The organism is Nonomuraea sp. MG754425, from assembly GCF_021699195.1.
In the GTDB taxonomy this organism is placed as follows: domain Bacteria; phylum Actinomycetota; class Actinomycetes; order Streptosporangiales; family Streptosporangiaceae; genus Nonomuraea.
Genome location: NZ_SSXE01000053.1, coordinates 1 through 49,759 on the forward strand (window position 1 = coordinate 1; position 49,759 = coordinate 49,759).

53 protein-coding genes are annotated in these 49,759 nt (G+C 72.2%); 20 read left to right on the plus strand and 33 right to left on the minus strand.

All coding sequences use genetic code 11. The annotated features are described in order from the left end of the window. Window positions 1-88 precede the first annotated feature (88 nt). The 4 genes from FAF44_RS19890 to FAF44_RS19905 all read right to left on the minus strand — a co-directional run bounded on the left by FAF44_RS19890 (window position 89) and on the right by FAF44_RS19905 (window position 2,375). Complete coding sequence (locus FAF44_RS19890; RefSeq protein ID WP_237104704.1) at window positions 89-472, minus strand: hypothetical protein; 384 nt, start codon at window positions 470-472, stop codon at window positions 89-91. Between the two features lie 34 nt (window positions 473-506). After that, window positions 507-884: a DUF4440 domain-containing protein gene (locus tag FAF44_RS19895; RefSeq protein WP_237104705.1), complete on the minus strand. Its 378-nt coding sequence runs from the start codon at window positions 882-884 to the stop codon at window positions 507-509. Window positions 885-910: 26 nt separating this feature from the next. Beyond that, window positions 911-1,639, minus strand: a complete 729-nt coding sequence (locus tag FAF44_RS19900) for a phosphotransferase (protein WP_237104706.1) — start codon at window positions 1,637-1,639, stop codon at window positions 911-913. Between the two features lie 61 nt (window positions 1,640-1,700). Beyond that, window positions 1,701-2,375 (minus strand): TetR family transcriptional regulator, encoded by a 675-nt coding sequence (locus FAF44_RS19905; protein WP_237104707.1) that lies wholly within the window; start codon window positions 2,373-2,375, stop codon window positions 1,701-1,703. 105 nt (window positions 2,376-2,480) lie between these two features. Between FAF44_RS19905 and FAF44_RS19910 the strand changes: the two genes are divergently transcribed. Genes FAF44_RS19910 through FAF44_RS19920 form a run of 3 tightly spaced genes read left to right on the plus strand, consistent with a single transcriptional unit; the run spans window position 2,481 to window position 5,633 of the window. Then, the gene (locus FAF44_RS19910; RefSeq protein WP_308193346.1) at window positions 2,481-3,416 is read left to right on the plus strand and encodes a zinc-binding dehydrogenase; all 936 of its coding nucleotides are present in this window, start codon (window positions 2,481-2,483) and stop codon (window positions 3,414-3,416) included. Next, window positions 3,413-4,795, plus strand: coding sequence for a DHA2 family efflux MFS transporter permease subunit (locus FAF44_RS19915; protein ID WP_237104709.1), 1,383 nt, complete (start codon window positions 3,413-3,415; stop codon window positions 4,793-4,795). Before FAF44_RS19910 ends, FAF44_RS19915 begins: the two co-directional genes overlap by 4 nt. A gap of 40 nt (window positions 4,796-4,835) precedes the next feature. After that, window positions 4,836-5,633 carry a class I SAM-dependent methyltransferase gene (locus tag FAF44_RS19920; protein WP_237104710.1) on the plus strand — a complete coding sequence of 266 codons (798 nt, stop codon included), beginning with the start codon at window positions 4,836-4,838 and terminating at the stop codon, window positions 5,631-5,633. A gap of 5 nt (window positions 5,634-5,638) precedes the next feature. Here FAF44_RS19920 and FAF44_RS19925 read toward each other — a convergent pair whose 3' ends face one another. From FAF44_RS19925 to FAF44_RS19935, 4 genes are read right to left on the minus strand one after another with little or no spacing between them, the layout of a single operon-like run. Further along, window positions 5,639-6,742: an ABC transporter substrate-binding protein gene (locus FAF44_RS19925; protein ID WP_237104711.1), complete on the minus strand. Its 1,104-nt coding sequence runs from the start codon at window positions 6,740-6,742 to the stop codon at window positions 5,639-5,641. A 59-nt stretch (window positions 6,743-6,801) separates the two neighbouring features. Continuing rightward, window positions 6,802-8,058 carry an FAD-dependent oxidoreductase gene (locus FAF44_RS19930; RefSeq protein WP_237104712.1) on the minus strand — a complete coding sequence of 419 codons (1,257 nt, stop codon included), beginning with the start codon at window positions 8,056-8,058 and terminating at the stop codon, window positions 6,802-6,804. Then, window positions 8,058-8,186, minus strand: a complete 129-nt coding sequence (locus FAF44_RS54755) for a hypothetical protein (protein WP_272894750.1) — start codon at window positions 8,184-8,186, stop codon at window positions 8,058-8,060. The genes FAF44_RS19930 and FAF44_RS54755 overlap by 1 nt, the downstream gene beginning before the upstream one ends. A gap of 1 nt (window position 8,187) precedes the next feature. Further along, entirely contained in the window at window positions 8,188-9,579 is a 1,392-nt protein-coding gene (locus tag FAF44_RS19935; RefSeq protein WP_237104713.1) for a sodium:solute symporter, read from the minus strand. Between the two features lie 116 nt (window positions 9,580-9,695). Between FAF44_RS19935 and FAF44_RS19940 the strand changes: the two genes are divergently transcribed. Both FAF44_RS19940 and FAF44_RS19945 read left to right on the plus strand, forming a co-directional pair. After that, window positions 9,696-10,763, plus strand: a complete 1,068-nt coding sequence (locus FAF44_RS19940) for a sugar diacid recognition domain-containing protein (protein WP_237104714.1) — start codon at window positions 9,696-9,698, stop codon at window positions 10,761-10,763. A gap of 205 nt (window positions 10,764-10,968) precedes the next feature. After that, entirely contained in the window at window positions 10,969-11,841 is an 873-nt protein-coding gene (locus tag FAF44_RS19945; RefSeq protein WP_237104715.1) for an alpha/beta fold hydrolase, read from the plus strand. Window positions 11,842-11,931: 90 nt separating this feature from the next. On the opposite strand, the gene FAF44_RS19950 is transcribed toward FAF44_RS19945, so the two are convergent. Beyond that, window positions 11,932-12,528 (minus strand): TetR/AcrR family transcriptional regulator, encoded by a 597-nt coding sequence (locus tag FAF44_RS19950; RefSeq protein ID WP_237104716.1) that lies wholly within the window; start codon window positions 12,526-12,528, stop codon window positions 11,932-11,934. A 117-nt stretch (window positions 12,529-12,645) separates the two neighbouring features. On the opposite strand from FAF44_RS19950, the gene FAF44_RS19955 reads away from it, so the two are divergent. Both FAF44_RS19955 and FAF44_RS19960 read left to right on the plus strand, forming a co-directional pair. After that, window positions 12,646-13,629 carry a bile acid:sodium symporter family protein gene (locus FAF44_RS19955; protein ID WP_237104717.1) on the plus strand — a complete coding sequence of 328 codons (984 nt, stop codon included), beginning with the start codon at window positions 12,646-12,648 and terminating at the stop codon, window positions 13,627-13,629. Next, the gene (locus FAF44_RS19960) at window positions 13,626-15,872 is read left to right on the plus strand and encodes an arylsulfatase (RefSeq protein ID WP_237104718.1); all 2,247 of its coding nucleotides are present in this window, start codon (window positions 13,626-13,628) and stop codon (window positions 15,870-15,872) included. The genes FAF44_RS19955 and FAF44_RS19960 overlap by 4 nt, the downstream gene beginning before the upstream one ends. A 1-nt stretch (window position 15,873) precedes the next feature. Here the strand turns inward: FAF44_RS19960 and FAF44_RS19965 are convergent, their stop codons facing one another. Next, window positions 15,874-16,566: a TetR/AcrR family transcriptional regulator gene (locus FAF44_RS19965; RefSeq protein ID WP_237104719.1), complete on the minus strand. Its 693-nt coding sequence runs from the start codon at window positions 16,564-16,566 to the stop codon at window positions 15,874-15,876. A 53-nt stretch (window positions 16,567-16,619) separates the two neighbouring features. Between FAF44_RS19965 and FAF44_RS19970 the strand changes: the two genes are divergently transcribed. The 3 genes from FAF44_RS19970 (at window position 16,620) to FAF44_RS19980 (ending at window position 19,287) form a co-directional block, all read left to right on the plus strand. Beyond that, a complete protein-coding gene (locus FAF44_RS19970; protein WP_237104720.1) occupies window positions 16,620-17,780 on the plus strand; it encodes an NAD(P)/FAD-dependent oxidoreductase in 1,161 nt (386 codons plus the stop codon). A 69-nt stretch (window positions 17,781-17,849) separates the two neighbouring features. After that, complete coding sequence (locus tag FAF44_RS19975) at window positions 17,850-18,431, plus strand: TetR/AcrR family transcriptional regulator (RefSeq protein ID WP_237104721.1); 582 nt, start codon at window positions 17,850-17,852, stop codon at window positions 18,429-18,431. A gap of 97 nt (window positions 18,432-18,528) precedes the next feature. After that, window positions 18,529-19,287, plus strand: coding sequence for an SDR family NAD(P)-dependent oxidoreductase (locus FAF44_RS19980; RefSeq protein ID WP_237104722.1), 759 nt, complete (start codon window positions 18,529-18,531; stop codon window positions 19,285-19,287). Between the two features lie 66 nt (window positions 19,288-19,353). On the opposite strand, the gene FAF44_RS19985 is transcribed toward FAF44_RS19980, so the two are convergent. The 4 genes from FAF44_RS19985 to FAF44_RS20000 all read right to left on the minus strand — a co-directional run bounded on the left by FAF44_RS19985 (window position 19,354) and on the right by FAF44_RS20000 (window position 21,671). Next, window positions 19,354-19,533: a hypothetical protein gene (locus tag FAF44_RS19985; RefSeq protein ID WP_237104723.1), complete on the minus strand. Its 180-nt coding sequence runs from the start codon at window positions 19,531-19,533 to the stop codon at window positions 19,354-19,356. A gap of 113 nt (window positions 19,534-19,646) precedes the next feature. Then, entirely contained in the window at window positions 19,647-20,168 is a 522-nt protein-coding gene (locus FAF44_RS19990) for an orotate phosphoribosyltransferase (RefSeq protein WP_237104724.1), read from the minus strand. Further along, window positions 20,165-20,770, minus strand: coding sequence for a TetR/AcrR family transcriptional regulator (locus FAF44_RS19995; protein WP_237104725.1), 606 nt, complete (start codon window positions 20,768-20,770; stop codon window positions 20,165-20,167). Before FAF44_RS19995 ends, FAF44_RS19990 begins: the two co-directional genes overlap by 4 nt. 43 nt (window positions 20,771-20,813) lie before the next feature. Further along, the gene (locus FAF44_RS20000; RefSeq protein ID WP_237104726.1) at window positions 20,814-21,671 is read right to left on the minus strand and encodes an SDR family oxidoreductase; all 858 of its coding nucleotides are present in this window, start codon (window positions 21,669-21,671) and stop codon (window positions 20,814-20,816) included. 123 nt (window positions 21,672-21,794) lie between these two features. On the opposite strand from FAF44_RS20000, the gene FAF44_RS20005 reads away from it, so the two are divergent. The 5 genes from FAF44_RS20005 to FAF44_RS20025 all read left to right on the plus strand — a co-directional run bounded on the left by FAF44_RS20005 (window position 21,795) and on the right by FAF44_RS20025 (window position 26,392). Further along, a complete protein-coding gene (locus FAF44_RS20005) occupies window positions 21,795-22,397 on the plus strand; it encodes a TetR/AcrR family transcriptional regulator (protein WP_237104727.1) in 603 nt (200 codons plus the stop codon). 124 nt (window positions 22,398-22,521) lie between these two features. After that, window positions 22,522-23,343, plus strand: a complete 822-nt coding sequence (locus FAF44_RS20010) for an SDR family NAD(P)-dependent oxidoreductase (protein WP_237104728.1) — start codon at window positions 22,522-22,524, stop codon at window positions 23,341-23,343. A gap of 58 nt (window positions 23,344-23,401) precedes the next feature. Continuing rightward, window positions 23,402-25,084 carry a ribosomal protection-like ABC-F family protein gene (abc-f, locus tag FAF44_RS20015; protein ID WP_237104729.1) on the plus strand — a complete coding sequence of 561 codons (1,683 nt, stop codon included), beginning with the start codon at window positions 23,402-23,404 and terminating at the stop codon, window positions 25,082-25,084. 47 nt (window positions 25,085-25,131) lie between these two features. Beyond that, the gene (locus tag FAF44_RS20020; RefSeq protein WP_237104730.1) at window positions 25,132-25,719 is read left to right on the plus strand and encodes a hypothetical protein; all 588 of its coding nucleotides are present in this window, start codon (window positions 25,132-25,134) and stop codon (window positions 25,717-25,719) included. A 124-nt stretch (window positions 25,720-25,843) separates the two neighbouring features. Then, complete coding sequence (locus FAF44_RS20025) at window positions 25,844-26,392, plus strand: hypothetical protein (RefSeq protein ID WP_237104731.1); 549 nt, start codon at window positions 25,844-25,846, stop codon at window positions 26,390-26,392. Window positions 26,393-26,445: 53 nt separating this feature from the next. Here FAF44_RS20025 and FAF44_RS20030 read toward each other — a convergent pair whose 3' ends face one another. Further along, window positions 26,446-27,438, minus strand: a complete 993-nt coding sequence (locus FAF44_RS20030; protein ID WP_237104732.1) for a TrmB family transcriptional regulator — start codon at window positions 27,436-27,438, stop codon at window positions 26,446-26,448. A 113-nt stretch (window positions 27,439-27,551) separates the two neighbouring features. On the opposite strand from FAF44_RS20030, the gene FAF44_RS20035 reads away from it, so the two are divergent. Beyond that, window positions 27,552-28,679 carry a hypothetical protein gene (locus FAF44_RS20035; protein ID WP_237104733.1) on the plus strand — a complete coding sequence of 376 codons (1,128 nt, stop codon included), beginning with the start codon at window positions 27,552-27,554 and terminating at the stop codon, window positions 28,677-28,679. 73 nt (window positions 28,680-28,752) lie between these two features. On the opposite strand, the gene FAF44_RS20040 is transcribed toward FAF44_RS20035, so the two are convergent. From FAF44_RS20040 to FAF44_RS20070, 7 genes are all read right to left on the minus strand, one after another. Then, on the minus strand, window positions 28,753-31,296 hold the full coding sequence (locus tag FAF44_RS20040) for an ABC transporter permease (RefSeq protein ID WP_237104734.1): 2,544 nt from the start codon (window positions 31,294-31,296) through the stop codon (window positions 28,753-28,755). Continuing rightward, window positions 31,293-31,985 (minus strand): ABC transporter ATP-binding protein, encoded by a 693-nt coding sequence (locus tag FAF44_RS20045; protein ID WP_237104735.1) that lies wholly within the window; start codon window positions 31,983-31,985, stop codon window positions 31,293-31,295. Before FAF44_RS20045 ends, FAF44_RS20040 begins: the two co-directional genes overlap by 4 nt. Beyond that, the gene (locus FAF44_RS20050) at window positions 31,982-32,491 is read right to left on the minus strand and encodes a PadR family transcriptional regulator (RefSeq protein WP_237104736.1); all 510 of its coding nucleotides are present in this window, start codon (window positions 32,489-32,491) and stop codon (window positions 31,982-31,984) included. Before FAF44_RS20050 ends, FAF44_RS20045 begins: the two co-directional genes overlap by 4 nt. Before the next feature lie 68 nt (window positions 32,492-32,559). Continuing rightward, window positions 32,560-32,811, minus strand: coding sequence for a hypothetical protein (locus FAF44_RS20055; RefSeq protein WP_237104737.1), 252 nt, complete (start codon window positions 32,809-32,811; stop codon window positions 32,560-32,562). A 42-nt stretch (window positions 32,812-32,853) separates the two neighbouring features. Next, window positions 32,854-34,134 carry a TetR/AcrR family transcriptional regulator gene (locus FAF44_RS20060; RefSeq protein ID WP_237104738.1) on the minus strand — a complete coding sequence of 427 codons (1,281 nt, stop codon included), beginning with the start codon at window positions 34,132-34,134 and terminating at the stop codon, window positions 32,854-32,856. Window positions 34,135-34,194: 60 nt separating this feature from the next. Beyond that, the gene (locus tag FAF44_RS20065; protein ID WP_237104739.1) at window positions 34,195-34,635 is read right to left on the minus strand and encodes a hypothetical protein; all 441 of its coding nucleotides are present in this window, start codon (window positions 34,633-34,635) and stop codon (window positions 34,195-34,197) included. Further along, on the minus strand, window positions 34,632-34,928 hold the full coding sequence (locus FAF44_RS20070) for a DUF4286 family protein (RefSeq protein ID WP_237104740.1): 297 nt from the start codon (window positions 34,926-34,928) through the stop codon (window positions 34,632-34,634). Before FAF44_RS20070 ends, FAF44_RS20065 begins: the two co-directional genes overlap by 4 nt. Window positions 34,929-35,057: 129 nt before the next feature. Between FAF44_RS20070 and FAF44_RS20075 the strand changes: the two genes are divergently transcribed. Beyond that, complete coding sequence (locus FAF44_RS20075; protein ID WP_237104741.1) at window positions 35,058-36,305, plus strand: Nramp family divalent metal transporter; 1,248 nt, start codon at window positions 35,058-35,060, stop codon at window positions 36,303-36,305. Window positions 36,306-36,346: 41 nt separating this feature from the next. Here the strand turns inward: FAF44_RS20075 and FAF44_RS20080 are convergent, their stop codons facing one another. The 10 genes from FAF44_RS20080 to FAF44_RS20125 form a co-directional block, all read right to left on the minus strand. Then, entirely contained in the window at window positions 36,347-37,849 is a 1,503-nt protein-coding gene (locus tag FAF44_RS20080) for a CoA-acylating methylmalonate-semialdehyde dehydrogenase (RefSeq protein ID WP_237104742.1), read from the minus strand. An 88-nt stretch (window positions 37,850-37,937) separates the two neighbouring features. Beyond that, entirely contained in the window at window positions 37,938-39,464 is a 1,527-nt protein-coding gene (locus FAF44_RS20085) for an MFS transporter (RefSeq protein ID WP_237104743.1), read from the minus strand. 70 nt (window positions 39,465-39,534) lie between these two features. Next, window positions 39,535-39,750, minus strand: coding sequence for a ferredoxin (locus FAF44_RS20090; RefSeq protein WP_237104744.1), 216 nt, complete (start codon window positions 39,748-39,750; stop codon window positions 39,535-39,537). A 3-nt stretch (window positions 39,751-39,753) separates the two neighbouring features. Next, entirely contained in the window at window positions 39,754-41,082 is a 1,329-nt protein-coding gene (locus FAF44_RS20095; protein WP_237104745.1) for an NADH-ubiquinone oxidoreductase-F iron-sulfur binding region domain-containing protein, read from the minus strand. Next, window positions 41,079-41,936: an alpha/beta fold hydrolase gene (locus FAF44_RS20100; protein WP_237104746.1), complete on the minus strand. Its 858-nt coding sequence runs from the start codon at window positions 41,934-41,936 to the stop codon at window positions 41,079-41,081. Before FAF44_RS20100 ends, FAF44_RS20095 begins: the two co-directional genes overlap by 4 nt. A 23-nt stretch (window positions 41,937-41,959) precedes the next feature. Continuing rightward, window positions 41,960-42,358: a Rieske (2Fe-2S) protein gene (locus FAF44_RS20105; protein ID WP_237104747.1), complete on the minus strand. Its 399-nt coding sequence runs from the start codon at window positions 42,356-42,358 to the stop codon at window positions 41,960-41,962. A gap of 22 nt (window positions 42,359-42,380) precedes the next feature. After that, window positions 42,381-43,529, minus strand: a complete 1,149-nt coding sequence (locus FAF44_RS20110; protein ID WP_237104748.1) for an amidohydrolase family protein — start codon at window positions 43,527-43,529, stop codon at window positions 42,381-42,383. A gap of 37 nt (window positions 43,530-43,566) precedes the next feature. Beyond that, the gene (locus FAF44_RS20115) at window positions 43,567-44,652 is read right to left on the minus strand and encodes an amidohydrolase family protein (RefSeq protein ID WP_237104749.1); all 1,086 of its coding nucleotides are present in this window, start codon (window positions 44,650-44,652) and stop codon (window positions 43,567-43,569) included. Between the two features lie 253 nt (window positions 44,653-44,905). Beyond that, on the minus strand, window positions 44,906-45,454 hold the full coding sequence (locus FAF44_RS20120) for a hypothetical protein (RefSeq protein WP_237104750.1): 549 nt from the start codon (window positions 45,452-45,454) through the stop codon (window positions 44,906-44,908). An 80-nt stretch (window positions 45,455-45,534) separates the two neighbouring features. Next, window positions 45,535-46,131, minus strand: coding sequence for a TetR family transcriptional regulator (locus FAF44_RS20125; RefSeq protein ID WP_237104751.1), 597 nt, complete (start codon window positions 46,129-46,131; stop codon window positions 45,535-45,537). A 97-nt stretch (window positions 46,132-46,228) separates the two neighbouring features. Between FAF44_RS20125 and FAF44_RS20130 the strand changes: the two genes are divergently transcribed. Continuing rightward, window positions 46,229-47,056: an SDR family NAD(P)-dependent oxidoreductase gene (locus FAF44_RS20130; protein WP_237104752.1), complete on the plus strand. Its 828-nt coding sequence runs from the start codon at window positions 46,229-46,231 to the stop codon at window positions 47,054-47,056. 225 nt (window positions 47,057-47,281) lie between these two features. Here the strand turns inward: FAF44_RS20130 and FAF44_RS20135 are convergent, their stop codons facing one another. After that, complete coding sequence (locus FAF44_RS20135) at window positions 47,282-48,004, minus strand: NIPSNAP family protein (RefSeq protein ID WP_237104753.1); 723 nt, start codon at window positions 48,002-48,004, stop codon at window positions 47,282-47,284. Between the two features lie 95 nt (window positions 48,005-48,099). On the opposite strand from FAF44_RS20135, the gene FAF44_RS20140 reads away from it, so the two are divergent. Both FAF44_RS20140 and FAF44_RS20145 read left to right on the plus strand, forming a co-directional pair. Further along, the gene (locus FAF44_RS20140) at window positions 48,100-49,098 is read left to right on the plus strand and encodes a YafY family protein (RefSeq protein ID WP_237104754.1); all 999 of its coding nucleotides are present in this window, start codon (window positions 48,100-48,102) and stop codon (window positions 49,096-49,098) included. A 48-nt stretch (window positions 49,099-49,146) separates the two neighbouring features. Beyond that, a complete protein-coding gene (locus FAF44_RS20145) occupies window positions 49,147-49,650 on the plus strand; it encodes a hypothetical protein (RefSeq protein ID WP_237104755.1) in 504 nt (167 codons plus the stop codon). Window positions 49,651-49,759: the final 109 nt, after the last annotated feature.

A 49,759-nucleotide genomic window follows, 5' to 3' on the forward strand; every position in this document is an offset into this window, starting at 1 on the left:
GACCTGCACGTGGTGATCTACACCCCCGCTACCCCCACCGTCCCGGCGTCCTGACCGCTCGGGGCCTCGTGCTGAGGGCATGCCCGGCTCAGCTCCGTGAAGCCGACACTTCCTGCCGGGTGGCCCGGTCGATCAGACGCCGATCGGCCAGGGGTTCGGCGAGGTGAATCCGGACCGTCCGGTCATGGCCCATGGCGGTGCGCGCGGCTCCTTCCTCCCAGGGAAACAGCGGCGCACAGTTGTCGCGGACCTTTATCCCCACGGTCACGTCGGCGGCCTGTTCGAGGACTGCCGACCCGGTCACCTCCTGGCAGGAGTTCACCTGCGCGGTGACCGTGAGCGTCGTCCCGTCGGGGGAAACCGTCGCCGATGCGACGCCATGCCATTGTGGTTGCCCACCACAGGCGCCCAGCGTGATGACGACGCCGATCATCACGACGAGATGTCCAGCGCTCCGGAGGCCGGTGGCCATTTTGCTGATCTTAGCTGCGCCGGAACGGCCGGGCTCACGCTTCCGGGTGGTCGGACAGGGTGCCCTGGTGAAAGCAGACGCGCCAGCCGGTCTCCGTCAGGCGCCACAGGGAGCTGCGCCAGGCCCGGCGTCCCTGGTTGTCGGCGAAGTACGTCAGGTGGACGATCCCCGGGGCCAGGACGACCCCGGACATCTCGCTGACCTTGACCGGCGACTCGGGTGACACCGATCCCGCGCTGGTCACCGTGAGGATCGACTCGGCGTCCCAGCGGCGTCCGGAGGCGCCGATCTCGGTGAACTCCGGGTCCAGGAGTTCCCGGACGAGGGCCGGGGAAGCGCGTACCTCAGGATCGAGGAGCCGCAACTCGCCGTCGATGGCCGCCCGCACCGCCTGGTCGGTCTCGTCGGTCATGTCCGGATCCTCCAAATCGTGCGGGCTCACATCCGGGACTTCAGTACGGCGATCTCGGGCCACGGGTCGAAGCCGTGCTCGATCAGCCAGCGGATCACCGTCAGGCTGCGCAGCGCCCACCACGCGCGGATCACGTCGAGGTCGACGTCGGTGCCGTAGCCGGCGAGGACGTCGTCAAGGTGCTCCTCGTGCCCGAGCGTCAAGGTGGCGAGGTCGAACAGGGCGTCGCCCCGGGCCGCCTCGGACCAGTCAATCACGCCGGTGACCTCGTCACCCTCGACGAACACGTGGGTGATCTGGAAGTCGCCGTGCGTGAACGCCGGGGTCCACGGACGGAGGGCGGCCTCGGCGATCCGGCGGTTGCGGGTGACCACGTCGGTGGGAACGGCGCCGTTCGCGACGAGCCACGCGCACTCGTCGTCGAGGTGCGAGGCCACGTCGTCGAGGCTGCGGCCGGGCCAGGGCGGCAGCGGGGCGTCGTGCAGTCTCCGTGCGGCGGCGCCCGCCGCGGCCCACGCCGCCGGCGACGCGGCCGAGGGCTCGCCGAGGCGGCCGAGCGCCGTGCCCGGGACGGCGGCGAGCGCGAGCACGGGAGGTTTGCGCCACAGGACCTCCGGTGTCGGGATCGGCGCCATGGCCATCGCCTCGACCTCGACGTCGGTGCGCGCCCGATCGGTGTCGACCTTCAGGAACACGTCGCCGACCCGCAGGGTCGCGCGCTCCTGATGGGCGACGACGACTTCGACCTCTTTCACGCCGGCCATTATCGCGGGACGCCCCACGGAAGTCGCCGGGTTTATTCGCTGGGGCGCCCAGTCAGGCGGGGTCCGGGTGAGGTTCCCAGCGTTCGGTGAACAGCCGCTCGGTCGGGGCGGGGCCGGGCAGGGGGCCGGCGTGGATCGTGCGCAGGCCGTCGAGGGTGATGGTGATGATGCGCCTGCGGGCGTGTCCGGCCGCGGCGAGCAGGTCCTCGCGGCCCTGCCTGCGGAGCTGGTCGAGGACGGGCGAGCTGCCGAGCTGCTCGATCAGGAGCGAGATGTCCACGGGGGTGACGTCCGGCCGGATCGCCCCGGCCTCCTGGGCCCTGGTGACCAGGGCGGCGAGCAGTTCGTCGGAGCGGTCGGACTTGGCGCGCATCTCCTCGGTCACCTCGATGAGGCCCGCGATGGGCGCGAGTGAGCCCTGCCCGAACTCGACGCAGGCGGTGACGAATCCCGCCAGACCCTCCCACGGGTCCTGAGCGGCCAGCCCTCGTTCGGCGGCGTCGTTCCAACTGTCGAGGGACAGCACGCACAGCCGCTGGAAGAGCTCCTGCTTGGTGCGATACCGGCGGTAGAGGCTGCCGATGCCGACCCCGGCGCGGGCGGCGATCGCCGCGACCGAGGCGTGCGCGCCGTCGGCGGCGAGCACCTCGCGGGCCGCGGCGAGCAGCGCGCGGTCGTTGCGTTCGGCCTCGGCCTGACGTGGGGCGCGACGTCGTGGTCCGGACATGGGGTCGAGCATAGCGGGTTGCGGAGTGAATTGCTCCGTTATACCGTCTCAAACGGAGCGAAACGCTCCCATTGAAGAGAGGCAGTGATCATGCGTGCCGTGGTGATGGAACGATTCGGCGGGCCCGAGGTCCTGCGGATCCGGCGGCTCCCCGACCCGGTCCCCGGCCCCGGGCAGGTGTTGGTAGCGGTCGAGTACGCGAGCGTCACCTTCGTCGAGACACAGGTACGGGCCGGCGCCGGCCCGGCGGCCAGGCAGCGGCCACCGCTGCCCCGGGTGCCCGGCAACGGCGTCGGCGGCCGGATCCGCACCGCCGCAGCCGATGCCGGCCCCGCGCCGGTGGGGACGACGGTGGTGACGACCACCGGCGGCACCGGCGGATACGCCGAGCTGGCCCTCGCCCGGGCCGAGGACGTCATCCCGGTCCCTGACGGGCTGACGTCCCGTGCTGCCACGGCGCTGCTGGCCGACGGCCGCACGGCGGTCATGCTGCACCGGCAGGCCGCGGTGCGGCCGGGGGAGTGGGTGCTCGTCGAGGCGGCCGCGGGCGGCGTGGGCAGCCTGCTGGTGCAGCTCGCCGTCGCCGCAGGGGCGAAGGTGGTCGGCGCCGCCGCCGGAGCCGCCAAGGCCGACCTCGTCACCTCGCTCGGCGCGCTCGCCTGCGTCGACTACACCCGGGCCGACTGGGAACGCCAGGTGGTCGAGCTGACCGGCGGCGGCGCCGACCTGGTCTTCGACGGCGTCGGCGGGCGACTCGGCGCGCAGGGCATGAACGCCGTGCGCGCGGGCGGCCGGGCCGCCATCTTCGGCATGGCCGGCGGCTCCTGGACCGAGCCCCCGGAGTGGGTGACGCTCGTCCCCGACGGCGGCATGCCGAGCGCCGGGCAGGCGCGGGCGCTGTCCGAGGAGGCGCTGGCCCTGGCGGCGATCGGCCGGCTGCGTCCCGTCATCGGCCAGAGCTATCCGCTGGCCGACGCGGCACGGGCGCACCGGGCGATCGAGGCCAGGAGCACCGTCGGCAAGACCCTGCTGATCCCATGAGCGCGCCGACCGTACGCCGGACGCCGGACTCCGGCACGTCCCTCGTGCCGCTGGCCGCGACGCTGCTGGTCGGCGCGATCGCGGCGCTGCTCGACACCACGATCGTCGCGGTGGCGCTGGAGGAGCTGCGCCGCGACCTGAACGCGCCGGTGACGGTGATCCAGTGGGTCACCACGGCGTACGTGCTGGCCATGGCCGCGGTGATCCCGGCGGTGGGCTGGTCGGCCGGCCGGTTCGGCGCCCGTTCCGTGTGGCTGGCCGCGCTGGGGTTGTTCCTGGCCGGATCGGTGCTGTGCGGCCTGGCCTGGTCGCCCGGCTCGCTGATCGCCTTCCGGGTGGTGCAGGGGCTCGGCGGGGGCATGATCCTGCCGTTGACCCAGCTCACCCTGGCCGGAGCCGCCGGGCCGCAGCGGCTGGGCCGGGTGATGGGCGTCGTCGGCCTGGTCGGGCAACTGGCTCCCATCTCCGGGCCGATCCTGGGCGGGTGGCTGGTCGGCGGCTGGGGCTGGCGCTGGATCTTCCTGGTCAACGTGCCCATCGTGCTCGTGTCGCTCGCCATGACCGTGCGCTGGTTCCCGCGCGACGGGCAGCGCACCGGTCAGCCGCTGGACCTGGTCGGGCTCGCCCTGCTGCCGGCCGGCGTGGTCGCGCTGCTCTACGCCCTGTCCACGCTGGAGCCCGGGGCGGACACCGCGGTGCGCCCGGAGACGATCGCCTGCGGGGTGGCCGCGACGGCGCTGCTGTCCGCGTTCGTGCTCCGGGCGGTGCGCCGCGGCGAGGCGAGCCTGATCGACCTGCGGCTGTTCGCCGACCGGTCCTTCCGCGGCGGCGCGGTGATGCTGTTCGTGCTCGGCGTGACGACCTGGGGGCCGATGTTCCTCCTGCCGCTGTACTTCCAGCAGGCTCGCGGGCTGTCCGCGTTCGACGCCGGGCTCATGCTGGCTCCGCAGAGCGTCGGGCTCGCCCTGGCGTACCTGCTGGTCGGCCGGTACGCCGACCGCATGCCGGCCCGTCCCCTGGCGCTCGGCGGGATGGCGCTGGCCACCGCCGCCACCGTCCCGTTCGCCTTCGCCACGGACGGCAGCGACCCCCTGCTGCTGGGCGCGGCGCTGCTGGGGCGGGGCGTCGGGTTCGGCGTCGCGAGCCTGCCCGTTGCCGTCGCGATCTACCGGACGCTGCGGCCCGCGGCCATTCCGGGTGCGGCCGGCGCCAGCAGCGTCGTCCAGCGCATCGGCGCCGGCCTCGGCACCGCCCTGATGGCGCTCCTCCTCCAGAGCGGCGGGCACGCCTCGGCCCTGGTCTGGATGCTCGTCCTGACCGCGGGCGGCCTGGCCGCAGCCGTGCTCCTACCCGGCCGGCTGCCCGACACATCCGGCTGAGCCGGGCCGCCGCCCGCGGCCCGCAGGCTAGGCTGCGGCGATGGAACGCGTGAGCGACATGCCCGACGACCTCGAACCGGGGCATCCTGCCTGGGTTTCGCCCGCGACCGAGCCGGTGGCTCCGGGCCAGGCGGTGAACGACTACGACGGCTTCGCGGCGGCGTACACGGCGGAGACCGAGAACGACCTCATGGTCGAGTACGGCGCGCGATCCGCGATCACGGCCCTGGCCGGAGACGTGACCGGCCGCCGGATCCTGGACGCCGGCTGCGGCGCGGGCCCGGTGTCCGTCGCGCTGCGCGACCGTGGCGCGGTCGTGACCGGCATCGACGCCAGCGCCGGGATGCTGGCGCTGGCCAGGGAGCGGCTCGGCGACGACGTGGACCTGCGCGTGGCCGACCTGCGCGATCCGCTGCCGTTCGCCGACAGCACGTTCGACGACGTGGTGGCGTCGCTGGTGCTGCACTACCTGGCGGACTGGGGTCCGGCGCTGGCCGAGATCCGGCGCGTGCTCAGACCCGGCGGCCGGTTGATCGCGTCGGTGAACCACCCGTTCGTGGAGCACCTGAGCCAGAGCCCGCGCCACAACTATTTCGCGACCACCAGTTACACCGACGCGTGGACGTTCGACGGGCGCTCCTTCCCGCTGACGTTCTGGCGCAGGCCGTTGCAGGCGATGACCACGGCGTTCACCGACGCCGGCTTCCGCCTCTCCGTCGTCCGCGAGCCACAGCCCGACCCGGCCGCCCGCGAACGGTTCCCCGACGACTTCGCGGCATTCTCCACCAAGCTCAGCTTCCTGTGCTTCGTCGTCGAGGCGCCGCCGTCGGCCGGCTAGCCGAATCAGCCGGTGTGCAGGATGCGGAACCGATCGGGTGCCGCCGGATCCCGGTCGACCACCTGGACCGGTGCCCACGCCCACTGCCACACGCCGATCCCCGGCACGCGCGAGAACCGGATCCGCCCGCGCGTGCCTGCCACGGCGACCTCCGGCCAGGACGCGGCGACCCGCGCCCGGTCCGTACCGCGCGCACGCAGCACCTCGGCGAGGACGACCACCGTGTCATACCCCTCGAACGCCACGAAGGACGGCGGTTCGGCCAGCCGCTCGCGCAGGGCCGTCCCGACCCGTGCGCCGAGCGGGCCGAGAGGCTCGGGCAGGTAGCGCAGGAACGGGATCGCCGCGCCGTCGCCGCCCAGCGACGTCGCCCACTCGGCGAACTCCGGCTGCCCGGCCGGAGCACCGATCATGACCCCGGCGAGGCGCGGGTCGCGGCGGACGGACCGGACGATCGACACGGCCGGCTCCGGGTGACCGACCAGCAGCAGGAGCGCGCTCGCCCGGTCGCCGGCGAGTTCGTCGCACACGGCCTCGGGGGTGAGCGCGCGCATGTCGAGTTCGACGACGGCGCCGCCGTGTGGCGCGAGGCGATCGCGCAGGATGCGGGCCCCGGACGCCCAGTAGACGCTCGCCTCGGCCGCCACGGCGATCCGGCGGTGACCCGCCTTGAGGAGGAAGTCGGCGTAGCTCCGCCAGCCGTGGGACTGCGCGGGGGCCAGGCGCGCGACCCGGTCCGACGGCTGCTCGGTGAGCGCGTCGAGAACCGCGGACGAGCAGAGGAACGGCAGGCCGAGGGCGTCGGCCCTGGTGGCGGCGGCACGGGCGACGACGCTGTGGTACTCGCCCGCCAGGGCGGCCACGCCCAGCCGGGCCAGCTCGTCCACGGCCGCCTCGGCCCTGCGCGGATCGGCCGCGGTGTCCCTGACCACCAGCTCCAGCGGCCTGCCGGCGATCCCGCCGGTGTCGTTGACCTCGCGGACGGCCAGTTCGAGTCCGGCGAGCAGGTGCCGGCCCGCCCCGGCCCAGCCGGGCCGGGTCAGCGGGACGAGCGCGCCGATCCGGACGGATTCCCGCTCCGCTCCAGGGGGCGATGGCGGTGTGTTCATCGGTGTCTCCCGTGTGCTGGTTCGGCAACAGTATGCCTGGAGCGCATCCTGCCACCGGGTCACGCGGGGCGGGCCGCCCACCGGGTGAGGGCGAACGGGGCCAGGACGGCGGCCTCGCGCCCGGTCAGGACCAGCGGCGTCAGGTGTTCGGCCGTGCCGGGTGCGAGGGTCAGGCCCAGCGTGCCGTGCCCGGTCGCCGCGTAGACGCCGTCGCGGCCCGGCACCGGTCCGATCAGCGGCAGGCTGTCGGGGGTGGCGGGCCGCAGGCCGTGACGCACGCCGTTCCCGGAGAAACCGGTGGGCCGCCAGTCGCGCAGGTACGGCAGCGCCGTGCGCAGCACGTGCCGCATCCGCCGGGGCGCGGGCGGCCGGGGCCCGGCGGCCAGTTCGAACATGCCCGACACCCGCACCCCGTCCTCGAACGGGCTGATCGCGACGTTCGCCTCGATGAGCTTGAGCGCGTGCCGCGGGGCCGTGCCCGTGCCGCGCGCGGTGAGGCTGTAGCCGCCGCCCGGCAGCAGGGGCACCCGGACCCCGAGCCCGGCGAGCAGCGCCGCGCTCCACACCCCGGCGGCGATCACCACCCGGTCCGCCTCCAGGACGCCGCCGCCGGTCACGACGTTCCAGCGCCCGTGGCCGGAGCGTTCGACGCCCAGCACCGCGACACCGCGCCGGACGTCCACCCCGCGCTCCTCAGCGACCCGGGTGAGCGCGTCCAGCACCTGCTCGGGCCGGACGTGGACGTCGTCGGTCGCGTGCACGCCACCGGCGACGCCGGGGCCCAGCGCGGGTTCGAGCGCCCGCAGCTCCGCGCCGTCCAGCGTCTTGACCGGGCCGGGGTAGCCGGCCGCGCGTGCCTGTTCGGCCAGCTCCGCCGCCTCCCGCGCCCCGTGCCGGGTGCGCGCCGCGATCAGCAGCCCCGTCCTGTGCAGCTCGAACGGGCTCGTACGGCGCAGCGCCTCGAACCCCGCCACCCCCGACAGCCCCAGTTCGAGCAGCGCCTTGAGACCTTCCCGATGACCGGCGGCGGTGCCGCTGCGCAGGAAGCCGGTCATCCACCGGGGCAGCGCCGGCGTCGGCGCGGGCCGGATCGCGAACGAGCCCTGCCCGCGCAGCAGTCCCAGCACCGAGCGGGACAGCACGCCGGGACCCGACAGCGGCGCGGACAGGACCGGCACCACCCAGCCCGCGCTGGCCGGGGCCGCGACCCCGGCCAGCGCGCCGTGGTCGGCCACCACCACCTCGGCTCCCGCGCCGGCCAGCTCGGCCGCGCACCACAACCCGATGATCCCGCCACCGGCGACGACGACCCGCACTACGCCTCCTCCTGCTCGTCAGGGGCGCGGACGACCTCGGTGACGTAGAAGCGGAACCCGAGGTAACCGACGTAGAGGGTGGTGGCGATCAGGATGAGTGGGACACCGTAGAGCAGCAGTCCATACATGTCAGGCGACCTCGGCGAGTTTCGGTGTACGGGGGAAGGCGAGCACGAGCAGGAAGATCAGGGCGTTCGCGGCGACGCCGGCCATCAGGCCCGTCACCCCGTAGGGCTCGTCGAGGACCCAGGTCCACACGGCCGTGACCAGGGCGCCGCCGACGATCGCGGCCAGGGCGGCGGGCTTGGACCGGGCGCCGAACAGCACGGCCGCCAGCAGCGGGATGATCACGGTGGGGGCCCAGAGCGCGTAGCTGTACAGGAGGGCGTCCACGATCGACGGGACGCTGACCGCGAACACGGTGGCGGCGGCCCCCACGACGAGGCTGAGCGCGCGCTCCAGCCAGAGCCGCCGCCCGGCGGTCAGCCCGGGGTTGACGAAGGGCTGGTAGATGTCCTTGACGAACACGACGGCGGTCGAGTTCAGGTAGGAGCTGGCCGTGGACATCACCACCGCCAGCAGGGCCGCGACGACGAGCCCGACGATGCCCACCGGCACCAGGTTCATCACCACGGTGGGCAGCGCCAGGTCGGGCTTGACGTCCGGGAACAGCGCCAGCGCCACGACCCCGATGCTGGCCGTCACGAAGAAGAACCCGAACGCGAAGATGCCGGAGATCACGAACCCCTTGCGGGCGTGCGCCGAGTCCGGCGTCGAGAACGTGCGCTGCGTGTACGGCGGGACCAGCGTCTCGCCCAGCAGGAACGCCAGGAAGATGCCGAGGAACGCGGTCAGGCTGTAGTCGCCGAGGAAGCTGGTGTGCAGGTCGGGGATGCGGGCCAGCAGGGCGTCCGCGCCGCCCGCCCGGTTCACCCCGATGATCAGGGTCACGGGCAGGAACACGCCCAGGAAGACGAACTGCAGCATGTCGGTCTGGATGACCGCCCACGCGCCGCCGAACGTCGAGTAGAGGATCACCACCCCCATCCCGACCAGGATCGACGGGACGGTGGGCAGGTCGATGGTGGCGTTCACGACGGTGCCGATCGCCAGCGCCTGCGCGCCGAGGATGCCCGCGCACAACGCCAGCGACAACACCCCGGTCAGTAACCGGGCGGCCCGGCCGTAGTGGTGCTCCATCACGTCGCCCACCGTGTGCGCCCCCGGGTACCGTTTCAGGCGCGGCGCCACGAACGCCCCCACCAGCAGCGTCTGGATGGCGAAGGCGAAGAAGGCGAACATGTAGACGTAGCCGTCCTGGAAGACCGTGCCGGCGTTGCCCAGCGACGCCCCGCCGCCGAGGAACGACGCGGCCAGGCTGCCGAAGAAGACCGGCCAGATGATGCGGTTCCCGGCCACCGCGAAGTCGTCGGGCGTCCTGATCCGCCGCATGGTCTGAACCCCGATGATGATCAATGCCGCGAAGTAGACCGCGAGCATGGCCCAGTCCAGTGCCGCCATGGGCTGCCTCCTCGAGAAATGTTGCCCGAAACGGTAGGCGCGGCCCGGTGCGGCGTCACCGTACGATTCGTACGACCCTCTTGCCGCGGTATATGGGCGTGTTGTGTGATTCGTACATGCTCGCCCCATCGCTGGCTCAGGAGATCGCGAGCGACACCAGCGCGGTCATCGGCTTCAACGTGCTCATCACCGACGAGCGCGGCATCGTGATCGGCAGCGGCGACGCGCGGCGGGTGGGCACCTTCCACGAGGCGTCCGTCGAGGTGCTGCGCACCCGCCGCGCCGCCTGGCACACCTCGGCGCAGGCGCACGAGCTGCGCGGGGTGCGGCCGGGCATCACGCTGCCGCTGGTGGTGGCGGGCGACGCGGTCGGCACGGTGGGCATCACCGGCTCCCCGTCCCGGGTGCGCCGGTTCGGGCTGGTCGTGCGCAGGCAGACCGAGATCCTGCTCAAGGAGTCGGTGGCGCTGCGCTCCGGGCTGCTGCGCGAGCGGGCGACGGAGGAGCTGTGCCGCGACCTGGCCGCGTTCGACCCGGACGTGGTCGAGGCCGAGCACCTGCTGTCGCGGGCCCGCGAGCTGGGCTACGAGCTGGCCACGGCCCGGGTGGCGCTGCTGGTGGCGGCCCCCGGCGCGCGGCCGAGGGCGCTGCACGAGGTCTTCGACGATCCGCAGGACATCGTCGCCGCGCTCGGCTCGGGCCGGTTCGTGGTGCTGCGCCGGCACCCGGTCGCGGGCCCGATCCCCGTGCCGGAAGGCGCGCTGATCGGCGTCGGCGGGGTCGCCGGATCGGTGCCCGAGCTGCGCGACTCCTACCACGACGCGGCCGACGCGCTCCGGCTCGGCCGCCTGGTCGCGCCCGCCGCGCCCGTCCACCTGATCGACGACCTGCGGGTGCACCAGGCACTCTCGGCGGCGGGCGGCCGGGCGCGGGCCCGCCTGCGGGACGGCGCCCTGGGCGGGCTGCGCGCGGAACGGGACTGGCCGGTGCTCCGGGAGACGATCATCGCCTGGTGCGAGCACGGCTTCAACCTGGTCCAAGCCGCCGAGGCGCTGCACATCCACCGCAACACGCTGGTCTACCGGCTGGCCAAGGTGGACGACGGGCTGCGGGAGCGTCCGCAGTCCCTCTACCTGGCCTGCGTCGCCGACCTCATCGACGGACCGGCCGCCCGCCCCGGCTGACCGGCCCCGCCGCTTCGCCTGGCCCGTCCGCTGGGACCGGCTCGACCTCGTCCCGGACGGCGTCGGCGCTGACAGCACCGCCGCGCCGGACCGGCGGTGCGTGTCATGCGGCCAGGGCGATCGGCGTGTCGGGACGGCGTGCGGCATCGCGTTCGGAGATGGTCGTACCGATCGGGCGTTCGGTGACATCTTCAGGGGGTTGACCATGGTGGCCGTGCATCATCGTTTCACGGGCGTACAGGGCCGGCAGTTGTTCTACCGCGAGGCCGGACCCGCCGACGCCCCGCACGTCGTGCTCCTGCACGGCTTTCCGACCAGCTCGTTCATGTTCCGCGGCCTCGTGCCCGCGCTGGCCGGCCGCTACCACGTGATCGCCCCCGACCACCTCGGCTTCGGCCTCTCGGACGCGCCGCCCGCCGACGAGTTCGACTACACCTTCGACGCGCTCGCCGACCTGACCGCCGCCCTGCTCGACAGGCTCGGCATCACCCGTTACGCCATGTATGTCCAGGACTACGGCGCCCCGATCGGCTGGCGGCTCGCGCTGAACGACCCGCACGCCGTCACCGCGATCATCAGCCAGAACGGCAACGCCTACGAGGCCGGTTTCGTCGACGCGTTCTGGCAGGTCGTCCGCGACTACCAGCGGGAGCGGACCCCGGAGACCGAGAAGGCGGTCCGCCAGGCGCTCACCCTGGACGCGATCAGGTGGCAGTACCTCACCGGCGTGCCCGACCCGACCCTGGTCAGCCCCGAGACCTGGTACCACGACCACGCCCTGGTCTCCCGTCCCGGCAACGACCGCGTGCAGCTCGACCTGTTCCTCGACTACGCCACCAACCTGCCGCTCTATCCCCGCCTGCACGAGTACCTGCGCGCGCACCGGCCGCCGCTGCTGGCGGTGTGGGGCAAGGGCGACGAGATCTTCGCCCCCGCCGGAGCGCGGGCGTTCGCGGACGACCTGCCCGACGCGCGCGTCCATCTCCTCGACGGGGGCCACTTCCTGCTGGAAAGCGCCCTCGACGAGGTCGCCGCACTCGTCCTGGACTTCCTCGACGATCAGCCTGACCTGCGCTGACGCGCGACGGGCCGATCCGGGCCCGCTCCCAGGACGCCGACGCGCTCGGCGCCGGTCATCCGGGCCGCGCCGGGCTGAGCGCGCTCCGGTTCAGGGGCGCGGGGCGGTGAGCAGGGCGAGGGCGGTGGCGCGCAGGTCGGCCACCGCCGCGACGGCCGCGCGGTCGTCGAAGGAGGGCTCGTCGAGCCGCTGCTCGACGTCGGCCAGAACCATGATCACGTGCAGGACGAAGACGCGCAGGCGTTCCTCCGCCAGTCCAGGCAGGCACCGCAGGAGCAGCTCGACCAGCTCGTCGAAGCCGGGATGGTGGTCGCCGGAGTAGGGCCAGGACCGGTAGCTGCCCGACAGCACGTACCGGCTGCTGAAGCGCAGGTACCAGCTCGTGCCGCGGTTGGCCAGGACGTGCTCGGACAGGGGCGCCGCGTACGCCTCGACCAGGGCGGGCAGATCGCCCTCCAGACCGCGGGCGCGCAGGCCGGCGAGCAGCTCGCGGCGGCGCAGGTTGAGCGGGGTCATCCGGTACGCGTACAGGGCGTCGATCAGGCCGGTCTTGTCCCCGAAGTGGTACTGCACGGCCGAATGGTTGCGCTGGCCGGCCGCCACGGCGATCTCACGCAGGGACACCCCGAAGCCGCGTTCGGCGAAGAGCCGTTCGGCGGCGAGGAGGATCTTCTCTTTCACCCGCATTGTTGTCTTTCCCTACCTGGTAACCATAGTATTGCGGTCGATTAAGACGACCTGTCTTAACTTGTGCCATCGTAGTGAGGAGAATCCGGTGATCTCGCTCGACGAGGGGAGCGGCGGGTGAACGCGGCCATGCTGTCCGTCGTCGCGGTCCTGATGCTCGGGCTGGGGCTCGGCCTGACGGTCGCGGACTTCCGCCGGGTCCGCCGGTACCGGTGGACCGTCGCCGCCGCGCTCGGCTGCCAGTTACTCGTGCTGCCGCTGGTCTGCTTCGCCATCGTCCGCCTGCTCGGGCTGCCGCCCGCGCCCGCCGCCGGGATGATGCTGGTCGCCGCGGCCCCCGGCGGGCCGCTCGCCGGGGTGTACGCGAAGCTGTTCGGCGGCGACGTGGCGTTCAACCTGACGCTCACCGCGGTCAACTCCGTCCTGTCGGTGTTCACCCTGACGGCGATCACCAACCTGTCGCTGGCCTACTTCCTGCCCGACCGGCAGGGCGTCGGGCTGCACGGCGTGGAGATCGTGCAGGTGTTCGCGGCCGTGCTGGTGCCCATCGCGGCCGGCATGGCGGTCAAGGCGCGCTGGGGCCGGTTCGCCGAGCGCGCCGAGCGGGTCTTCCGGGTGCTGTCCGGGCTCGCCCTGGCCGGTCTCGTCGCGGCCGGGTTCGCCGGCAACCTCGCCCCGCTCGTCGAGAACCTCACGACGGTCTTCCCCGCCGTCGTCCTGTTCGCGCTGGCCAGCCTCACGGCCGGGTACGGGGCGGGGCGGCTCACCCGCGCCGGGCGCGGGCCGTCCATCGCGGCCGGCATGGAGGTCGGCTTCCACAACGCCGCGCTGGCCCTCACCCTGGCGCTGAGCCTGGGCAGCGACCTCGCCCTGGCCGTCCCCGCCGGCATCTACGGCCTCACCATCATGATCGTCGCGGCCGGCTTCGGCCTGCTGCTCCACCGCGTCCTCGCCCCGCGCGCCGACGATGACGCGACCGCCGACGAGACCGCCGACGAGATCGCCGACACGACCGCCGACACGACCGATGACGTGACCGATGGCGGGGCCGCTCCGCCGGTCGCGAACCGACTCCACCGACCCCCGGGAGCCCCCTCATGACCGCCGCCGAACCGATCTTCCGCCCGGCCGCCCGCCCTCCGGCCGGCGCGCCGAACGTCCTGGCCATCATCCTGGACGACACCGGCTTCGCCCAGCTCGGCTGCTACGGCTCCGGCATCGCCACCCCGCACATCGACCGCCTGGCCGCCGGCGGCCTGCGCTACAACCGCTTCCACGTGACGGCGCTGTGCTCGCCGTCGCGGGCCGCGTTCCTGACCGGGCGCAACCACCATGCCGTCGGCATGGGTTTCCTCGCCGACATCCCGCTGAACCACCACGGGTACACCGCCCGCATCCCGCGCTCGGCCGCCACCCTGCCGCGTATCCTGCGCGAGCACGGCTACGCCACCCTGGCCGTGGGCAAGTGGCACCTCACGCCGCGCTACGAGCGCTCGGCGGCCGGCCCGTTCACCCACTGGCCGCTCGGCCTCGGCTTCGAGCGCTACTACGGCTTCCTCCAGGGCGACGCCAACCACTACGCGCCCAACCTGGTCGAGGACAACCACCACGTGGACCCGCCCGCCACCCCGGAGGAGGGCTACCACCTCACCGAGGACCTGATCGACCGCGCCATCGGCTACCTCGACGACCTCGACCAGGCCGCGCCCGGCAAACCCTTCTTCCTCTACCTCGGGCTCGGGGCCACGCACTCCCCGCACCACGTGACGCCCGAATGGGCCGAACCGTATCGCGGCCGGTTCGACCACGGCTGGGACGCCTGGCGGGAGGAGATCTTCCAGCGGCAGCTCGCGACGGGCGTCGTCCCGCCGGGCACCACCCTGACGCCGCGCCCGGCCTGGGTGCCCGCCTGGGACGACCTCGACGCCGACCGCCGCCGCATGTACGCCCGCCAGCAGGAGGTCTTCGCCGGCTTCCTCACCCACACCGACGCCCAGATCGGCCGCCTGCTGGATCATCTGGAGCGGATCGGCAGCCTCGACGACACCATCGTGGTGCTGCTGTCCGACAACGGGGCCAGCGCCGAGGGCGGCGTCGAGGGCAGCGTCAACGAGCACCGCTTCTCCGCCGGCGTGCGCGAGTCGCTGCGCGACAACCTCGCCCGCTACGACGACTGGGGCGGCCCCCGCACCTACAACCACTACGCGTGGGGCTGGGCGTGGGCCGGCAACACCCCGTTCCACCTGTGGAAGCGCTACACCTGGCTGGGCGGCACCCGCACCCCGCTCATCGTGCACTGGCCCGCCGGCATCAGCGCCCGCGGCGCGGTCCGCGACCAGGTCGTGCACGTCAACGACCTGTTCCCGACGCTCCTGGACGCCGCCGGCATCACCGCCCCCGACGTCGTGGACGGCATCGAGCAGCAGCCGATCGACGGGGCCGGCTTCCGCGCCACCTTCGACGACCCCGCCGCCCCCGCCCCGCGCGACACCCAGTACTTCGAGATGCTGGGCTCCCGCTCCCTGATCCACGGCCGCTGGAAGGTCACCACCGACCACCTGTCCGCGGGCATCCTCGACGAGGACGAGCTGCTCACTGGCAGCCGCGACTTCGACGGCGACCACTGGGCGCTGTTCGACCTGGCCGCCGACTTCGCCGAGGCCACGGACGTCTCCGCCGAGCATCCCGAGGTCGTCGCCGAGCTGCGGCGGCTGTGGGACGAGGAGGCCGCGCGCAACCACGTCCTGCCGCTGCTCGACAACCTCGTGGACCGCTTCGGCGCGCTCATCGGCCCGGTCTGGCCCACGGGCGGCGACCGCACCTTCCGTCCCGGGACCGCGCCGGTCTGCGACGAGTCGGTGCCCATGCTCTTCGGCGGCTTCCGCATCACCGCCGAGGCCGACGTGGCCGCCGACGCCGACGGCGTCCTGTGCGCTCTCGGCGACTGGCACGGCGGCTTCGCCCTGCACGTCACCGGGGGACGCCTGGTCTTCAGTTTCGCCCGTCCGGAAGGGCCGCTGGAGGTCGTCGGCGACCGTCCCGTGCCGCCCGGCCGGCAGGTCCTGGGCGTCGCGCACACCACCGGCCCGGACGGCTCCGCCTTCCACCTGCTGCACGGCGACACCGTGGTGGGGACGCTCACCTTCGACGGCCACCTGCCGCTGGCGCTCCAGCACGGCGGCGCGGGCCTGCGCCTGGGCCACGACGCGGGGCTGCCCGTGTCCGAGCGCTACCGCGTCCCGGCCCGCTGGAACGGCGAGCTGTTCTCCGTCCGCGTCCGGACCCCGGGCCTCGCCCTGCCCGATCCCGTCGCCGAGCTGCGCACGGCGCTGCACGCCGACTGATTCACGCGGGCGGGCGGGTGAGTTTGGCGGCCACGGCGTCGAGGATCCAGTCCAGGCCGGTCGCGAAGGACGTCTCGGCGTCCACCTCGTCGCCGTCGTGCACGAACCTGGCCAGCGCGGGGAAGCGGCCGGTGGCCAGCATCCTGGTCACGTGCGGGCCGGAGGCGCGCTGCCAGTCGCGTTCGGACAGGCCGGTGGCGCGCTCGGCCCGCAGGTTCGCGACCTCGCGCCGGATCGCGCCGGTGACGTAGGCGCCGACGGTCTCCACGGCGCGCATGACGGTGCCGAGGTCGGCGAGGCCGTCGAGGGCGGCCAGCGTCGCCTCGGTCACGGCCAGGGCGTTGGGGCCCAGCGCCGGACGGCCGCCGAGCAGGTCGGCCAGCCATTCGTGACGGAGGACGGCCCGCCTGGTGCGGTGGGCGTTCAGGCGCAGCGCCTCCCGCCAGTCGCCGGGCGGCTCCTCGGGCAGGATTTCGGCGTGGACCTCGTCCACCATGAGGTCGAACAGCTCCTCCTTGGTGGAGAGGTAGCCGTAGAGCCGCATCGGGCCGACGTCCAGCCGGGCGGCGACCTTGCGCAACGACACCTCGTCGAGCCCGCCCTCGTCGGCCAGTGCGATGGCGGCGGCGACGATCCGCTCCCGGTCGAGCGGCAGGGGGCGAGTCGGCGGCTCCGGCCGGTCCCACACAGTCATGGGTACATCGTACTGTTGCGATACACTGTATTTCTCATTTACACTGCATCGACATGAGACACCGTATCGCCGTGGTCGGGGGCGGCCCCGGCGGCCTGACGTTCGCCCACGTCCTGCACCGCCACGGTCATCCCGTCACCGTCCTCGAACGTGATCCCGCCGCCGACGCCCGTCCCCCGGGCGGCACGCTGGACCTGCACGACAAGCTGGGCCAGCGCGCGCTGAGCAAGGCCGGGCTGCTGGGGGAGTTCCAGGCGCTGTCCCGTCCCGAGGGGCAGGCCATGCGCATCCTGGACACGGACGGGACCGTGCTGCGCGACTGGCTACCCCGTCCCGGCGACCCGGACCATCCCGAGATCGACCGCGGCCAACTCCGTGACCTGCTGCTCGGCCCCCTCGACGTGCGGTGGGGGAGCAGCGTGACGGAGGTGGTGCCGGGGACCCGGGACGGCGTGCTGGTGCGATTCGCGGACGGGCGGCAGGAGGCGTTCGACCTCGTGGTCGGCGCCGACGGCGCCTGGTCCCGGGTCCGCCCGGCGCTCTCGTCCGTGACGCCGCACTACACCGGCGTCTCCTTCGTCGAGACCGCCCTGGACGACGTCGACACCCGCCACCCCGCCCTCGCCCGGCTGATCGGCGACGGCTCCCTGGCCGTGTACGGCGCGAACCGCGCCCTCGTCGCCCAGCGCAACAGCGGCGGCCACGTCAAGGTGTACGCCCAGTTTCGCGCGCCGCTCGACTGGCACACGGACCCGGACCGGCATCTGGGCCTGAACACCGGTCTGGACGCGGGCCTGGACCTGAATGACGCCGCGGCCGTGCGGGCGAGCCTGCTGGCCCTGTTCGACGGCTGGGCCGCGCCCGTCCTCGACCTTCTCCGCCACGGCGGCGACTTCGTCCACCGGCCCCTCCACGTCCTGCCCGTGGGCCACACCTGGGCCCACGTCCCCGGGGTGACGCTCCTGGGTGACGCGGCCCACCTGATGCCTCCCCTGGGGGCGGGCGCGAACCTCGCGATGCTGGAAGGCGCCGAACTCGCCGAGGTCCTCGCCGCCGCCCCCGGCGACCTGGACGGGGTCGTCCGCGCCTTCGAGGAGCAGATGTGGGCGCGGGCCGGCAGGTGGGCGAAGATGACGACGGCCGGTCTGGACCGCCTCGTGAGCCCGGACCCCGCCGAAGCCCTCGCCCTGTTCGACGAGCTCCAGCCGTCCTGACCGCCGGACGCGATGGTCCGGAGCCGCCATATTTGACCGTTCGATCTGGAAATGGCTAAGGTTCATCGCATGGCGAGGACCAAGGAGTTCGATCCGGACGCGGCCCTGCAGAAGGCGCTGGAGCTGTTCTGGGAGCGGGGGTACGAGGCGACGTCCATGGCCGACCTGGTCCAGCATCTGGGCATCGCGCGGGCGAGCATCTACGCCACCTTCGGCGGCAAGCACGACCTCTACGTGCAGGCGCTCGAAAGGTACCTGCAGACCTGCGATCCCAACGTCGTCGAGGTGCTCTCCCAGCCGGGGCCGGCGCTTCCCGCGGTACGGTCGCTGATCGAGGCGTACACCGAGGAATCCCTGTGTGACCAGCGCAGACGCGGCTGCATGGTGGTCAACGCGGCCGTCGAGGTCATGCCGCGCGATCCGCAGATCGCGCGGCGGGTCGAGGCGAGCTGGGACACGCTGGAGACCGCGCTGACCTCGGCGCTGACCCGGGCGCGCGCGCAGGGCGAGATCTCGGCCGACAAGGACCCGCGTGCGCTGGCCCGTTTCCTGCTCGTCCTGATGCAGGGCATCCGCGTCCTCGGCCGGGCGCATCCCGACTCCGGCAGGCTGCGTGACGCCACCGCTCAGGCGCTGGCCGTCCTGGACTGAGGAACCGCTCGTTTCGACGAGCGGCGTTCTCGCCTGCCCAAATAACAGAACGATCGGTCTAGATAGGCCGCACCGAGCAAGCAGAGGAGAATCCGGAATGACCCCACGTTTCACCGGCAAGATCGCCCTCGTCACCGGCGGAGGATCGGGCATCGGCCGGGCCACCGCGCTCGCCTTCGCCCGGGAAGGCGCGACCGTGGTGGTCACCGGGCGCAGCGCCGGCCCCCTCGAACAGACCGCGAAGCTGATCGCGGACGAAGGCGGCCGGGCCGACGCCGTCACCGCTGACGTCACCTCCTCCGAGGACCTGGCCCGGCTCGTCGCGACCACGGTGGAGCGCCACGGCGGCCTGCACATCGCGTTCAACAACGCGGGCACGCTCGAGGCCGGACCACTCGCGGACCTGGACGAGGACGCCTGGAACCGCCAGTTGGCCGTGAACCTGACCGGCGTCTTCCTCAGCATGAAACACGAGATCGCCCACATGCGCGGCAACGGCGGCGGCGTCATCGTCAACACCGCCTCCAACCTCGGCGCGCACCTGCGGCTGCCGTTCCTCGGCGGCTACGCGGCGTCCAAGGCGGCCGTGAGCGCGCTGAGCCGGGCAGCCGCCAAGGAGTACATCGGGGACGGCATCCGCATCAACGCGATCAGCCCCGGGCCCATCGACACCTCCATGTCCCTGCGTCCCGGCGAGAGTGAGGACGACCGGGCCGGACGCATGAAGGACACCCTGCCGATCGGCAGGGTCGGCACCCTCGCCGAAGCGGCCTCCGCCGTGCTCTGGCTCGCCTCACCCGAAGCCGGCTTCGCGGTCGGCCACGACCTGGTCATCGACGGGGGAGCCAGCGCCTGATCCACGGGAGCGGCCGACCGCCCGGCTCCTTCGGGAGAGACCGGGTCTTGAGCAGCGCATGCTCTACTAGGCCGCGAACACGGCGATGCCGGTGTGGAACCCGACGACGACGTGCCCGCTCTCGTCCACGGCGACGGCGGTCACCGCGTCGGGGAGGCGCAGACGGGGGCCGACGCGGCGGCGGGTGGTGAGGTCCCACACCTCCACCACGAAGCCGGTGGCGGTGACGACGACGGGGTGGCCCATCCGAACGGCGTTGACGCTGCTGACGTCTCGCGCTCTGACATGGCGGACACGGTACAGCCGGGGCGCGACACCGGCAGGAGAAGGACATCTCTGACGTTCCTGCGGGCGGGCCGTCAGTCTGGCTGGAGGTCCTCGCGCCTGAGCAACGCGAGCAGGCGGACGCCTTCGGCGGCCAGGGCCTCGCCCCCGCCTTCCTGCCGGTCGATGACGCACAGCGCGTGCTCGATCCTGGCCCCCAGGTCACGCAACCGGCCGGTGGAGATGGCGATCTGGCCGCCCGAGGTGACCACGTCCTCGATGACCAGGACGCGCCGTCCTTCGACGCCGGCGCCTTCGGCCAGCCGGGCGGTGCCGTAGGGTTTGGCCGTCTTGCGGACGAACGCGCACGGCAGACCGGTGTGCCGGCCCAGCGCGGTGACGACCGCGATGCCGCCCATCTCGAGGCCGGCCAGTACCTCGGTCCCTTCGGGTACGAGGTGGGCCATCTCCGACGCCAGTTCGTCCAGCAGGGCCGGGTCGGCTTCGAACTGGTACTTGTCGAAGTACTCCGTGGCCACGCGTCCCGAGCGCAGCACGAAGCGGCCGCTCAGCAGACAGCGGTCGCGGACCCGGCGGGCGAGATCCAGGTCCGTCACGGCACGCTCAGTGAGCCGAGGACGATCTCCCGTGCCGCCTGGACCGTGGCCGGGAAGGCGGTGGGGTCGCGGCCGATGCGTTCGGCGCCCGCGCGCATGACTCCGGACAGCAGTTCGACGGTGAGGTGCACGTCGCCGACGTCGTGGAACTCTCCGCGTGCGATGCCGCCTCGGACGACGTTCTCGACCTCGACCACGATCGCGTGGAACGGGCTGTCCGGCCCTTTCGGCGTCCCGGCGGCTGCCGGGTCGACGCCTGGCCGGAACATCAGTCGCATGATCGGGTCCGTGAACGCTTCCAGGACCACCACGACGATCTCCCGCAGCCGTTCGGCGGCCGGGGCGGTGGAGCGGGTGGCGAGCGCGGTCACCCGTTCGACCGTGGGCCGGCCCGTCCGCTCGGTGAGCGCCTTGACCAGGGCGCTCTTGTCGCGGGCGTAGTTGTACAGGGTGTTGCGGGCGAGCCCGGCGCGGGCGGCGATGTGGCCCATGGTGATCGTGTCGTAGTCGCGTTCGAGCAGCAGGTGTCGCATCGCCGCGGCGAGGTCGGCCCACACCAGTTCGTGGTGCTGCTCGATGTTGCTTCCCCGGATCCGCGGCATGCGATCATCCTCTCCCATCGCGCTCTCCCTCTCGCCCGCCGGCTCAGGCGGTGGCGCTCTTCGGGTGGTGGCGGCGCAGGTTGGCGGCGATGACGCGGTCGAGCGTGCGGTCGGGCAGGATCCGGGTCAGGCGGGTGATGAGGGCGGCGTCGCGGCCGATGGTGTAGCGGGTGCGTGGTTTGCGGGTCGTCACGGCTTTGGCGATGACCCGGGCGGCGGCGTCGGCGGTGACGCCCGACGCGGTGCCGGTGGCCATCAGGGTGTTGGTCGCCTGGACCAGGCTGCCGTAGCGCCGGTCCTGTTCCGGGGTCATCTGGGCGGCCAGCCGGTTCGCCGTCGCGATGCCGCGGGCGGCCATCTCCGTACGGACGCCGCCGGGCTCGATCACGACCACCTGCACGCCCAGCGGTGCGATCTCGCGGCGGAGCGCGTCGCTGACCGCTTCCAGGGCGAATTTCGCGCCCGCGTACGCGCCGTAGGTGGGCATGGCGGCCTTGCCGCCGATGGAGCTGATGTTGATGACGCGGCCCCTGCCGTGCAGCAGGGCGGGCAGGAGCGCCTGGGTGACGGCGATGTGGCCGAACAGGTTGACCTCGAACACCCATCGCCACTGCGCCATCGGCAGGGCTTCGACCGGGGCGTTGACCTGGATGCCGGCGTTGTTGACGAGCGCGTGCAGCGGGCGCGGGTCGTCGGTGACCCGCGCCGCGAGTGCCCGCACCTGCTCGGGTTCGGTGATGTCGAGCATGATCGGTTCGACGCCGGTCGTTCGGATGGCGTCGGCGTCGCGGTCGCGTCGTACGCCGGCCAGGACGTGGAATCCCTGGCGAGCCAGTTCGCGGGCGGCTGAGGCGCCCATGCCCGTGGAGGCTCCGGTCACGACGATCAACTTCTGGGCCATGGAACTCCTTTATGCGACAACTCGTCGACAAGTTTACGACATTCTGTCGCGAAAGCCAGCCGGGTCCGCCTGCCGTACGGAGAAGACGGAACGTCTCGTCTTCTAGCTGGTACGATCCCCGGCATGGTCAAGCAGCCCAACTCCGCCCGCCGCAGCGAGCGCTCCCGGCAGGCCATCCTCACCGCGGCCCGCGAACTGGTCTCCGAGGTGGGGTACGCCAAGCTGTCCATCGAGGCCATCGCGGCCCGCGCCGGGGTGGGGAAGCAGACCATCTACCGCTGGTGGCCGTCCAAGGGCGCGGTGGTCCTGGACGCCTTCCTCGCCCTGAGCGAGGCCGGGCCGGAGCAGAGCGTGGCGCTGCCCGACACCGGCGACCTGGAGGCCGACCTCAAGACGGTGCTGCGGGCGACGGTGGCCGAGTTCGCCGACCCGGCGTTCGAGGCGCCGATCCGCGCGCTCAACATGGAGATCATCAACGATCCCGCCCTGGCCGCCCAGTACCGCGAGAAGCTGGCCGGCCCGGTGGACGAGGCCAAGAAGGCCCGGCTGCGCACCGCCCAGCAGGCCGGGCAACTCGCCGCGGACGCCGACCTCGACCTGGCCCTGGAACTCCTGTACGCGCCCCTCTATCAGCGCTGGCTGCTGCGCTCCGGCCCGCTCACCCCGCAGTACGCCGACGCCCTCGTCGAGTCCTTCCTCAAGGCCATGCGCCCGGACACCGCCTGACCGCGACCGGCGCCCGGTAGCGAGACGAGACGGACCGTCTTGACAGCGGATGGGCGGCCCGCCCATACTCATCTCAGCAAGGCGAGACGATACGTCTCGTCACAGTACGGATGAGGGGAAACGTATGACCGCTGCACGCGTATGGTTCATCACCGGCGCGTCGAGGGGCCTGGGCAGGGCGTTCGCCGAGGCGGCGCTCGCCGCCGGAGACCGCGTCGTGGCCGCCGCGCGCGACCTCGGCCCGCTCGACGACCTCGCCGCCGCCCACCCGGACCGGCTGGTCCGGCTGACGCTGGACGTGCGTGACCGCGCGGCCGTCGGCGTGGTGGCGGACCGGGCGGCGGCGGCGTTCGGCCGGCTCGACGTCGTGGTCAACAACGCCGGCACGATGCTGCTCGGGATGGTGGAGGAGGCGACGGAGGAGCAGGTCCGCGCCCAGTTCGAGGTCAACTTCTTCGGCGCGGTGTGGGTGGCCCAGGCCGTGCTGCCGCACCTGCGGGCACAGGGCTCGGGCCACATCCTGCAGGTCACCACGATGGGGACCGGCGGCGGGTTCGCCTCCACCGGTTTCTACGCGGCGAGCAAGAGCGCGCTCGACTCGGTGAGCCAGGCGCTGGCCATGGAGGTGGCGCCGTTCGGGATCAAGGTGACGATCGTGCAGCCCGGCGGGTACGGCACGGACCTGTTCACCCGCGGCACCACGATGACGCCGCCGCACCCGGAGTACGAGCCGCTGCGGGCCAAGCTGGCCGAGATGTGGGGCGAGGACGCCGGCCCCGACCCCGGCACCGCGGCCTCGGTCGTCATGGAGCTGGCCGGACTGGCGGACCCGCCGCTGCGGCTGATCGTCGGCGGCGCCTCCTTCGACATGGTGCGGCAGATGGACCAGGCCCGCGCCGAGGAGTACCGCGCCTGGGAGCACCTCAGCCGCAAGGCCCCGGGCTGACACCGCCGGTGCCGCGCGGCCATCGGCACGAGAAACGCACAACAGGAGGTGAGGCGCTTTGCGTGTCCCCGCTCAACTGGCACTCAACGAGATCACCAAGCGCTACGGCACCCGCGTCGTGCTGGACCGGGTGTCGCTCACTGTCCGGCCCGGCGAGCGGCTCGGGGTGATCGGCGACAACGGATCGGGCAAGTCCACGCTGCTCAAGCTGATGGCGCAGGCCGAGCGTCCGGAAGGGGGTGAGGTCGTGACCGTCGCGCCCGGCGGCGTCGGGTACCTGCCGCAGTCGCTCGCGCTGCCGCCGCACGCCACCGTCGCCGACGCCGTCGATGCGGCGCTGGCCGACCTGCGCGCGCTCGAAGCCCGGATGCGGGCGGCCGAACGTTCGCTCGGCGCGGCGGCGCGCGGGGACGCCGACGATCACGCCGGCCTGGACGCCTACGCGCGGCTGGTGGCGCAGTTCGAGGCGCGCGACGGCTACGAGGCCGACACCCGGGTGGAGGTGGCCCTGCACGAGCTGGGGCTGCCCGGACTCGACCGGGACCGTCCGCTGGGCACGCTGTCCGGCGGCGAACGCTCCCGGCTGGCGCTGGCCGCCACGCTGGCGTCCGTCCCCGAGCTGCTGCTGCTCGACGAGCCGACCAACGACCTGGACGACGCCGCCACGGCCTGGCTCGAACAGCGCCTGCGCGCCCACCGGGGCACGCTCGTGGCGATCACGCACGACCGGGTGTTCCTGGAACGGGTGACGACCGCCATCGTCGAGGTCGCCGACGGGCAGGTACGCCGCTACGGCGACGGGTACACCGGCTACCTCGCCGCCAAGGCCGCCGAACGCGCCGCCCAGGCACGCGCCCACGAGGACTGGAAAGAGGAACTGGACCGGCATGCCGCGCTGGTGACGGCCAACGCCGGCCGGATGCAGGTGATCCCCCGCAAGACTGCCAAAGCGGGCATGGGCACCGGCCGCTGGCGCGGGCGCTCGCGCGCCCACGGGGCCGCCGGCCGCATCCGGCAGTCCCGGCAGCGGCTCCAGTGGCTCACCGACCATCCCGCGCCGCCGCCGCCCGAGCCGCTGCGCTTCACCGCCGCCCTCACCACCACGGGTGCCGGCGCGGGGGCCGAGGTCGTCGCACTCGACGGCATCGAGGTGACCGGACGGCTGCGCCTGGACTCCCTGACCGTCCGCGCCGGTGAGCGGCTACTCGTCACCGGCCCGAACGGGGCGGGCAAGACGACGCTGATGCGCGTGCTCGCCGGGGAGCTGAGACCGGACGCGGGGGAGGTGCGGCGGGCCGGCCGGGCCGGACTCTTCCGGCAGGACGAACCGGACATCGGCGACGTGCGCGCATCCGTCCGGGCCGGGACCCCGCGGCAGCCCGGACCCGCGGACCGCACGGTGCTGCGGGCCTACGCCCACGGACGTCCGGGAAGCCTGGACGAACACGCCGACGCGCTGCTCGCCCTGGGCCTGTTCCGCCCGCCGGAACTGGGGCTGCGCCTCGGGGAGCTGTCCTACGGGCAGCGCCGCCGGATCGACCTGGCCCGGCTGGTGAGCGAGCCCGTGGACCTGCTCCTGCTCGACGAGCCCACCAACCACCTGTCGCCGCTGCTCGTCGAGCAACTGGAACAGGCGCTGACCGGCTACCGGGGAGCCCTGGTCGTGGTCAGCCACGACCGGCGGCTACGTGCCGCGTTCACCGGCACCCACCTCGAACTGACCGCCGGCGCCCCCGCCTGACAGCCGGCCATCGCCTACGTCCATGCGTAGCCGAAGGATCACGGCAGGTGAGCGGCATCCGGTATGTGCGGTACGCGTGGGTGGAGCAGTGCCGGCCCGGCGCGGTGATCGTCGCCCCGTGGCGTCCGGGCTTCGGCGTCGGCCACTGCCTGCGGCTGGAGGTGCGGGCGGACGGCACCGCGCAGGGCCGCATCGTCGACTTCGCCGACTATATGTGGATGCGCTCCCAGCGTCCGGCCCCGGACGACACGCTTTCGGACGATCGGCGCCAGTACTGGACGGCGCTCGATCCGCGAGCGTTCGACCAGATCGACGCGGGTATGGACGTGACCATCTCGGCGCTGACCGGAATCGTCACGACCACCGGCAGTGGCACCGACGAAGACGGCCGATGGTGGCGCATGTGGCTGTCCGACCCTGACGTGCCCTGCTCATGGGCGGCCGTCACCTGCCGGCCGGGTTCGAGAATCGCCGTCCAGCAGGCCGGCGACCGGCCGCTCTGGGACGAGGTCGTGCAGGCGTACGCCCGCTGGGTCTCCCTGGGGCAGCCGAGCTGGCGGCGGTTCGGTGTCACCGTCACCTCCGGCGGGCAGGTGATCTGGCTGGACTCGCCGGACAACGTGCTCGGCCCCTGAGACGTGCGGCCCGTCGCCAATGCGTTAAGGTCATACTCCCCTTACGAAGAGTGACTGATTGTCCGGGTGCTGACAGCATCACTTGTGACGTTCCGTAGTCGATCAGTTGCACAAGGGGGATGTGTTGTCGAAGACACGCCGAAGCCGTAACGTACGCGGCCTCGTCAGGACCGCCGTGGCCACGGCCCTGCTGCTCAGCTCCTGGGCGATGAGCGGCCCGACCGCCGCGGGCGCCGCCCAGGCCGCCGCCTTCGCGCCGGGCACGTACCGGATCATCAACGTCGCCTCGCACAGCTCGGTGCGCACCTACAACGCGGGTGCGGAGCTCTTCGTCTCCAGCACCCGGGAGAACCCGGGCCCGTTCGAGCTGTGGCAGATCGACCGCCGCGAGGACGGGTACACGATCCAGAACGTCGGCATCAACATGATCAGGATGCTCGACAGCTACGCTGCGGTGCGGCAGGCGGTGGCGGGGGAACCGGTGGTCACCAACCGTGACGCCGGCGTCTGGTCCATCGAGCCGGCCGGCAACGGCACCTTCGTCATCAAGGTGCCCGGCCAGGACCTCCTCTGGAACACGGAACCGCCGGTGGTTCCGCGCGGCGACGTGCGACTGCGCCACGCGAACGGATCGGACACCCAGCGCTGGAGCCTCGTCGCGGCGACCGGCTGAGACGTCCTGACCACCTGAAACACGCGGCCCGCCCCTCGCCCGAGGGGGCGGGCTCAGCCCGGGTCGGACCAGCCGCGGCGGGCCGCGAGCAGGCCCGCCTGGAAGCGGGTGCGCGCTCCCAGCAACTCCATCAGCTCGCTGACCCGGCGGTGAACCGTCCGCAGGCTCACCCCGAGTTGCCGCGCCACCGCCTCATCCTTCAGCCCCGCCGCGAGCAGCGTGAACAGCTCGGGATCCGGCACGCCGGCACGCCCGTCGGACGGGGCGGCCGGTAGCGGCAGCGCCCCCCGCCACAACACCTCGAAGAGGGTGACGAGCGCGTCCAGCAGCGACGAGGAGTGGACGATGACCGCGCTGTCGGCGCTGCCGGAGTCGGCCGAGGCGGCGGTGCTCAGCGGCAGGATCGCGCTCCTGCGGTCGGCGATCGCCAGCTTCATCGGCACCTCGGGGCTGATCCTGGCCTGTTCGCCGGCGGCCACGGCCTCCTGGGCCAGGCGCAGCTTGCCGGGGATCTCCAGCGCCGAGACGTCGTAGATGCCGCGGACCAGGACGCCGCGCGACAGGCGGTCGAGCTCCTCGACGTTCTGCTCCGTCGGGTCCTGGGCGTACGGGGGCCGGTCCAGGACCAGCAGTTCCTCGGTCGCGGTCTGCTGGAGCTGGGTGAAGCGCTGCACCACGGCCGCCTGCCCCTGGACGACCTCGACGAGTTCCTCCGGCGACTGGTTCTCCGTGGGCGGCGTCTCGGCCAGCAGCGCGAGCGCCGCCAGCCGGGCCTGGGCCAGGCCCTCCTCCCTGCGCGAGATGAGGGCGGCCACCGCGACATCCGGACGGGTCGGCAGGAACCGGACGGGACGCCCCGCCATGCGGCTGACCAGCCCCAGCGCCTCCAGCCGGGAGAAGGCGCGGCGCAGGGCGACGGTGGTGCGGCCGGTGTGCGCGGCCAGCTCGGGCAGCGCGGCGCGGGGGCGGCGTAGCAGGTCTCGGTAGATTCGCTCGTCGTCGGCATCCACCCCGACGGCCGAGAGGGCGTTGTCCTCGGAATTCATGATCTCTCCGGGCGTCGTATTCCTGCAATGTCATAGATCTGCCAGGGCTTGGCCTAGCGTACGCGATCGTCTCCCCGATAGGACGTACCAGGTACGTCCTACTGGAGGTTGTTGTGAAGAAGATGATCACCCTGGGCATCGCGGCCGCGATCGCGATCCTGCCGGCCATGCCCGCCGCCGCGGCCGACGAGCCGGAGGCCGCGCTCAACGGCGTCGGACGCTGGCAGCAGCCGCATTGCGACACGGTCACGGGTGACGGGTCGGTGACGTTCACCCGTGACGAGGGCCGGACGATCGCGCCGACCAGCCAGGTGCTGCGGCCGATCGTCTACACCAGCGGCCTCGTCACGCTCGATGAGCCCGGCCGGCTGCTCGCCATGTCGAACAACGTGTTGCTGGCCTCCAAGGACGCCGGTTGCGGCTGGACGCCGGTGGGCAAGGTGAGCGGCACCTACATCACGCTCACGGCGGCCCGCGGCGGGCGGGCCTACGCCTGGGACCGTGACGGCAACCTCTCGCTCGTGACGACCGACTCCGTCACGCCGCTGACCGCACCGGCGGGCGAGGTGACCGGGTTCGCCACGGACCCGCTGCGCGGCGAGCGGCTACGGCTGGCCGACGGCGACGGGCAACTGCACGAGTCGCGCGACGGCGGACGCACCTGGCGGGCCATCGGGACGCCCGCGTTCGAGCAGAGCGAGCTGCTCATGGTCTACACGGCGGCCTTCGACCCGTACAACCTGAACCACGTGGTCATGGGCGCCGGCAGCCAGGGCGCCCGGGTCACCTACGACGGCGGGCGGACGTGGCACGCGTCCACGGGGCTGGCCGAGCCCGGCACCCGGGTCAACGTGTTCAGCGCGACGATCTCCCCGGCCGCGCCGAACGTCGTCTACGCGATGGGCCTGAACATGGCCGAGAACGACGCGCACGCGCCGTCCGACGGCCGTCACATCTACCGTTCGCTCGACGGGGGCCGTCACTTCACCCCGGTCGTCGACCAGAGCAGCGAGGTCACCATCCCCAACGGCCCGCTGCTGGCCGCCCACCCCAAGGACCCGGGGGTGCTGTACTTCGTGTGGGGCACGGCGTGGTCCGGTCTCGGCACGAACATCTACCGCTATGACGCGCGCCGCGGCCGGGTCACCACGAACCACAACGCCTACGACCGGGTCACCTCGGTCTCGTTCAGCCCGGTGAACCCGAAGGTGATGTACCTCGGGGTGGCCGAGGAATCGTAGCGGGCCGGGGTGGGCGAAGGTGCTCGATGAGACCGGCGGACGCGCCCAGCGATTCCGGGCGCGTCCGCCGGTCTCATCTTCCCGTCCGAACGGAAGCCGTCCTGCGCCCCGGCCGGGGGCACAGGAGCCGGCGGGAGAGCGGCGATCCGGTCCGGGTGATCAGCGCCGCCGCGGTCGCCAGCACGGGCAACCCCACCACCACGGCGATGACGAAGGGCCACGGTATGGCGACGGTGGCGGGGTCGCCGGCGGCGTGCGTGGTCATCGGCCGGCTCAGCGCCACGCCCGTCACCGTCCCGGCGACCAGCCCCACCAGCGCGCCGAGCCCGGAGATGTAGAGGGCCTGGCCGGCCACGACGAGCCGCATCGTGCCCGGCGGCGCGCCGATGGCCGCCATCGTGGCCCGCTCGGGCCACATGTCGGCCGCCGCCAGGCGGGTGGCGGCCAAGGTGCCGCCGACGACGAGGACGAGGGCGCCGCCGAGCCAGCCCCACAGGCCGGGGTCGCCGATGTTGCGGTAACCCTCCTCGCCGGCGATCGTGACGCGGCGCGTCACCTCGGCCAGGTCGCGCGGCAGCGCCGACCCCGCGGGCAGTCGGTGCATGGCGTAGAGCTGGCGTTCGGCCGTGCTGAATCCGGACTGTTCGACGAGGGCGCGCGGCAGCACGGCCCCGCCCTGGTGTTCGTCGGCGGGGACGGCCAGGACCGCCGGCACGACGAGTTCGCGCGCGGGGGCGGAGGTGGAGCTCGCGCGCAGCGTCAGCTTGCCGTCCCGCACCGCGGCCGGGTCGAAGACGACGGCCTTGCCGCTCGCCAGCGCCGCGGCTGCCCGCGGGTCGTGGCGTCCTTGCAGGAGGGTGAGCAGGGCCTGATCCCCGATGGCCGCCGAACGGCGGGTCCGCGTCCCGTTCCAGCGCACCGTGTACCGCAGCGCGTAGCGGTGGCCGTCGGCGCCCCTTACCTCGTAACCGGGGGCCAGCGGCACGCCCGGCAGGTGGCGGGCCGTTTCGGCGCGCAGCCGCTTCCAGGCCGCATCGGTCATGGCGCCGCCCCAGATCGCCAGCGTGCCGGTCGGGCGGGCCGAGGTGTAGTCGTTGCGCCGGTCCATGTGTTCGCTGTAGGCGCCGATGCCCATCGCCACGGCCGTCGCCGTGACCGCCATGACGGCCGCGACGGCGCTCGCCGTGCGGGTCCGGTTGCGGACGGCGTCGCGCACGGACACCCGCAAGGGCAGGATCAACCGGCCGGCCGGCCGTCCCGTGAGGCGGATCAGCCAGGGCGTCAGCACCACCAGCCCGATCATGATCAGCACCGCGGCGGCCCACACCCACACCGTGCCCGGCTGGCGGCGCGCCACCACGATCGCCACCAGCCCGGCCAGTACGAGCACGGCTCCGGCGAGCGGCCGGTACGGCCCGTCGCCGGCCGCGGGCGCACGGCCGGCCAGCACGGTCGCGGTGTCCTGCCGGGATGCCTGCACGGCGGGCACCAGCGCCGCCGCGATACCGGCGACCAGGCCCAGCGCGGCGACGCCCAGCACCGGTGGCCACGGGACATCGAGCGGGCCGGCCTGCCCTCCCCACCGCGCCGCGAAGGGGGCGCCCAGCGCTCCGGCCGCGATGCCCAGCACCATCGCCACGAGGGTGGCCGCGCCGCCGAGGACCAGCCCGTCGGCCAGCACGATCGTCCGCAGGTGCGCGGCCGAGCCGCCCTGCGCCGCGATCTCGGCCAGTTCCCGGCGTCGTCTCCTGAGCCCGACCGCGAAGGCGGGCCCGGCCAGCAGCACGGTCTCCAGCACCACCATGATCACCATCGTGCCGAGCCCGACCGTCTGCTGCACATCCAGGGGAGGGAGCCGCGACAGGGTGTCCGGCCAGGCCGGGAGCGCGGTGCGGGACAGGACGTACAGGCCGGCCCGGTTCAGCGCGGGCACCTCGCTCCAGGGCACGGGCTTCGCGGTGTCGGCGAGCCAGCCGGGGCCGTACAGGACCGTCCCGGCGCGGTCGGCCGACGGTGGCGGCAGGTCGGGGCCCACGACCTGCCGCAGTGAGGGCTGGTGCGGATGTTCGACCACGCCCACCACCATCAGCGGCGGCGAGCCGGACGGCCGGAGCAACTCGCCGGGCCGCAGGCCCAGCGCGGGGGTCACCACGATCTCGCCCGCGGCGGGGAACCTGCCCTCGCGCAACGTCAGCATCCCCGTGGTCAGGGGGTCACGCAGGTCGGTCTCCAGCGTCTCGACCCGGTCGCCGCCCAGGTGGAGCACGCCGGCGCTGAAGGAGAGCAGGCGGGTGCCCGGTCCGAGCAGGGCCGCCACCTCGGCGGCGCCGAGCGGGGGAGTGGCCGCCGCGTCGCCGACGCCGGTGCTCCAGATCGCCCCGTTCGGCTGCTGGCGGAGCGCCATGTTCTCGCGTATCTGGACGAGGCGGACGTCGGACGTGCCCAGCTCGGCCGCCAGCCCCTCCTGCGGGGTGACGTTCATGGTCTCGACGAGGGTGAAGAGCCCCGTGATCACCAGGACGGGCAGGCCGATCATCACCATGACCAGCGCGCTTCGTCCCCGGGAGCGCCACGCGTTGCGGCGGGCCAGGCGCAGCGCGACCGGCAGGACGCTCATCGGGCGCTCACCAGCGACGAGTCGGTGGTGTCGGTGATCATCCCGTCGCGCAGGAACACCACCCGGTCGGCCCAGGCGGCGTAGCGCGGCTCGTGGGTGACCAGCAGCACCGCCGCGCCCGCGTCGCAGCGGGTGCGTAACAACTGCAGGATCTCGTCGCCGGTGCGGGTGTCGAGCGCGCCGGTCGGCTCGTCGGCCAGCAGCAGGCGCCGCGTGCCCACCAGGGCGCGGGCGATCGCGATCCGCTGGCGCTGGCCGCCCGACAACTCCTCGGGGAAGCGGTCGGCCAGGTCTGTCACGCCGATCTCGGCCAGCACGGCCATCGCCTCCTTGCGGGCCGCGCGCGGGCGCACGCCGTCGAGTTCGCGGGGCAGCATCACGTTCTCCGCGGCCGTCAGCGAGGTGATCAGGTTGAGGTCCTGGAAGACGTAGCCGACCTCGCGGCGGCGCAGGGCCGCGAGGTCGCGCACGGTGGCCAGGTCGCGCTCGCCGAGGTGCACCGTTCCCGAGGTGGGCCGGTCGAGCCCGCCGGCGACGTTGAGCAGGGTCGACTTGCCGGACCCGGACGGCCCCATGACCGCGACCAGTTCGCCCGCGCCGACCTCGAGGCTCACCCCTTTCAGCGCGTGTACGGCCGTCGCCCCCTCACCGTGGACCCTGGCCACCTCGGCCAGCCGTACGACTGTCATCTTTCCTCCTTGAGAACGGCCTCGCAGTGCTCCAGCCACCGTTGCTCGGCCTCGGCCTGGAAGATCATGGAATCGAGGACGAGCCGTTGCGCCGCGCCTTCCGGAGCGGCTCGCTTGGCCTTGGTGAGCTGCTGGAGGGTGCGCATGGTCGCCGTCCGCTGCTGGTGGATGACCGCGGTGACGTCCACCTTCCGGGCGGCGACGGCCATGGCCAGCTTGATGACCAGCTCGTCTCGTGGCCGGTCGGACTGGACGACGGGGGTGGCGAACCACAGCTCCATCTCCTCGCGGCCGGCCGGGGTGATCGTGTAGGTGACGCGGTTCTGCTCGTCCGACTCGCCCGGGGCGACCAGGCCGTCGCGCTCCAGGCGGGACAGCGTCGTGTACACCTGGCCGATGTTGAGCGGCCAGGTCCCTCCGGTCGACGCCTCGAACTCGATCTTCAACTGGTAGCCGTGCCGGGGGCCACCGCTGAGGAGGGCGAGCAGGCTATGTCTGACGGACATGGTTACCTAGTATGCATACGCAGTATGCAGTTATCAACCACGGGCCACCGATGGGTGCCTTGCCGCGATCAGGCTCGGCCGAGCGGGACGGTGAGCCCTTCGTCGGCCGTCGGCGACGGCGGCGGCCACCAGGAACTCGACGGGTCGGTGGTGTTCACGTGCGGCCCGGCATGCAGGAGCCGGATGTCGCGGACGCGGTCACCCTCGCGGTACTCGACGGTGCCTCCGGCGCACAGGCCCTGCAGTGCGGCGGTGAACCTCTCGAGTGCGGCCGTCGTGACCGGCGGCCTACGTGCTCGACGCGGACGAACGACCCGCAAAGGGCCGACCGCCCGAGGCCGTGAACGCGGACGCCCCCGCGCTCACAGGGACAAGATGGTCATCCGCTCCGCCGGAGCGGCGGCGCCGTCGAGCAGGCACTGCCTGAGAAAGGCGTGGCGCTGGGCCACCGCCGGGGGAGCGCAGTCGGTGAGCGGCACCCACAACATGGCGCGGACGGCCACGGCGAGCATCGCGGGATCCTGGAGACGGACGAACTCTCCGGCCGGGATCCCGTCGCGGATCACCTTCTCCAGCAGCCGGAGCCGGGCGGCGTTGTCCTCGGGCGGTGCGTCGGCGGGGTATTTGAGCTCGCGCCACCAGTCTCCGACGATGATGAAGTCGGGCCGGAACGACGCCGAGGCCGAGGCCATCAGCCAGAAGAGGGCGTCGAGACGCTCGACCGCCGAGCCGGACGCTCCGACGACGGCCTCGTAGGCGGCCAGCAGCCGCGGGGAGAAGTTCCGCACGATGGCGTCGAGGAGGTCCTGCTTGGAGGTGAAGTGGCGGTAGATGCTGCTGGGACGCGTGCCCAGCGCCGCCGCGATGTCGCGCATCGTGGTGGCGTCGTAGCCGCGGCGGGCGAACTCGTCGCGCGCGGTGGCGAGGATCAGGTCGCGGCGGCCTCCCGCGGACGCCTCCGGCAGCCCGGACCAGGTGGCGACGTGCTCCTGGGCGATCCGCATCGGGACGGAGGCGTCCAGGTCGGCGGGCGCGCTGCTCTCGGCGGCCAGTCCGTGCAGGACCAGCGTGGTCAGCGCGTGGATGTAGCCGGCTGGGGGCTCGGTGCCGCCCAGCAGCGCCAGATCGATGACGGCTTCCGACAGCACGTTCTGGACCATCGGCAGGTCGGTTCCGGCGCGGATGACGCCCTGTTCCCGCGCGGCACGAAGCAACTCCGACCAGCGGCTCTCGATGGCGGGCAGCTTGCGCCGCACCAGGGAGCTCATCGCCTCGGTCGCGGTGGACGGCGCGTCGTACCTGCACATCTGGGCCGCGGCCCGGTGCCGCTCGACGACCCCGCCGACCTGCGCCGCGAACGCCACGATGGCGCTGAGCGGATCGCTCACGCCCGAGCGCGAACGGTGCGCCGTGGCCTCGATCTCGGCGTGGAACGCGGAGATCAACTCGACCGCCAGCGCCTCCTTGGACGGGAAGTGGTGGTACAGGCTTCCCGCCAGAATGCCGGCGGCGTGGGCGATGTCACGCAGAGACGTGCTGGTGTAACCCGCATAAGAGAAAACGTCTGCGGCGATGCGGAGCAGTTCGCTACGCCGACTGTCTTCGGCCGAGGCGATGACGTCCCCGGGGTTGGTCGCTGGCACCTTTCCAGTATGCCCGCCCGCCGGATGACGCTTTACCCGCTGCCTGGCGCAGTGAGCGGGTCACGCGTAGCGGATGCGGATCTCGCAATTGAGGGCCGCCTCCAGGGCCGTGTGCAGCCGGCTCTCGGGAACGCGCCGGCGCTCGGCCGACGGGATCGTGAAGACCGCGACTTCGGCTCCGTCCTCCTGGAGCCGTTCGACGTCCGCCTGAACGCCGAACGCCTCGATCACGCCGAGGGCGTCCTCGTCGGTTCCGCGACTGGCGAAGGTGACGACGCCGACCGCCGGCGTGGTTCCGAACGCCGTCTCGCAGGCGGTGACGAGGCGCTGCCTGGCACGCTCCCGGCTCTCGCCGTCCAGGGTCAGCGTCAGCACCCGTTCCTCCGGGTGCCGGCGCAGGACGAGCCCTCGCGCCGCCAGCCGTGCGACGCCCGCGGCGATGCGATCGGCGGTCAGGGACCGGTTCGGATCGACGTCGACCCGTGCGACCGCCTTTCTCATGACTGATCGACGGGTTCCCAGAAGTAGGTGCGCGTCCCGGCCAGGTCCAGCGCCGGCGACACCTCCGTTGAAAGGCCGCCCAATTGGGAGACGACCGCCTCCACGGAGTCGTGCAATTCATAGAGGGCGACATAACGGTGTTCCGCGTCGGCGACCCGGTACCGCGTCGCGCTGCCGATTCCGGGAAGGCTCAGCAGGTCTTTGATATGGACCTGGTCGTACCAGGTGTTGTATTCGTCTTCCCGTTCCGGTGACGCCGGATTGCTGAACACAGCCATGATGGCCTTGGCCATTCCCAGTCCTTTCGCGATCGGGCGCACATTCGCGCTTCCGGAGATGTGACCAAATATTTGTTCACACTGTATGCTGGAGCCTCTCCTCCCGCAAGGGTCCATCCCCCAGCCCTGTTCAAGGACGGCCCCGTGAAGCCAGATCCCGACCCGCCCGACTCCATACCCCTCCCGCCCACCACCGGTGTGCGGCAACGGCTGGTGGCCTTGATCGGCCCGGCCTTCGTCGCGGCGGTGGCCTATGTCGACCCGGGAAATTTCGCCACCAACGTCGAGAGCGGCGCCCGCTTCGGCTTTCTGCTGCTGTGGGTGGTGGTGGCGGCCAATCTGGTGGCCATGCTCCTGCAGTACCTTTCGGCCAAGGCCGGGGCGGCCACCGGCCGCAGCCTGCCGGAGTTGTGCCGCGAGCACTACCCGCGGCCCGTGGTCTGGGGTCTGTGGCTGCAGGCGGAAATCGTGGTCATCATGACGGATCTGGCCGAGTTGATCGGCGGGGCGGTGGCCCTGAACCTCCTCTTCGGCCTGCCGATGTTGCCCGGTGGACTGGTGATCGCGGCGGCCTCGTTCGCGATCCTGTCCCTGCGTAAAGCCGGGAACCGGCGATTCGAGGCGGCGATCGCCGCCATGCTCGTCGTGGTGGCGGTCGCGTTCGTCCACCAGACGCTGGTCGCCGACGTCCCCACGGGCGCGGTGCTCACGGGGCTCGTGCCACGTTTCGACGGCGCGGCCAGCCTCCTGCTCGCGGCCGGAGTGATCGGGGCGACCGTCATGCCGCATGCCATCTACCTGCACTCCGCCCTGACCAGGGAGCACTTCTCCCCGGGCCGCCGCCCCGATCACGCCGACGCTCCGCGCGCCCAGCGCATGGACATCGTCCTGGCCATGGGGGTGGCCGGACTGATCAACGTCGCGATGCTGGTGGGCGCCGCGAGCACGCTGCACGGCTCGGGCGCCGAGCCGACCCTCTCCGGCGCGCACCAGCAGTTCGCCGTCGGAGCGGGCCCGCTCACCGCGCTGCTCTTCGCCGTCGCGCTGCTCGCCTCGGGGGTGGCCTCCTCCAGCGTCGGCGTGTACGCCGGCCAGGTCGTCATGGAGGGCTTCCTGCGTCGGCGGATTCCCCTGTGCCTACGCAGGCTGCTGGTCGTGGTGCCCGCCCTGGCGATCCTGGCGCTGGGCATGGAACCGACTCTGGCGCTGCTGCTGAGCCAGGTCGTCCTGTCGTTCGGCATCCCGTTCGCGCTGGTGCCGCTGATCCTGCTGACCCGGCGCCGGGACGTCATGGGGGCCTGGGTGAACCGCAGGGTCACCACCGCGCTGGCGGGCTGGGCCGGAGTGGTCGTCATCGCGCTGAACGGCGTCCTGGTCTGCGCGCTCCTGTGAGCGGGGCCGGGGTGCGGGCTGTCCGCCCGCACCCCGGGCACTCAGTCGTTGCGGGGAAAGCCCAGGTTGAGCCCGCCGTGGCGGGGATCGAGCCAGCGGGAGGTGACGACCTTGCCGCGGGTGAAGAAGTGCACGCCCTCGGTGCCGTGGGCGTGGGTGTCGCCGAAGAGGCTGTTCTTCCAGCCCCCGAAGGAGTAGTAGGCGACCGGTACCGGGATGGGCACGTTGATTCCCACCATCCCGACCTCCACCTCGTGCTGGAAACGCCGGGCGGCGCCGCCGTCGTTGGTGAAGATCGCGGTTCCGTTGCCGTACGGGTTGGCGTTGATGAGCGAGATCCCGTCCTCGTACGACTTCACCCTCGTCACGCAGAGCACCGGGCCGAAGATCTCGTCGCGGTACACGGACATCTCCGGTGTCACGTGGTCGAAGAGGGTCGGCCCGAGCCAGAAGCCGTCCGGGTCACCGTCGAAGTCGCCCTCGCGGCCGTCCACGACCAGGGTCGCGCCCTCGGCGACGCCGGCCGCGACGTACCCGGCCACCCGGTCACGATGCTCGCGGGTGACCAGCGGGCCCATGTCGCAGCCGCGGGTGCCGTCGCCGGTACGCAGCTTGCCGATCCGCTCGTTGATCTTCTCGATGAGCTCGTCGGCGACGGGATCGACGGCGACCAGCGCGGAGATCGCCATGCACCGCTCGCCGGCCGAGCCGAAACCGGCGTTGACGGCGGCGTCGGCGGCGAGGTCGAGGTCGGCGTCGGGCAGGACGAGCAGGTGGTTCTTGGCGCCGCCGAGGGCCTGGACCCGTTTGCCGTGTGCCGTCGCCGTCCCGTAGACGTACCGGGCGACGGGAGTGGAGCCGACGAAGGACACGGCCTTGACGTCCGGGTGGGTGAGCAGCGTGTCCACGGCCTCCTTGTCGCCGTGCACGACGTTGAGCGCCCCGTCGGGCAGTCCCGCCTCGCTCCACAGCCGGGCCATGGCGAGGGTGGCGGACGGGTCCTTCTCGCTGGGTTTGAGGATCACCGTGTTCCCGCACGCCAGCGCGACCGGCACGAACCACAGCGGGACCATGACGGGGAAGTTGAACGGCGAGATCACGGCGACGACCCCGACCGGCTGCCGGATCGAGTACACGTCGACCCGGGTCGAGACGTTCTCGCTGAAGCCGCCTTTCAGCAACTGGGGGATGCCGCAGGCGAACTCCGCGACCTCCAGCCCGCGCGTCACCTCGCCGAGCGCGTCGTCGAAGACCTTGCCGTGCTCGGCGGTGATCAGCGCGGCGATCTCGTGCCTGCGCGCGCTGAGCAGTTCCCGGAACGCGAAGAGCACCTGCGCGCGCCGGGCCAGGGACATCGTGCCCCAGTGCCGCCCGGCCGCCGTCGCGGTGGTGACGGCCTCGCCGACCAGGCCGGCGGAGGCGAGGTCGACGCGACCGGTGAGTGCCCCGGTCGCGGGGTTGCGGACCGCACCGGTGCGTTCGGCGTCGCCGTCCCAGTCACGGCCTGCGATGTAGTGGGTGATACGGGCGGGTTCGATGCTCACGTGCTCTCGATCCTTCTGTCAGAGGGGTTTCGCGCGGCAAGCTCCAGACGGCCGTGCGGCCGTCTGGAGCGGGCGGAGGTTCCGGGAGCTAGTCGCTCGCCGGCTCGGGGACGTGTTTGGCGGCGACGGCCGTCTGCTCGCCCGGGTCGACCTGCACCACGGACTGCAGCGCCTTGCCCCGCGGCCGTGCCAGCGCGGCGAGCGCCACCGACAGCACGAGCATCCCGGTGATCAGGTAGATCGGGATCTGGTAGCTGCCGGTCTGCTGGACGATCTGTCCCGTGATGTACGGGCCGAGGCCGCCGAGGACGCTGACGATGATCTGGCCGACGCCGAACGCCTTGGAGAAGTTCAGGGCGCCGAAGTAGCGGCTGATCGCGACCGGGATCGTGGGGACCAGCAGGCCGTAACCCGCGCCGAAGAACAGCGAGTAGAGGTAGAGCGGCGCGGTGGAGGTCGTGGTGATGAAGATGACCGAGCCGATCGTCATGCTGAGCGTCGAGGCCAGCAGCACGTAGTAGGGGCTGATCCGGTCGTTGAGCCGGGAGAACACGATCCCCGACACGGCGGCGAAGCCGGCGGCCGCCCCCACCGCGGTCGAGGCTTCGAGGGCGGTGATGCCCACGGTTTCGAGATACAGGACCTGGTAGGCGGCGTAGACGCCGAGCGCCCAGGCCTCGATGCCGAAGATGATGAAGATCATCCAGAAGGCCGGTGTGCGGAGGATCTGGTTGACCCGCTGCTGCGCCGTGCCGATGACGTCCTCGTCGCCGTGTTCCGGGATCACCCGGCCGGGCACTCCGTCCACCCACTGGCCCACGTCCCGCGGCCGGTTGCGCAGGAGCATCGAGGGGATGGCGAGCACGAAGATCATGCCGCCCAGCACGAACAGCGCCTGCCGCCAGCCCAGATCCCGGACCAGCACGGCCATCAGGGGCGCGAACACGAGCCCGCCGATCCCGGCCCCCGAATTGACCAGGCCCATGACGACCGCACGCCGGCTGATGAACCAGTTCTGGACGACCGTGGCCGCCGGTATGTGCCCCATGAGCCCGTCGGCCACGGTCAGCGCGACTCCGAACACCAGGACGAACTGGAAGGCGTTCTGGGTGGTGCCGGTCAGGGCCGTGAAACCGGCGGTGAACGCACCGCCGGCCATCACGACCGGGCGGACGCCGTACCGGTGCACGAGCCAGCCGGTGAGGGGTCCGACGATGATGCCGAGCAGGCCGCGGATCAGCAGGGCGATCGACGTCACACCGATGCCCCACGTGACGTCCGCGAGCATGCCGTGGAACAGGGGGCCGGCGATGAAGTAGACGGCTCCGACCGCGGTGCCGTACTGCAGCCAGGCGATGGCGCCCTGCTGGTAGCCACGGAACGTGATCAGGTCTCGGGGGTGGAATTTGGGTGTCTGAACTACGAGGGGCATGACGAACCTCTTGTCCGCGGGGGTGAACGGGCAGCGCTGCCCGGGCAGCGCTGAACACTGCCGGTGGACACCGGCGATGAGCGCCGCCGATGAGTGCTGCTGATGAACGCGGCCGATGAGCGCCGCTGACGACGCGGCGCGCTGGAAGCGGCGGCCGGCCGTGGTGGTGGTGTTCGCGAGCACATCGTCATCCGCCCGCCCCCGCAGGCAGCGCCGTCGAGCGTCCGGCCCGGGCAGACGATGTGGTCCCGGTCTAGCCGGCTGCGCCGGGTCTTCCCGGGTGTTCCTGGATCGCGTGCACCGGGCAGTCCAGCAGGGCACGCCGTACCTTGCTCTCGTCGGCCGGTGCGACGGTGCCGTCACCCTTCAGCGAGGCGTACCCCCAGTCGTCGAGGGAGAAGGCCCCGGGGGCGAGCTCGGCACATCGGGAGAAGCCGTCGCACAGGGTCCGGTCGAGTTTGATTCTCATGGGTCAGTTCCTCAGCAACTCGGCCTGGGCGCCGGGCACGTCCACGGCGAACGGGGCGCTCTGTCCCACCCGCTCGCCGGCCCGGCACAGCGGGCACGATCCCTCGATGTGGATGGCCGGCGCGTCGGGGAACTCACGCAGCAGCGACGCGGCGAGCGCGGCCGCGCCGTCGAGCGTGGCGCACGCGCCCCGGCCCTTGAGGGTCACCGACCAGCGGCGCAACCGGTCCAGGTCCGCCACCGCCGCCGTCTGCGCGGCCAAGGCCGACAACACCGCGCTCATCGCGGCGGTGCCGTTGAAGCACGAGCCGCACTGACCGGCGTTGCCGCGGTCGAAGTACGCCATGACCTCGGCCGCGACCCGGACCGGGCAGTCGCGGGCGTCCAGGACCGTCACCGCGCCGCACCCGAGGCCGCTGCCCTCGGCGGCCATCGTGTCGTAGTCGAGCGCCAGATCCTGGCCGCGCGCGTTGAGCAGGCCGCCGAAGTAGCCGCCCATGAGAAACCCGGCCGGCGCGCCCGCCGTCCCGCCGAAGGACTCGATCGCGGTTCGCATCATGGTCCCGAGCGGGAGTTCGTACAGGCCGGGCCGTTCCACCCGGCCGCCGAGCGTCATCAGGAACGTTCCCGGCGAGCGTTCCGTGCCGGCCTCGCGGTAGGCCCGAACGCCCATGCCGGTGATGAGCGGCAGGTTGGCGAGCGTCTCGACGTTCGACACCAGCGTGGGCCGGCCGGCCACGCCCGACTCGAAGGGGCGTGGCGGCTTGTCCGCCGGTTTGGCGGGGCCGCCGTTGATGAAGCGGACGGCCGCGGTCTCCTCGCCGGCCACGTAACCCGGCTCGACCAGGATGACGCGCACCTCGACCGGCGGGTCGGGCAGCTCCGCGACGGCGTCGAGCATGCTGCGCCCGGCCACGGGGTCGGAGAGGTACACGTAGGCCAGGTCGGCGCCGGTGGCGGCGGCCGCGTGCCGGACGCCGTCGAGCACGAGGTGGGGACGGTGCCGCAGGAGCCACCGGTCCTTCACCGACGTCGGCTCGCCCTCCTCGCCGTTGGCGATGACGACCGGGCGGCCCGCGCCGGCGCGTACCGCGCGCATCTTGCGTGCGGCCGGGAACGCGGCGCCGCCCCTGCCGCGCAACCCTGAGGTCTCGATCAGGCCGATCAGCTCCGCGCCGGCGGGCAGCTCGCGATGGCCGCCCGCGGCGCGGTAGTCGCCGAGCGATTCGGCCCGGTCGCCCACCCGTGCCAGGCGGGCCGGCCCGCCGGGGAGCACGCCCACCCGAAGGCGCCCGCCCGGTCGTGCGGGAGTCATGGCGTCTTCGCGTGTCATGCGGCGAATTCGAGGATCATCGGCGCCGCCTCGACCCAGTGGTCGAGACACGTCCCCTTGCCCTGCCGCTCGAGCTCGGTCGACCGCTCCCACGCGTCCTCGGCCCACGGAGGTTCGGCGTACCGCGACCCCTGGATCAGGTTGTGCAGGTCGAAGGAGGTGCGCAGCGGGTGATCCTGGTCGCCCTCGCCCGACCTGATGACCACGGTGGGCACGGAGATCTGCTGGACCAGCCAGTCGTCCACCCCGGGAATCGTCTGACCGGCCTTGGGCACCCAGGCGTTCAGCCACCGCGACATCGCGGTGCGGAAGCCGTCCGTGCCCAGGTCGAGGAAGCGCTGCTTGTTACGGGGGTTGGCCTCGATGAGCCCGGCCCATTCGGGCATCTCCATCACGGCCTGGATGCCGCCCAGCCGCGCCGCGCCCATGCTCGGCAGCACGTAGTAGGCGGCCATGTTCATGGTGCTGAAGACGCCGCCGACCGGCTGCCAGACGATGAGCTTGGTCACCAGCTCCGGGTGCAGCGCGGCGGTCAGCACCGAGTCCCGCGCTCCGCCGGAGCCGCCGGCGATCACGAGCGGGCCGATGCCGAGCGCCTTCACCAGCGCGCCGAGCGTCTCGGCCCGCATGTGGGACTCCGACGGGCCGGTGAACCGCACGTCCGACAGGCCGCAGTTGGGCCGATCCCAGACCAGGACGCGCAGTCCGCCGTCGGCCAGGGCGTCGGCCAGTCGCCGCGCACCCGCGTGGTCCTTGGTGAAGCGGCCTCCCGGCGTCAGCACGATCGGCTGCCCGTCCTCCGGGCCCAGCAGTTCGTACTCGACCAGGCCGCCGTTGATCTCGATGGCAGGCATTGTCCGTCCTTCCTTGCTCGTACTCAGGCCGTCACGATCACTTCGTCGTTCTCGACGCGCACCGGGTAGGTGCGGATCGTCCACTCAGGCTTGACGGCCGTGGTCCCGCTGGCCAGTTCGAAGCCCCACTGGTGCCAGGGGCAGTAGATGTACTGGCCGTCCTCGACCAGGGACGCGCCACCCGGGGCCCGCTCGTCGGTGACCGAGCGCCCGCCGAGGCGCCCGGAGCACAGCGGACCGCCTTCGTGGGGGCAGTAGTTCGCGATGGCGTAGTAGGTGCCGTCTACGTTGTAGACGCCCACGCCGTGCCGTCCGATCGGCACCAGCTTGTGATCGCCCGGCTCGATCTCGCCGACCTTGGCCACGACGTGCTCGCGGCCGGCGGCGAGCCTGGGCCGCGGCGGCTGTGATTCGACCGTCACGTGGATCCTCCTGTTCAGGCGCTCAGAAGACCCGCCGCTGTCCTTCGATCGGTGGCACGGATTCGGGGAGCTTGTACAGCTCGATCCCGTTCTTGAACATGATCGCGTCGCGCATGTCCTCGGGAATGTGCTTGAGCACCCAGGTCGGGTCGTCGTACGTCCAGTGGGGGTAGTCCGAGGAGAACAGCAGCAGCTTGTCGGCGCGCATCAGCTCCAGCGAGCGGGTGAGCTCGAGCTTGTCCTCGGGGTAGTCCAGCGGCTGGGTGGAGAAGAAGATGTGGTCGTAGACGTACTCCGACGGCTTGCGCTTCACGTGCGGCACGTCGCCCCCGCGGGCGGCGTAGATGGCGTCCATGCGCCACATCAGCGGCAGGATCCAGTTGAAGGCGTGCTCGACCAGCACGATCCGCAGCGTCGGGAACCGTTCGAAGACCCCGTCGAAGATCAGGCTCATCACCTGGTTCGCGGCGAGCAGCGAGTAGGTGACCATGAAGTCGTGGTTGTAGCTGGGCCAGCCCACCGGCGGGCGGGGGTGGTTGTCGAAGGCTCCGCGGCCGAGGTGGCAGGCGACGGTGATGTCGTGCCTGGTCGCCGCGGCCCACACCGGGTCGTATTTGGGGTGTCCCCACGAGGGCCTGGGCTCGGCGTGGAGCAGGATCTGTCCCATGTACGGGTGTCCTGCCCAGCGCTCGATCTCGCGGGCCGAGCCCTCGGGGTCCTCGATCGCCACGCAGATCGAGCCGCGCCAGCGCCCGTGCCAGTTCCCCTGACCGCTCAGCCACTGCGCGTCGAGCCAGTTGTTGGTGGCGATGGCCCGCGCCGTGGCGATCTCCGGCCTGATGTCCTCGGGGGAGCCGGGTTCGAGGATGGCGATGTCGCAGCCGGCCTCCATGATGACGTGCTGGAAGGCCATCTCCGGGTCGCTGCCGGGGAAGCCGCCGTCGGCGGGGAAGGCGTCCATCCGCATGGCCTTCGCCTCGTCGTAGTCCGGGGCGTCGTAGGTGATCGTCTCCCCGAACCGCTGCCTCATGAAGTACCTGCTGCGGTAGGGCTCAGGGATGTGGTCGAGGAACTGACCGTTCTTGGGCACCGGGTGGACGTCGTTGTCGACCACCCGGACCGGCACGAGCGCGGGCGCCGGCACCCGCTCATGAATCTGCGTCACTGTCATCGGCTCGACCTCTCGATCCTTCTGTGTGGGTTGCAGGTCACGCGACCGGGGCCGCGACGTCGATTCCGTAGAGCTGAGCGGCGTTGCGCCACAGCACCTTCTCCCGCTGCCGCGCCGTCAGACCGCCGGGCAGCGTGTCCGCTCCGCCCATGTGCCAGTGCGGGTAGCTGGAGCCGTACATGACCATGTCCTCCTTGCCGGTCATGGCCAGCCATTCGGCGGCGATCCCGGGGTCCGGGGGACCGTCGATGCTGTTGTGCACGAAGGAGACGTGACCGGGCAGGTAGTCGCTCGGGATGCGCGGCGCCCACGGCGTCTGCTCCAGGTGCGGCCGGCCGAAGGTGTCCATCCGCCAGATGAAGGGGGTCACCAGGTCGGCGCCGCCGTCGGCCCAGACCACCTTGAGCCCGTCGTACTTCTCGAAGACGCCCTCGGCGATCATGTTCATCAGGTGGTACAGGTAGTTCAGCGCCATGAAGCCGAAGTACTGCGGATAGGTGCGCGCGTGGCCGGAGGGCGTCGGCGCCATGTCCACGCCGGAACCGACCTCGACGTGCACCGCCACGGGCATCCCGGTCTCGCAGGCCGCCTTCCAGATCGGCTCGTAGCGCGGATGGCCGTACAGGTCGCGGGTCTGCAGCGGCACGCCGAGCTGGACCATGCGCGGGTGGTCGTGCCAGCGCTCGATCTCCTTGAGCGCCCCGTCGACGTCCTCGACGTTGACGCGGACGGTGCCGCGGTAGCGCTCGGCGTAGGTGCCCGAGTCGAGCCACCGCTCGGCGAGCATCTGGTTGTGCGCCGCGTACACCGCGCTGTTCAGATGCCGGTCCGGCAGGTTTCCCCGGGTCATCGGGTGCAGCACGGCGATGTCCACGCCGCGCTCCTCGAACAGCTCCTCGCCGACCAGATCCGGGTCGGAGCCCGGGTGCTCGCCGTCGCGGGTGCCCGCCAGCGGCGAGTACTCCCCGTCCGGCGCGCCGTAGTACTGCATCTCGTAGTCCGGGATCCCACGGCTTCGGAACGGTTCCCGAAGGTGGTCCCGGAAGTCGGCGTTCGACCGGAAGAACACGTGCACGCTCGAGTCGATGACCGGCGTCGAGACGTCTTCGGCTGGATCACTCACTTGATCTGTTTCCTCCTCGCTGTGCGCTCTGCCGGCCGCCTCTCGCGAGCGGCTCACCGGCATTCGGGCATGCCGGATTCCCAGGGTGGTTGGGGTTCTGGGATGAGTGACGGCGTCGCCAAGAGTGCGACCTAACATCTGTTCGCAGAGTACTGTTGGCCTGGTGGGGACACAAGAGCCCACGGAGAACAAACCAGAATGCTGTTCCGGCGCACGGACCCGCCACGGGGCTTGGACGGGCGCGGTCAGCCGCTCAGTGGCTGACGGTCACCTTGAGCAGGGCGATCGCGGCGGCCACCGCCGCCAACCCGATACCGGCGAGCAGCGTGCGCGGCGAGACGCGGCTGGAGCGCAGCCGTTCCACGATGAGGCCGATGGCGGCCAGGCGAAGGAGCAGATAGACGTCGGAGGCGGCGATCGCGGCCACGCCCGGCAGCCAGCCCGCCCAGGCGGCCGCCATGAGCAGGGCGGGCACGGTGGCGGTGGTGGCGATCGGGCCCGCATCGCGCAGCTCGTGCCGGATCGCGCCGAGGGTCAGCGGCTTCTCCTCGCGGACGTTGTGGCCGATGAGCTCGGCGAACACGTGCGCGAGCAACGTCGAGACGGCTACGCCGGCCAGCACCTGCAAGGCATGTCCGTGCGCCGCGTCCGCTTCCGTCATCGGCACCAGCGCGGCGAACAGGATGATGTTGCCGTACACGTACGCGGAGATCCGGGCGGCGGCCTGTTCCCTGGTCAGCGCCCTGTCGGCGCGGTAGCGGATGATCCGCTCGCGCCTGCTCCGGCTGTCTCGAGTGCTCACCGGCCACACCCTAGCCATGCCGGTCGGACCGGTGGAAACCCGGGTGAACGCGTGGGTGCTCGCCCCCTCGTACCGGGCCGTCAGGCCGGGCCGGGCCCGTCGCCCTGATCCGCGGTTCCGGACATGGGCCGGCCCAGCAGGCCCGTGGCGACGGTCGCGATGTGCGGGGCCAGGTCGGCGACGCTCGCCTGCGTCAGGGCGGGGGTGGCCACGACCGAGCGCAGGATGCCGATGCCGACCATCCAGGCGCTGAGCAGTTCGGCCCGCAACTCGGCGTCCTCGCCCGCGGCCAGGTCGCGCAGGGCGTTGACGTAGGTGTCGCAGACCTCCGTGCGGATGCGCAGGCGGGCGTCCTCGTGGGCCGAGGAGCGCAGCATGGCGACCAGGGGGTGCTCGCCGCCGTACTCCGTCCAGTCGTGGTCGACGACCGTGCGCACCATGCGGGCGACCAGTTCCTCTTCGGGGCCCTGGAACAGGCCGGCGGGGGCGTCGGTGGCGGCGGCCTGCTCGAAGAGCTGCTTCTTGGAGCCGAAGTAGCGGAAGATGAGGGTGGCGTCGACGCCGGAGTCCCTGGCGATGTCGCGGACGCTGGTGGCGTCGTAGCCCTCGCGGGCGAAGCGCAGTCTGGCGGCCTCGAGCAGGCGCGCCCGGGTGGCCTCTCTGTCCCTCTTGTGCATCGCGAGCTCCCCTGCGTGGTCATCGATCGTTGACATTCTATGCCGAGGTTGTGCTACGTTCCGTTAAGTCAGCGTTCGATGACTACAGAGGTGACATATGCGGACGTACGTTGTGGCAGGCGGGACCAACGGCATGGGCCGGGGGCTCGCCCTGCATTTCCTGCGCCGGGGCGACCACGTGACGGTCGTGGGCAGCGATCCGGGCAGGGGGAAACTCTTCCTCGACGAGGCCGCCGGGCTCGGCGCGACGCAGCGGGCCGCGTTCCTGCGCGCCGACCTGACGTCGGCGGCGGAGAACGCCCGCGTGGTCAAGGAGATCCAGGCGCGCCACGACGCGCTGGACGGCCTGATCTGCACCGCGCTGCGCCCCTTCTCGCAGCGGGTGGAGACCCCCGACGGCTACGAGGCCACCTTCGCCCTCTACTACGTCAGCCGCTTCCTGCTCGCCTACGGCCTGACCGGCCTGCTGGAACGCGGCGAGAACCCGATGATCGTCAACATCTGCGGCGTCGGCGTCACCAAGGGCGTCATCCACTGGGACGACCTGTCGCTCAAGAACGGCTACGGCAGCATCAAGGCCATGCTGCAGGGCGGGCGCGCCACCGACCTGCTCGGCGTCGCCTACGCCCGCAACCACCCCGACGCCCGCACCCGCTACCTGCTGCACCACCCCGGCTTCACCAACAGCGGCACCGACAGCCTCAAGCAGCCCACCAAGGCCGTCATCAAGCTGCTGGCCAGGTTCGCCGCCCAGCCGGTCGAGAAGTCCATCGCGCCGATCATCGAACTGATGGACGACCCGCCGGGCGGGGGCGGCCTGCTGGCCTACGACCGCCGCCGCCGGCTCGACGCGTCACTTCCCTCGCTCGACCCGGCCGCCGCCCAGCGCCTGTACGACCTGACCAGCCACCTGCTGCGCTCCTAGCCGCACCAGGCGGTCCGCGCCGCCGGCCGGCAAGTGATCGTCAACCGTTCGGCAACCACGGCTGCCTACCTTGCGGGCATGCCCAACATCGGTTTACCCGAGCTCATCCTCACGTTCCTCATCCCCCTGGCGGCGCTCTGGGTCGTCATCTACACCGCTGTCCGGACGGCGATCCGCCACAGCAAGTGACACGCAGCGCGGCGGTCCCCCTGCCCGCACGCGGCCTCAGCACAGGAGCGAGCGGCCGGTGGGGGACAGCCGCAGCATCCGGGGGGCGGCGCACTGCTCGCGCTCGATGCCCGGCAGGATCTCGTCCCGCATGAGGGGATGGGCCCGCAACCGGGCGAGGTGCCGCCGGTAGGCGTCCTCGTCGGGGTGGGAGGTGACGAGCGCGGCGACGTTCTCCCCGGTGCGGACCGGCAGCCGGGGGAACGTGTTCGGCGCCGTCTCGGTGGTGAGGACGGCCAGCGGCGCGGGGCCGATCGTGCGGAGCACGGGGAGCAGGCCGTCCCGGATCAGCGCGACGCCGTCGGGCCGGCCGGGCGGGAAGGACCACACGGTGGCGGCCACGAACCGCCCCGGTGCCGGAGCGCCGGCCCGCGGCCGCTCGGACGGGTGCACGACGGGGGCGCCCGCGTCCGAGAGCGGGCGCAGGAGGAGCACGTCGTCGGAGTCGATCATGGTGGCGTTGGCCCGGGGGCCGTGCTCGGCCCAGACGGGGCCGCCGTAGAAGGACGTCAGCGCGTGCTGCCGTGCCGTCATGTCCCGGAACCCGCGCAGCCAGACGAAACGATCCGCGTCGTCGAGGTCGCGGAACTGGCCGAGCACCACCATCCCGGCCGCTTCCTGGGATTCGACGAACTCGCGGTCGAACAGCTCGATGAGCTCGTCGCGCCGGCCGGGCCGCAGCGTGTACTGGCGCAGCTCGATCACTGCGGGAAGGGGCATGGCAGGCTCCTGCTCGGTTCTCTTCTGCGGACGAGAGCCGACGCTAAGGGGAGCGTGTGCCAGGGGCTGTCAGGGTTTGCGGGCAGAATGTGCCCATGACTGCCGGTCGACTGCTGTCGGTGCTGCTGTTGCTGCAATCCCGTGGCCGCGTGTCCGCGCGGGCGCTCGCCGGCGAGCTGGGCGTCTCCGTACGGACCGCCTACCGTGACCTGGCACGGCTGCAGGCCGCCGGGGTGCCGCTCTACGCCGAGCCGGGGCCCGGCGGCGGTTACCGGCTGGTCGGCGGCTACCGCACCCGCCTGACCGGGATGAGCGAGGGCGAGGCTCGGGCGCTGTTCTTCGCCGGGCTGCCCGGACCCGCCGCCGACCTGGGGCTCTCGGCGGAGGTGACGGCGGCCCGGCTGAAGCTGCTGGCCTCGCTGCCGGCGGGGCTGCGCGAGGAGGCGACGCGGACCGCGGCGGTCTTCCACCTGGACGCTCCCGGCTGGTACCGGGAAGCCGAACCGGCGCCGTACCTGCCGCTGTTCGTGGACGCGGTGCTCACCCGGCATGCGGTGGACGTGCGTTACCGTCGCTGGCGCGCGCCGCAGGAGGTGCGCCGCCGTCTTCGTCCCCACGGCCTGGTGCTCAAGGCCGGCGTCTGGTATCTCGTGGCCGCCTCGGAGCACCGGATCGCGACCTACCGGGTGGCCCAGGTCCTCGACGCGGCGCTGAGCGACGAGCGGTTCGACCGGCCTGCCGGCTTCGACCTGGCCGCGTACTGGACCGCCTACCTCGACGACTTCCGGGCCCGCCGCCACACCGGCACGGCCACCATCCGCCTGTCCCCGCGAGGCCGCCGGCGCCTGGCCGACAACGTCCCGGCCGAGGTGGTCCGGGCGGTCGAGTGCACGGCGGCCGCCGTCGGCGACGACGGCTGGGTCGAGGCCGTCATCCCGACCGAGAGCACCGAGCACGCCTGCGGCGAACTGCTGCGGCTCGGCGTCGATGTCGAGGTCGTCGCCCCGCCCGAGCTGCGCCGGGCCATGGCCGCCACGGTGGAGACGCTCGCCGGGGTGTACGGATCCGCCGGCGTGGGACCACCGGTGCGGTGAAGCGAACCGAAAGCGAACTTATAACGCTTCTGTCTATCTTCAAGCCCCATGACAACGAACCTTCACCGATTCGGCCACCTGGCGCGCGGTGCCGTCGCCGCGGCGGCGGCGGTCGCGATCGGACTCGCCACCGTTCCGCCGGCCTCGGCCGCAGCCCGTCCCGCCGCGGCGACGGGCAGTGGCGCTGTCAAGTGGAAGTGCGCCTTCGGCGGCGACTACAACATCGAGAAGAAACTGTCCAACAAGATCACCCCACGGTCGAAGAAGACCGGCAAGGGGACGGTGGACCTGCGGGCCGGGTGGTACAAAGGCAAGCAGTACGGCTGGGCGAGAGTGCGCAGCCCCAAGAGCACCAAGCAGTTCACCATGATCGAGGTGGACACCAACGGCGACGGGAAGCCCGACGACGAGTGGGGCACGATCGTCAGGGTGGAGAAGTTCACCTGCGCCAATCCGGCCTCCTCGAACTCCAAGCTCGCCTTCCGTGCGTGCATCACCGCCAAGAGCGAGGCCAGGTGCACGTCTTCCACCTACCGGACCTCCTGGTGGTAGACCTGGCGGGCTAGTACTACATAGCTAGATCTGCATGTGTTGGAGGCGCAGGCGCTGCCGGAAGTGGTGCCTGCGCGCTGTGGCCTGATGTCGGCGGCGGAGGGCTGAC

Excerpts from the sequence above, each read along its gene's own strand:
- FAF44_RS19965 (WP_237104719.1), bottom strand. The coding sequence starts at position 16,566 with ATGACTGTGTGGGACCGGCCGGAGCCGCCGACTCGCCCCCTGCCGCTC.
- FAF44_RS20000 (WP_237104726.1), bottom strand. The coding sequence starts at position 21,671 with ATGGCCCAGAAGTTGATCGTCGTGACCGGAGCCTCCACGGGCATGGGC.
- FAF44_RS20030 (WP_237104732.1), bottom strand. The coding sequence starts at position 27,438 with ATGAATTCCGAGGACAACGCCCTCTCGGCCGTCGGGGTGGATGCCGAC.
- FAF44_RS19905 (WP_237104707.1), bottom strand. The coding sequence starts at position 2,375 with ATGTCCGGACCACGACGTCGCGCCCCACGTCAGGCCGAGGCCGAACGC.
- FAF44_RS19925 (WP_237104711.1), bottom strand. The coding sequence starts at position 6,742 with ATGAACACACCGCCATCGCCCCCTGGAGCGGAGCGGGAATCCGTCCGG.
- FAF44_RS19995 (WP_237104725.1), bottom strand. The coding sequence starts at position 20,770 with ATGCCGCGGATCCGGGGAAGCAACATCGAGCAGCACCACGAACTGGTG.
- FAF44_RS20045 (WP_237104735.1), bottom strand. The coding sequence starts at position 31,985 with ATGACAGTCGTACGGCTGGCCGAGGTGGCCAGGGTCCACGGTGAGGGG.
- FAF44_RS20005 (WP_237104727.1), top strand. The coding sequence starts at position 21,795 with ATGGTCAAGCAGCCCAACTCCGCCCGCCGCAGCGAGCGCTCCCGGCAG.
- FAF44_RS20145 (WP_237104755.1), top strand. The coding sequence starts at position 49,147 with ATGACAACGAACCTTCACCGATTCGGCCACCTGGCGCGCGGTGCCGTC.
- FAF44_RS20010 (WP_237104728.1), top strand. The coding sequence starts at position 22,522 with ATGACCGCTGCACGCGTATGGTTCATCACCGGCGCGTCGAGGGGCCTG.
- FAF44_RS20090 (WP_237104744.1), bottom strand. The coding sequence starts at position 39,750 with ATGAGAATCAAACTCGACCGGACCCTGTGCGACGGCTTCTCCCGATGT.
- FAF44_RS20110 (WP_237104748.1), bottom strand. The coding sequence starts at position 43,529 with ATGACAGTGACGCAGATTCATGAGCGGGTGCCGGCGCCCGCGCTCGTG.
- FAF44_RS19895 (WP_237104705.1), bottom strand. The coding sequence starts at position 884 with ATGACCGACGAGACCGACCAGGCGGTGCGGGCGGCCATCGACGGCGAG.
- FAF44_RS19960 (WP_237104718.1), top strand. The coding sequence starts at position 13,626 with ATGACCGCCGCCGAACCGATCTTCCGCCCGGCCGCCCGCCCTCCGGCC.
- FAF44_RS20100 (WP_237104746.1), bottom strand. The coding sequence starts at position 41,936 with ATGCCTGCCATCGAGATCAACGGCGGCCTGGTCGAGTACGAACTGCTG.
- FAF44_RS19950 (WP_237104716.1), bottom strand. The coding sequence starts at position 12,528 with ATGCGGGTGAAAGAGAAGATCCTCCTCGCCGCCGAACGGCTCTTCGCC.
- FAF44_RS19980 (WP_237104722.1), top strand. The coding sequence starts at position 18,529 with ATGACCCCACGTTTCACCGGCAAGATCGCCCTCGTCACCGGCGGAGGA.
- FAF44_RS20140 (WP_237104754.1), top strand. The coding sequence starts at position 48,100 with ATGACTGCCGGTCGACTGCTGTCGGTGCTGCTGTTGCTGCAATCCCGT.
- FAF44_RS19970 (WP_237104720.1), top strand. The coding sequence starts at position 16,620 with ATGAGACACCGTATCGCCGTGGTCGGGGGCGGCCCCGGCGGCCTGACG.
- FAF44_RS20070 (WP_237104740.1), bottom strand. The coding sequence starts at position 34,928 with ATGGCCAAGGCCATCATGGCTGTGTTCAGCAATCCGGCGTCACCGGAA.
- FAF44_RS20050 (WP_237104736.1), bottom strand. The coding sequence starts at position 32,491 with ATGTCCGTCAGACATAGCCTGCTCGCCCTCCTCAGCGGTGGCCCCCGG.
- FAF44_RS19940 (WP_237104714.1), top strand. The coding sequence starts at position 9,696 with ATGCTCGCCCCATCGCTGGCTCAGGAGATCGCGAGCGACACCAGCGCG.
- FAF44_RS19975 (WP_237104721.1), top strand. The coding sequence starts at position 17,850 with ATGGCGAGGACCAAGGAGTTCGATCCGGACGCGGCCCTGCAGAAGGCG.
- FAF44_RS19945 (WP_237104715.1), top strand. The coding sequence starts at position 10,969 with ATGGTGGCCGTGCATCATCGTTTCACGGGCGTACAGGGCCGGCAGTTG.
- FAF44_RS20125 (WP_237104751.1), bottom strand. The coding sequence starts at position 46,131 with ATGCACAAGAGGGACAGAGAGGCCACCCGGGCGCGCCTGCTCGAGGCC.
- FAF44_RS19910 (WP_308193346.1), top strand. The coding sequence starts at position 2,481 with ATGGAACGATTCGGCGGGCCCGAGGTCCTGCGGATCCGGCGGCTCCCC.
- FAF44_RS19915 (WP_237104709.1), top strand. The coding sequence starts at position 3,413 with ATGAGCGCGCCGACCGTACGCCGGACGCCGGACTCCGGCACGTCCCTC.
- FAF44_RS54755 (WP_272894750.1), bottom strand. The coding sequence starts at position 8,186 with ATGTATGGACTGCTGCTCTACGGTGTCCCACTCATCCTGATCGCCACC.
- FAF44_RS20130 (WP_237104752.1), top strand. The coding sequence starts at position 46,229 with ATGCGGACGTACGTTGTGGCAGGCGGGACCAACGGCATGGGCCGGGGG.
- FAF44_RS20135 (WP_237104753.1), bottom strand. The coding sequence starts at position 48,004 with ATGCCCCTTCCCGCAGTGATCGAGCTGCGCCAGTACACGCTGCGGCCC.
- FAF44_RS20040 (WP_237104734.1), bottom strand. The coding sequence starts at position 31,296 with ATGAGCGTCCTGCCGGTCGCGCTGCGCCTGGCCCGCCGCAACGCGTGG.
- FAF44_RS20095 (WP_237104745.1), bottom strand. The coding sequence starts at position 41,082 with ATGACACGCGAAGACGCCATGACTCCCGCACGACCGGGCGGGCGCCTT.
- FAF44_RS19985 (WP_237104723.1), bottom strand. The coding sequence starts at position 19,533 with ATGGGCCACCCCGTCGTCGTCACCGCCACCGGCTTCGTGGTGGAGGTG.
- FAF44_RS20065 (WP_237104739.1), bottom strand. The coding sequence starts at position 34,635 with ATGAGAAAGGCGGTCGCACGGGTCGACGTCGATCCGAACCGGTCCCTG.
- FAF44_RS19920 (WP_237104710.1), top strand. The coding sequence starts at position 4,836 with ATGGAACGCGTGAGCGACATGCCCGACGACCTCGAACCGGGGCATCCT.
- FAF44_RS19890 (WP_237104704.1), bottom strand. The coding sequence starts at position 472 with ATGGCCACCGGCCTCCGGAGCGCTGGACATCTCGTCGTGATGATCGGC.
- FAF44_RS19935 (WP_237104713.1), bottom strand. The coding sequence starts at position 9,579 with ATGGCGGCACTGGACTGGGCCATGCTCGCGGTCTACTTCGCGGCATTG.